At 66.3% G+C, this 57671-nt stretch carries 47 protein-coding genes (2 of these 47 cut by a window edge); 26 read left to right on the top strand and 21 right to left on the bottom strand.

From position 1 onward, the window contains the following. Together EO174_RS12720 and xopZ are read left to right on the top strand one after the other, a co-directional pair. A protein-coding gene (locus EO174_RS12720; protein ID WP_164740189.1) for a pectate lyase crosses the window boundary here: on the top strand, positions 1-396 show its 3' portion. 717 nt of this gene lie to the left of the window's left edge; 396 of the gene's 1113 nt are visible here — the last part of the coding sequence; the start codon falls outside the window, past its left edge; it ends in the stop codon at positions 394-396. A 114-nt stretch (positions 397-510) separates the two neighbouring features. Then, positions 511-4473 carry a XopZ family type III secretion system effector gene (gene xopZ, locus EO174_RS12715; protein WP_126944751.1) on the top strand — a complete coding sequence of 1321 codons (3963 nt, stop codon included), beginning with the start codon at positions 511-513 and terminating at the stop codon, positions 4471-4473. A 110-nt stretch (positions 4474-4583) separates the two neighbouring features. Here xopZ and xopF1 read toward each other — a convergent pair whose 3' ends face one another. After that, positions 4584-6605, bottom strand: coding sequence for a type III secretion system effector XopF1 (xopF1, locus tag EO174_RS22950; RefSeq protein ID WP_164740188.1), 2022 nt, complete (start codon positions 6603-6605; stop codon positions 4584-4586). After that, positions 6602-7045, bottom strand: coding sequence for an Hpa3 family type III secretion system protein (gene hap3 / locus EO174_RS12705; RefSeq protein WP_126944748.1), 444 nt, complete (start codon positions 7043-7045; stop codon positions 6602-6604). Before hap3 ends, xopF1 begins: the two co-directional genes overlap by 4 nt. A 400-nt stretch (positions 7046-7445) precedes the next feature. Between hap3 and EO174_RS12700 the strand changes: the two genes are divergently transcribed. Next, positions 7446-8096, top strand: coding sequence for a hypothetical protein (locus tag EO174_RS12700; RefSeq protein WP_126944745.1), 651 nt, complete (start codon positions 7446-7448; stop codon positions 8094-8096). A gap of 651 nt (positions 8097-8747) precedes the next feature. Here EO174_RS12700 and EO174_RS12695 read toward each other — a convergent pair. From EO174_RS12695 to rpe, 8 genes are all read right to left on the bottom strand, one after another. Continuing rightward, a complete protein-coding gene (locus EO174_RS12695) occupies positions 8748-11615 on the bottom strand; it encodes an HrpF/NolX family T3SS translocon protein (RefSeq protein WP_126944742.1) in 2868 nt (955 codons plus the stop codon). 54 nt (positions 11616-11669) lie between these two features. Next, positions 11670-12014: a molybdopterin cofactor-binding domain-containing protein gene (locus EO174_RS23230; protein ID WP_343132545.1), complete on the bottom strand. Its 345-nt coding sequence runs from the start codon at positions 12012-12014 to the stop codon at positions 11670-11672. A gap of 105 nt (positions 12015-12119) precedes the next feature. Continuing rightward, positions 12120-12902, bottom strand: a complete 783-nt coding sequence (locus tag EO174_RS12685; RefSeq protein ID WP_126944739.1) for an SIMPL domain-containing protein — start codon at positions 12900-12902, stop codon at positions 12120-12122. A gap of 30 nt (positions 12903-12932) precedes the next feature. After that, positions 12933-13997 (bottom strand): aminotransferase class I/II-fold pyridoxal phosphate-dependent enzyme, encoded by a 1065-nt coding sequence (locus EO174_RS12680; RefSeq protein WP_126944736.1) that lies wholly within the window; start codon positions 13995-13997, stop codon positions 12933-12935. Next, positions 13997-15472 carry an anthranilate synthase component I gene (trpE, locus tag EO174_RS12675; RefSeq protein WP_104583485.1) on the bottom strand — a complete coding sequence of 492 codons (1476 nt, stop codon included), beginning with the start codon at positions 15470-15472 and terminating at the stop codon, positions 13997-13999. The genes EO174_RS12680 and trpE overlap by 1 nt, the downstream gene beginning before the upstream one ends. A gap of 284 nt (positions 15473-15756) precedes the next feature. Continuing rightward, on the bottom strand, positions 15757-16686 hold the full coding sequence (gene yegS / locus EO174_RS12670; protein ID WP_126944733.1) for a lipid kinase YegS: 930 nt from the start codon (positions 16684-16686) through the stop codon (positions 15757-15759). A gap of 232 nt (positions 16687-16918) precedes the next feature. Then, positions 16919-17410 (bottom strand): GNAT family N-acetyltransferase, encoded by a 492-nt coding sequence (locus EO174_RS12665; protein ID WP_119129425.1) that lies wholly within the window; start codon positions 17408-17410, stop codon positions 16919-16921. After that, positions 17407-18078: a ribulose-phosphate 3-epimerase gene (gene rpe / locus EO174_RS12660; protein WP_119129477.1), complete on the bottom strand. Its 672-nt coding sequence runs from the start codon at positions 18076-18078 to the stop codon at positions 17407-17409. The genes EO174_RS12665 and rpe overlap by 4 nt, the downstream gene beginning before the upstream one ends. Positions 18079-18200: 122 nt before the next feature. Between rpe and EO174_RS12655 the strand changes: the two genes are divergently transcribed. Continuing rightward, on the top strand, positions 18201-19040 hold the full coding sequence (locus EO174_RS12655) for an outer membrane beta-barrel protein (protein WP_119130377.1): 840 nt from the start codon (positions 18201-18203) through the stop codon (positions 19038-19040). A gap of 127 nt (positions 19041-19167) precedes the next feature. Here EO174_RS12655 and EO174_RS12650 read toward each other — a convergent pair whose 3' ends face one another. Further along, positions 19168-19497, bottom strand: a complete 330-nt coding sequence (locus EO174_RS12650; RefSeq protein WP_047126203.1) for a DnaJ domain-containing protein — start codon at positions 19495-19497, stop codon at positions 19168-19170. 209 nt (positions 19498-19706) lie between these two features. On the opposite strand from EO174_RS12650, the gene EO174_RS12645 reads away from it, so the two are divergent. The 7 genes from EO174_RS12645 to EO174_RS12615 all read left to right on the top strand — a co-directional run bounded on the left by EO174_RS12645 (position 19707) and on the right by EO174_RS12615 (position 27390). Beyond that, the gene (locus tag EO174_RS12645; protein WP_164740187.1) at positions 19707-20633 is read left to right on the top strand and encodes a phosphoribosylaminoimidazolesuccinocarboxamide synthase; all 927 of its coding nucleotides are present in this window, start codon (positions 19707-19709) and stop codon (positions 20631-20633) included. An 80-nt stretch (positions 20634-20713) separates the two neighbouring features. Further along, on the top strand, positions 20714-21412 hold the full coding sequence (locus tag EO174_RS12640) for a hypothetical protein (RefSeq protein WP_164740186.1): 699 nt from the start codon (positions 20714-20716) through the stop codon (positions 21410-21412). A gap of 275 nt (positions 21413-21687) precedes the next feature. Further along, entirely contained in the window at positions 21688-22194 is a 507-nt protein-coding gene (locus EO174_RS12635; protein ID WP_115675778.1) for a hypothetical protein, read from the top strand. A 234-nt stretch (positions 22195-22428) separates the two neighbouring features. Beyond that, positions 22429-22965 carry a hypothetical protein gene (locus EO174_RS12630; RefSeq protein WP_104583479.1) on the top strand — a complete coding sequence of 179 codons (537 nt, stop codon included), beginning with the start codon at positions 22429-22431 and terminating at the stop codon, positions 22963-22965. Between the two features lie 74 nt (positions 22966-23039). Beyond that, complete coding sequence (locus tag EO174_RS12625) at positions 23040-24791, top strand: peptidoglycan-binding protein (RefSeq protein WP_126944727.1); 1752 nt, start codon at positions 23040-23042, stop codon at positions 24789-24791. 420 nt (positions 24792-25211) lie between these two features. Then, positions 25212-26807 (top strand): M4 family metallopeptidase, encoded by a 1596-nt coding sequence (locus EO174_RS12620; RefSeq protein ID WP_126944724.1) that lies wholly within the window; start codon positions 25212-25214, stop codon positions 26805-26807. 97 nt (positions 26808-26904) lie between these two features. Continuing rightward, a complete protein-coding gene (locus tag EO174_RS12615; protein WP_104583477.1) occupies positions 26905-27390 on the top strand; it encodes an Mpo1-like protein in 486 nt (161 codons plus the stop codon). 116 nt (positions 27391-27506) lie between these two features. On the opposite strand, the gene EO174_RS12610 is transcribed toward EO174_RS12615, so the two are convergent. Continuing rightward, positions 27507-28409: an NAD-dependent epimerase/dehydratase family protein gene (locus EO174_RS12610; protein WP_164740185.1), complete on the bottom strand. Its 903-nt coding sequence runs from the start codon at positions 28407-28409 to the stop codon at positions 27507-27509. 166 nt (positions 28410-28575) lie between these two features. Here EO174_RS12610 and EO174_RS12605 point away from each other — a divergent pair, with 166 nt between their 5' ends. The 7 genes from EO174_RS12605 to EO174_RS12575 all read left to right on the top strand — a co-directional run bounded on the left by EO174_RS12605 (position 28576) and on the right by EO174_RS12575 (position 35325). Beyond that, positions 28576-31404 carry a monovalent cation/H+ antiporter subunit A gene (locus EO174_RS12605; RefSeq protein ID WP_126944721.1) on the top strand — a complete coding sequence of 943 codons (2829 nt, stop codon included), beginning with the start codon at positions 28576-28578 and terminating at the stop codon, positions 31402-31404. Then, positions 31404-31778, top strand: a complete 375-nt coding sequence (locus tag EO174_RS12600; RefSeq protein ID WP_126944718.1) for a Na+/H+ antiporter subunit C — start codon at positions 31404-31406, stop codon at positions 31776-31778. The genes EO174_RS12605 and EO174_RS12600 overlap by 1 nt, the downstream gene beginning before the upstream one ends. Next, a complete protein-coding gene (locus tag EO174_RS12595) occupies positions 31775-33319 on the top strand; it encodes a monovalent cation/H+ antiporter subunit D (protein WP_126944715.1) in 1545 nt (514 codons plus the stop codon). Before EO174_RS12600 ends, EO174_RS12595 begins: the two co-directional genes overlap by 4 nt. Then, positions 33316-33822 (top strand): Na+/H+ antiporter subunit E, encoded by a 507-nt coding sequence (locus tag EO174_RS12590; protein WP_104649139.1) that lies wholly within the window; start codon positions 33316-33318, stop codon positions 33820-33822. The genes EO174_RS12595 and EO174_RS12590 overlap by 4 nt, the downstream gene beginning before the upstream one ends. Further along, entirely contained in the window at positions 33819-34103 is a 285-nt protein-coding gene (locus EO174_RS12585; protein WP_016901330.1) for a K+/H+ antiporter subunit F, read from the top strand. Before EO174_RS12590 ends, EO174_RS12585 begins: the two co-directional genes overlap by 4 nt. Then, positions 34100-34525, top strand: coding sequence for a Na+/H+ antiporter subunit G (locus EO174_RS12580; RefSeq protein ID WP_115675773.1), 426 nt, complete (start codon positions 34100-34102; stop codon positions 34523-34525). The genes EO174_RS12585 and EO174_RS12580 overlap by 4 nt, the downstream gene beginning before the upstream one ends. A 248-nt stretch (positions 34526-34773) precedes the next feature. After that, on the top strand, positions 34774-35325 hold the full coding sequence (locus EO174_RS12575) for a hypothetical protein (protein WP_126944712.1): 552 nt from the start codon (positions 34774-34776) through the stop codon (positions 35323-35325). A gap of 211 nt (positions 35326-35536) precedes the next feature. Here the strand turns inward: EO174_RS12575 and hmgA are convergent, their stop codons facing one another. Both hmgA and hppD read right to left on the bottom strand, forming a co-directional pair. Continuing rightward, positions 35537-36850 (bottom strand): homogentisate 1,2-dioxygenase, encoded by a 1314-nt coding sequence (hmgA, locus tag EO174_RS12570; RefSeq protein ID WP_126944709.1) that lies wholly within the window; start codon positions 36848-36850, stop codon positions 35537-35539. Between the two features lie 208 nt (positions 36851-37058). Further along, positions 37059-38174 (bottom strand): 4-hydroxyphenylpyruvate dioxygenase, encoded by a 1116-nt coding sequence (hppD, locus tag EO174_RS12565; RefSeq protein WP_164740184.1) that lies wholly within the window; start codon positions 38172-38174, stop codon positions 37059-37061. A 122-nt stretch (positions 38175-38296) separates the two neighbouring features. On the opposite strand from hppD, the gene EO174_RS12560 reads away from it, so the two are divergent. Continuing rightward, positions 38297-38785 carry a MarR family transcriptional regulator gene (locus tag EO174_RS12560; RefSeq protein ID WP_104583473.1) on the top strand — a complete coding sequence of 163 codons (489 nt, stop codon included), beginning with the start codon at positions 38297-38299 and terminating at the stop codon, positions 38783-38785. 52 nt (positions 38786-38837) lie between these two features. Here EO174_RS12560 and EO174_RS12555 read toward each other — a convergent pair whose 3' ends face one another. The 3 genes from EO174_RS12555 to EO174_RS12545 all read right to left on the bottom strand — a co-directional run bounded on the left by EO174_RS12555 (position 38838) and on the right by EO174_RS12545 (position 42045). Next, the gene (locus tag EO174_RS12555; RefSeq protein WP_104583472.1) at positions 38838-39428 is read right to left on the bottom strand and encodes a thioredoxin family protein; all 591 of its coding nucleotides are present in this window, start codon (positions 39426-39428) and stop codon (positions 38838-38840) included. An 11-nt stretch (positions 39429-39439) separates the two neighbouring features. Further along, positions 39440-40954, bottom strand: coding sequence for an oligopeptide:H+ symporter (locus EO174_RS12550; RefSeq protein ID WP_104583471.1), 1515 nt, complete (start codon positions 40952-40954; stop codon positions 39440-39442). 188 nt (positions 40955-41142) lie between these two features. Then, positions 41143-42045 (bottom strand): tryptophan 2,3-dioxygenase family protein, encoded by a 903-nt coding sequence (locus EO174_RS12545; protein ID WP_119130359.1) that lies wholly within the window; start codon positions 42043-42045, stop codon positions 41143-41145. A gap of 560 nt (positions 42046-42605) precedes the next feature. Between EO174_RS12545 and EO174_RS12535 the strand changes: the two genes are divergently transcribed. The 6 genes from EO174_RS12535 (at position 42606) to EO174_RS12505 (ending at position 53057) form a co-directional block, all read left to right on the top strand. Beyond that, on the top strand, positions 42606-46187 hold the full coding sequence (locus EO174_RS12535) for a lamin tail domain-containing protein (protein ID WP_126944706.1): 3582 nt from the start codon (positions 42606-42608) through the stop codon (positions 46185-46187). A gap of 177 nt (positions 46188-46364) precedes the next feature. Beyond that, positions 46365-47453, top strand: a complete 1089-nt coding sequence (pdhA, locus tag EO174_RS12530; RefSeq protein WP_126944703.1) for a pyruvate dehydrogenase (acetyl-transferring) E1 component subunit alpha — start codon at positions 46365-46367, stop codon at positions 47451-47453. Further along, complete coding sequence (locus EO174_RS12525; RefSeq protein ID WP_164740183.1) at positions 47446-48519, top strand: alpha-ketoacid dehydrogenase subunit beta; 1074 nt, start codon at positions 47446-47448, stop codon at positions 48517-48519. The genes pdhA and EO174_RS12525 overlap by 8 nt, the downstream gene beginning before the upstream one ends. A 1-nt stretch (position 48520) precedes the next feature. Further along, positions 48521-48904, top strand: a complete 384-nt coding sequence (locus tag EO174_RS12520; protein ID WP_104649133.1) for an SH3 domain-containing protein — start codon at positions 48521-48523, stop codon at positions 48902-48904. Then, entirely contained in the window at positions 48901-50439 is a 1539-nt protein-coding gene (locus EO174_RS12515; RefSeq protein WP_126944700.1) for a dihydrolipoamide acetyltransferase family protein, read from the top strand. The genes EO174_RS12520 and EO174_RS12515 overlap by 4 nt, the downstream gene beginning before the upstream one ends. A 1325-nt stretch (positions 50440-51764) precedes the next feature. Next, positions 51765-53057: a DEAD/DEAH box helicase gene (locus EO174_RS12505; protein ID WP_126944697.1), complete on the top strand. Its 1293-nt coding sequence runs from the start codon at positions 51765-51767 to the stop codon at positions 53055-53057. Positions 53058-53117: 60 nt separating this feature from the next. Here the strand turns inward: EO174_RS12505 and EO174_RS12500 are convergent, their stop codons facing one another. Further along, on the bottom strand, positions 53118-53450 hold the full coding sequence (locus EO174_RS12500; protein ID WP_104649192.1) for a DUF6172 family protein: 333 nt from the start codon (positions 53448-53450) through the stop codon (positions 53118-53120). Positions 53451-53670: 220 nt separating this feature from the next. Next, a complete protein-coding gene (locus EO174_RS12495; protein ID WP_104649130.1) occupies positions 53671-54075 on the bottom strand; it encodes a helix-turn-helix domain-containing protein in 405 nt (134 codons plus the stop codon). A 129-nt stretch (positions 54076-54204) separates the two neighbouring features. Between EO174_RS12495 and EO174_RS12490 the strand changes: the two genes are divergently transcribed. Next, positions 54205-54960 (top strand): SDR family oxidoreductase, encoded by a 756-nt coding sequence (locus EO174_RS12490; protein WP_164740182.1) that lies wholly within the window; start codon positions 54205-54207, stop codon positions 54958-54960. Positions 54961-55292: 332 nt separating this feature from the next. Here the strand turns inward: EO174_RS12490 and EO174_RS12485 are convergent, their stop codons facing one another. Both EO174_RS12485 and EO174_RS12480 read right to left on the bottom strand, forming a co-directional pair. Beyond that, positions 55293-56099 carry an oxidoreductase gene (locus EO174_RS12485; protein WP_119130347.1) on the bottom strand — a complete coding sequence of 269 codons (807 nt, stop codon included), beginning with the start codon at positions 56097-56099 and terminating at the stop codon, positions 55293-55295. A 135-nt stretch (positions 56100-56234) separates the two neighbouring features. After that, positions 56235-57671, bottom strand: partial view of an efflux RND transporter permease subunit gene (locus EO174_RS12480; RefSeq protein ID WP_126944694.1) — the final stretch only. The gene runs 1662 nt beyond the window's last position; only the last 1437 of its 3099 coding nucleotides appear in the window; its start codon lies off the right edge, out of view; the stop codon is at positions 56235-56237.

Genomic DNA, 57671 nt, shown 5'->3' with positions numbered 1-57671 from the left:
CAGGGCAACCGCGAGCATGATGCGGGAATTGCAGGTTGTAGCGCTCAGGTCAGCGGCCGGCCGAAGGTCGAGATCATCAATTGCACGTTCAAGAATGCCACAGACAAGGTCGTGCAGGACAACGGTGCTGCCGACGTGGTGATGTCGGGTGACACCGTCGAGGGTGCCAGCAAGGTCTTCCGCACCAATGGTGGGCATGCCGATATCAATACGAGCCTTCAGGTGGAAAACTGCGAGTTCAATCAGGTCAAGGAAGCAGTGTTCCGCACCGACGCGCCAGGCGCGACGGTGGCGTTGGCAAACCTGAAGACCGATGCGCCCGACGAGGTGATTGCTCCCAACGCGTCCCAGGCCATCGGCGCGACACGCATCGGCCATAAGGCCTACAGCGGCTGATCACACCCTGCACCGTTGCTGTGCGTCGAGCGCGCCCGGCAGATGCACTGCGTTGACGCATCTGCCGGGTATCGGCGCCCGGTGGTGTCGAGGTCCACATGCGAGGTGTCGAGCGTGACCCGTATCCGCCCTTCCACCCTGACATTCGGGCTGCCTGGCAACAGCCATGGCGCGGCGCATGCGGGTACGCCGTCGCCGCACAAGCAGGCCCATCAACGACTGCATCAACTGGATGGGCCAGCGGCCGAGTCCGAAGCACGCGCTGCAGAACTGGATGTGGCCGCACGGGTGTATCGCTACAGCGCAGCTGCTGCCGACACCGGACGGGGCACGCCTGCGCCACGCGAGACAGGCAGGCTGCGGGGCGTGCGGAAGTCGTTGCAGAAGCTCGCCCGGCTCGCCGGCACGGCGGTGGGCATCGCCCGGCAGGCCACTCCCGACCATACGCGCCTGCTGCGCTACCAGGGCACATCTGCGCAGCCTGCACCGCCCGCTCGGGCAGAGCCGGGCCACTGGCACACACTCGCTCCTTTGCAGACAGCGACATTCGCCGCCTCGCAACGGCTAAGCGACGCCCGGATCGCCGTGCGCAAGGCCGCCGCGCTGGAACGCCTGGTGGTGCTGCATATCGATCGCCTGGAGCGGGACACAAGCCTGCAGGCCAGACGCGCGCCGCGCCTGGCCGACCGTGCCAACGCCACCCGCAAACGCCAACAGGTGCTGGCCACCTGGAATACGCTGCTCCGCAAGCACATCGCTAGCTGCAGCGAGCGCCTGGCGCGCACCGAGCAACAGCTGCAGCAGCAACTGGACCAGCTCACGGCCGTGCCCGCGCCCGCTGCAAACGAGCGTCGACCGCGCTTGCGGGACCTGCTCAAGCACGAAGCCGCGCTGGAGCGCATCCGCCAGCAGCACCAGCACGCGCAGCATCTGTCCGCCCTGCGCGAGAAACAACAGGCCTTGCTGCAGCGCCTGGAAGCGCGCGCCGCCAACCTCGACACCACACTGGCACAGGCGCTGCAGTCTGCACTCATCGTGGCCGGCGACCTGTTCGAGACCGCTGCGCGCGCCAACGCGTTGCGTGCACTGCTGCCGGCGCTGGCGGATCTCACGCAATCGATCGAGGAGGAGGTTGACCGCGCAGCGGCAGACGATCTGCGCGCCAGCCAGGCGCTGCGGGCTGCGTCAGACGCACTGATTGCCGCGCAGATCGCGCAGACCGCATCCAGCACAACCGATGCCGCTGCGGCCACCGCATTGCGCAACCGCTTGTCGTCCTGGGCGAGCGGGCTGTCCACCACGCGTTTTGCAGACCAGGCCGTGCCTGCAGCGGGGATCGTGGCCATCGCGCTCGGCGCGCTGCGCGCGGCAGTGGCCGTTGTGCTCGGCGACAACCGCGCTGACGCCGCGGCGCTGCTGTTGGCCACCTTCGACCGTGTCCACGACAGCACCTGGAGCGCGCTGATCCCCGCCGATCCGGAACGGCCCGGAGACCCGCCGGGCATGACGATGGGCGAGCACTCCGCCATTACCCGCGCAGCGATCGAAGCGGCGACAACGCATTGGCTGGAGACCCTGGGACGTGTGCCACGCGGCCGTCAGGTACTGGGCCAGTTGATCCAGGCACGCCACGAGCGTGCCGCCGACCCCGGCCGCCAGGACATCGCGCGCATTGCGTTGCGGGCCGATGCGCTGCTGCGCGCCGCACCTGTGGACGATACCGCCACGCGGTGCTGGCTGAGCGGTGCGCGGCGCGCCGCCGGTGTCGCCCTGCACGCGGCCGACCCGGCAGATGCGTTGCGCACCTGCAGCAGCGACGAACGCGCGGCCTACCATGCGCTGCGCAACGGCTACGAGTCGCGTGCTCCCGATTCGGCGTATGCGCGCGCAAACGCCCACCTGCAGGCGTTCGGCGAGGCGGTGCGTACTGCCACCTCGCCGCACCCTGCCGGCGCACACGCGAGCGCTCCCAATCCACTGCATGCCTTGTCGGAGGGGCTTGAGGTCGCATCGGCCACCGCACTGCCGACACCGCGTCGACGCGCAAACCTGGCCCTGGAGCACGCCGCGGCTGCCTTGGCCGGCTACCTGGGCGCATTGCATGCGGCCCGATCGCAGGGCAGTGTTCCATCGCAGGCCGAGCTGCACTGGCAGGCGGCGGCCGAGCTGCTGCAATGGGTCGATGAGGACGTGGACCGCAGTTGCGTCGTCTTCGATGCCGCCACCCTTGCACGCATCGCCGAACGTGCCGCAGCGCTGCATAACCACCATCAGGCGCAGGCATCCCGAACCCCGGGCGGTGCAGCGGTGCAGGCAGCGCCACCGGAAGGATTGCGGCGTGCCTGGGAGCAGGTGCGGAGCGGTCGCTGCACCGCGCCAGCCGCGTTCGATCTGCTGCGCACCTGCCTGTCTACGGTGCGGGCGGAGCACGCAGAGCAAGCGGCGGAGCCGCAAGCAGGCGATCCCTCGCCACAGGCCACGTTGTGGCTCGCACATGCGCAGGACTGCCTGGCGCATTTCGACGCCGCCGTCGACAAGACCTTGCAGTTGATGAAGCAGACCGGTGCCGGCGCCCTGGCTCACCCCGAGGCATTGCTGGACCTGCTGCGCGACATGCTCTCGCACCTGGAATGGCGCGACCGCTGGCGGATGACCTGCCAACAGACCTGGGGCGCCAATCTCGCACCGCTTTCGGCGGCAGCTGCGATTGCAGGGTCTGCGTTCGGCCTGGGTACACGACTGATCGCCAGCATGCAGTGCAATCGCGATGCCTCGCTGGAGTTCTACATGGGACGTACCGGCCTGTACCTGCAGATCAGCCGCCAATCCGCGACGCAGCGCCAGCTCGGTGCGGGTCTGACTGTCGGCTATGGCATCGATGTGGAAAGCGACTACGCGGCAGCCGGGGTGTCGGCCGCCGTGGACTGGCGCTATCGGCGCGAGGCCGGCGTGGAAGACGGCCTGCAGCTCCGTATCCCCCGGCTGGGCAAGGGACGCGAGCCGGAGCTGCTGCAGGCATTCTTGCGCATGCTGGAGCATCTGGTACGCCGCGCAACGCCCGATCCTACCGCACAGCCCCCCGACGCGGACTGGATGCAGGCATTGCTGGCCGAGCATCCGGACGCCAGCGTCGGGCTGATCGACCAGGCCGCACGCGTCAGCCAGGGCACCGAATGCAGCGCCAGCGTCAGCGCCGGCCTGCGTGCAGGCGATGCGCACGGCCGCCGCGCGGGCGGTGCGCTGGGGCTCGGCGTCAAGTCGCGCCAGGACCTCGGCTGGACATCGACGACCGTGGCCGGCTACATGACCACGCACTACTGCGACGCCACCGCCGCACGCCGGGTGGAAGCGGCCGCACGCCTGACGGCCGGCGTGCAACTGGCGCTTGCCCAGCATCGACACGGAGGCGCATCGGCAACGCCTGCGGCCAGCACCACGCTCTCGGCACTCGATGCCGGCTATGTCGCCGAAGTGAACGCGGACGTGGCCACCGCGTTCTGCACGCTGTTCCAGTTCGGTGGTGAAATCGATGCGGTCCGCAGCGACCGCGCAACCGACTTCGCGCAATTCGCCGCGTTCGAGCGCCTGGTCCGCACCCAGTGGGAGCGCTGGGCCGACTACGGCCTGGTCAAGCTGGGCACCGATGTCGACCAGACCCTGCAGCCGGTGCTGGCAGAGCTGCAACTGGAGCATTTCATGCAGCAGGCCAGGCGCTTTGCCGATGGCAACGCGCTGGCTGCGCTGTTCGCCGACGAGGCGTTACGCAGCGAAGCTGCACCGCTGCTGGACGTGCACCGCGCACTTGCACTGGTGGCGCAGGATGCAGGTGACGACACGGCTGCACTCGCCGAGCGCACCGCCTTCGACGCGTTGCTGCAGCAGCCCGCCGTGTGGGAGCCGACGTTGCTGCTGGTCCGCGAGAAGACAAAACTGACCGAAGAACGTGGCGTGGACTTCATCGTCAAGCGCCAGCGCAACCGCATCGCCGAGGCCATGCGCACGGTCGGTCAATGGCCAGCGTACGAAGCGGTGCCGCGCGCCGTATCGCCCCGCTCCACCACCACTACTCGCACGTAAGCCGCGCACCGGGCTGGCCCCGGGACCGCCAACAAACGACAGACGCAACGGCGGTTGCGTCTGTCGTGGCGGCGTGCGCGACGCAGTGGATCAGCTGCAGGATCGACCGCTCACGGCCTGCCGTTTTCCCACTGGCGAAGTTCCTCGCTTTCGTGCAGTGCCTGCCTGAGCTTCTGTAGCTCGGTCTTGAGTGTCTTGGTCAGGTCGTTGCGTGGCACGCCGCTGAACATCGCCGCCTGCCCGGCGTGCAGGCGGTCGAGCACAGTGTCGATGGTCGCCATCGAGACCGATTGCGTGCCGACCTCCGTGCGCAATTCCTCCAGGGCTTCACGCAATCTCCCCGCCAGCGGCCCAGTTGCAGGCGCAAGCGGCTGCCCCTCCTCCAGGGCGCGCGCAATCTCTGCCGATGTCGGCGCCGACAACAGCGCGATCGCCGCCTCGACGGGTTCGGCCAGCGCCTGAAGCGTGCCTGCGATGGTGCGTTGATGATCGGTGGCGCTGGCGGCGCGTTCCTGGTCCAGGCGCGTGGCCTGGGTGGTGTTGGCGCCGTTCTTGGCCTTGAGCGCATTCCAGATCGTATCGTTGAACAGGGTCTGCGCTGCCTGTTGCACGACCGTGGCGGTGGAATTGGCGGCTTCGCCCGCAACGCTGCCGTTTGCGTTACCGCCACGCAAGGGCGCAGCGATCAGGCGGCCGGCCCCGAGCGAGGCGAAATTGGCCAGCACGTTGCTGAGCATGTGACGGCCCAGCACATCGCGTACCGCAGTGGTGATCGCGTTGGTGGTGCTCAAGGCCTGCCTGGCCAACGCCAGGCCTTCCATCCCGGTTTCCAGCAGGTAGTTGGGGAAACGCACGGCGTCGGACCATTGCGCGGGCCGACGGGTCTTGTCCGGCAATGCCAACGCAAACAGATTCAGCCGCTGCTGTCCGCCAAGCAGGTCGGGCACGCGCGTCTGGCCGGTACGCGCAACCGCCTTGCCGGTTTCGAGCATCGCCTTCTGCACCACCCCTGCCCCGCCAATGGCGAGCGCGCTCAAGCCCAGTTGGCCGGCCGGCGTGCGCGTGCCCGGGTCGGCGGAGGTCCGCCGCGCCGCGTTGAATCCCGCGTTGATCGTCGGCTTGAGCAGCAACGTGTCCAGGGACTTGTCGTCCAGGGTCGATTGCCACTGGGTGATTCCCTGGCGGAGGTCGTAGGTCTGCGCCTTGAGCTCGGGAAGCGTTGCGGTGTTGCCTTCGCCGGGACGCGTGAAGCGTTTGCCCTCGGCAGTGATTTCCAGCAGGGCCGGCGGCGGATCGGGCACCAGGATCTTGGGGTCGATGGCCTGGAACCGCGGCAGGTTGGCAACACGCGCGCGCCGGTCCATCGCCGGGATCAGCAACGTATCGCTGGTATAGGACATCAGGCCCGCCACCGTGCCGGACAGCGTCGTCGTACTCAGCGTCTCCGATCCGGGCGCACGCGCGCCATCGTAGGCTGCACCCGCGGCGAGACCGAACGGGGTCCGCATCGAGCCGATGACGAAGGCCCTGAGGCACTCGTAAGCGATCGGCCACGCTGCTTTTGCGCCTGCCGTCTTCATATCGCCGACGATCTGGTATCCGGCATCCGGCCCGAACGCGGCGATGCGTTCGTCCACGCGCGCGTCCGCCCATTCCAGATACGCGGCCTGCAGTGCCTCCTGCTCCTCCGAGGGCGCTGCAAAGCGCAGATTGCCCAGGCGAGTCCGTAGCTGCGCCTTCAACTCAGCGGCCGCCGCCGCGCTGCGCTGCGCATAGCTCGCTGCAACGGCAGGCGCATGCGGCTCATCGACGACCGAGGACGCGGGGCTTACATACGGAGTGTAAAACGCTGCGTCCGTCGACTCGGAAGAATGCGATGACTGCGAGGACTCCGAGCGATGTGATGCACCATGCGAGGACTCGGCATGACTTGCGTCGGTGGTCACGCGACGTGCAACCGGTGCGCGGCGACCGCGCAATACCGGGCCCGAAGAGGGCAGGCCGGCGAGCGGCCCGGTTGGCACTCGCGTCTGTGGCAGGGCGACGGCCTCCTCGGCATGCGTCGGGCGTGTGGGTGCAGGAGACGTTGCGCGGCCGCTGGGAGAGGTCCCGATGTTGCTGGAGAGCTTCATGAGGCCACCTCGGCCGTGCTGCCGGCCTGCGTCACCAGCGCGTCCAGCACCACACGTGCGGCCACCTGCCCGCGCTCCAGCGCAGTGGCCACGGCATCGGGCGTGCGTTCGACCAACAGCGGGCAGACACAGAGCAGGCCAAGGTCCGAGAGCGTGAGCCGCCAGCCGTAGTGGGTCAGCAATTGTTCCTGCAGCGCCAGCAGCGTCACCACCTCCTCGCCGCCGAGCTCGCGTGCGGCCAATGGCAGGATCACTTCCGGAAACGCCGTCATCCCGCCCTGCTGCACCTGCGCGTGGACACGGCACAGCATGCCCGCAGGACCAAGGATGGTTTCGCCTTGGCCAAGTCGCTGCGCAAGCTCCTCAGGCAACCCAAGACGGACTCCCAGGCTGGTGAAGAATGTGTCGTTCGCTGTGTGGAGATTTCCCAATTCCGACATTGTCCGAAATCCTCGAGAAAGTATGCGATAGGTACCGATACACCATTCCGGTAGGAGAAAGTCTCCATTACCGGATGCATAGCCGGGTAACCCCCTGCGAAAGACTCTTGCCGCGCGCGAAGATGTCCTGCTGAAAAATGTGCAACCGAGACCTGGATCATGTGCCTTGCACTCCGGAGCACGACAGGATCATGTTGCACAACCCGGATGCGGGATTAACGCGATTGCACCCCGGACATTCGATTCGCATCGCTATGCCCGACTTCGCGATGCAGGTCGCAAAAAATGGTCAGCGTGCTGCATTGTTGCCGCCCATAGCGGCCACCCCAAACATCAGACGTGGATTCGCTATCGCGCGTTGCGTTTCACCCTATTTCATCAATACAAGCGAGTGGTATTCATGAAGGTTTCTTCCGCACCCCAGACAGCACATTCCTACACTAACCCCGTAGTGAATTCACCCAGCGCCGAAAGGCAAAGCAGGCCGACCACAAAAAGCGATGGGCCGCTTGCACAGCTCCAGGGACGTTCCGCTCCGAAAAGATATCGCACCGCCCCCAAGCCTGCTCAGTCGAACGCACAGGCTCAGCAGATGCGGCCACTTGGCATGCCGCCATTCCATGCAGGCACCAGTAACGACTGCGGTCTTCATACGATTGCGGCACTGACCGGGCTCGCCGAGGCGGATGTTGTCAACGGGCTTGGCCTGACACCGGACAACATTCAATACATCAGCCAGCATGGCATGACGCCAGACCAGTTTACCTGGGCGATTAGTAAATTCGAAAATGGCAGTGTCAAACACCAGCGCGGATCGCCGCAAGACCTTGCAAGTGCGCTTCATCAGCTTCCAAACTACGAAAAGATTGCGATCGGCATGGAGCGTCATTCAGGCATCGGACACCTCGTTGCTGCGATGCGCCAAGGTGAAAAACTGGTCATCTGGGATCGCCAGGTCAGCCATGTAACAGAAGTGCGAACGAGAGAGGAGTTATTGCATTATTTCAATAGCAATAATGTGTCAAGTGTTCAAACGTGGTCCCGTCAGTGATTCCCGGTAGCCCGCAGCTATCCGCAGGCAACTGAAAAAAAACTCTGCAACATCCTTCTGCAATTGCTGCAGGGCTGCAGCCCAAGCGCTCAGCCCTGCAGTGGTCCGGCCGTTCACCTTTCCCGGGCAGGCCAGGATAATGCGCTTCGGGCAGGCGATAGCAGAGAGAGTCGCCCAGTGCGCTGACCTCTCACGTTTCGATGCAGCGTCATTGCTACGCTCGCCACTTCCACAGCTCTCGCGAACACCCCCGGTCCGGGGGCCGGTGCAGGAATGCTTGCCGGTCGCAGATAGCAGCCGGCAATGGACATTCGCGCTCAAAGTAGCAAGATGGTGGCCGCCAACCTTTGTCAGGCGGCTGTGGGTAACCCTTGCGCTGCGCGCTGCCGGTCGATAAGGCTGCGTTCGTTCGGCACTCGGGAGGTGCAAGACGACCCAATGCAGCGTCCAGCTGGGCTGGCAATCTCGCTTATACGGATACGCTCACTCGCAGTGGTGAACAGCTATGTGCGGCAAAATTTATTGCAGCCACCGTCTATCGAACCGCGAGAGTGCGCGCCTGAAATCAGTTAATCGGCACGCCAATGCATCAGGCGATCGTGGTGATCGCCCTGCACTGCTCTCACAGCAAACGCCTAACGAAGGCGAGCATTACCTGCGCCGCCCACCCCTCAAACTCCTGAGATTCTCCTTCGTATCCGCCTCGAAGTTGTCTGCAATGGGCTTGGGAATACTCTGTTTACCCAGTGGCACCCCGCCCGCGTCTTCCAGATTCTGGCGGATCTCGCCTTTCTGCTTCTCCTTGTCCAATCGCATCTCTTCGTAATGCAAACCTGCCAACACAGGCACTTTGAGCATCTCAGTCGATTTGCTGATGCTGCTACCTACTAAATAACCTTTAACCGCATCAGTTGGCTGTTGCCGCTCGGCTGCCCCCTTGCCTGTTCCCTCGGCTGTCCCCTTGGCTGTCCCCTTGGCCGCGCCTTCGCCTGCGCCCTTGGTTGCACCCTCAGTCGCCCCCTTGCTCACTCCCTTGGCTGCACCCTCGCCTGCCCCCTTGCTCGCCCCCTTGGCTGCGCCCTCACTTGCCGCCTTGGCGGCGCCCTCGGCGACCCCTTTGGCGGCCCCCTTGGCTGCGAGCCTGGCCGTGGGTCCGCCGACAGCGCCAACCACCGCCCCAGCCATGTTGATGCCGGCGAGTTTCCACGCGAGCGACATGTCGCCGCCTTGCAGTGCGGTGTCGAGGACCTGTGCCGCCTGCGCTTCGCTCTCCAGTGCCAGCGCTGCTGCATCGGCAAACTCGCCGATGACGGGGATGCCGTTCAGTGCACTCAGTCCGACCGAGGCCCAGTCCAGGATCTTGCTGTCCCACTTCAGGAACTCATGCAGTCCCTTGCCGACGGTACCGATGTCCTTTTTCTTCTTCTTGATCTCGGGTTGATCGGCCTTGCCCATCAACATGTCCGCGACGGCCTTCTGCTGGTCGGGTGATGTGGCTGTGTGCGTGGGCGATTTCTCCACGATCTTGTTGGCCGCCGTCATATGTTCGTAGAACTGCTGAAAGTCCTTCTTGCTGATCTTGCCCGAGTCGACGACATGGCCGCCGCCGAAGAAGCTGTGGGGCTTCTTGTAGCCGGTGATCGAGTTGTTCAACACGCCGAACAGCAGCGGGTCGCCCAACAGCTGTTTGGCGGCGTCGCGCACTGCGGGGTCGGCCTTGTCGTCTTTGGCGATCGTGTCGAGCTTGTCGCGCGTCACCTCCTTGCCGTCGCCGAAGAACGCGTCCTGGTGGCTGTTGATGGTGTCCAGCGTTTTCAGTTCGGGCGCGGTCAGGTGCATCTGCGATGCGGATTTCTGCAGGAAATCCGGGGTACTCATCGAACCCGAGTCTCCCGCCAGCGCCTTCCACTGATCGGGGTGCTCACGAAAATACTGCGCGGCAGCGATGACCTGCGGTGGGCGCTTCTGGGTCTTGTCGTCGCCTTCGACCAGGTGCTTGAACGCGTCCTGGTTCAGATCCTTCGGCAGATAGTCCGAATAACGATAGAACTCGCGCATCGCGTCGCTCTCGGTCATGACCGTGGGCTCGGTCTTGTCCGGGCTGTCCGACGCCACATAGTTTTGCGTGTAGCCCTTGGCTTGCTTGGTGGCGTGCTCCGCTACCTGCGCGTGGCCGGCCGAGAACTTGCCGAGATCGCCGGCCTTGATCTTGCCGCCGCATTTGCCATCGCCCTGCGAGCCGATGGCGAAGAACAGCCGCGGGTCCTTTTGCAGTTCCGTCAATGCCTTCTTCAGATCCGGCGGTGTCGCCGGGTCGTTGATCTTCGCATCGAGATCGGCCCACGCGAGCGGCAGCTTGTCCTTGTGGCGATCGAGCGTGGTGACGATCTCCAACTCGTTCTGGGTGAGCGTCCCGCCATCCCACGTGACCGAAGAGCCGTCCACCGCCGGCGGCAGGTCGCGCCCTTTCATTTTTTCGGGATTGTAGGTCGCGTTCTTCCCACCCATGGCAGTGACTTGCGGATGGCGATCGGCAAAGTCGTAGAGGTTGGCCGCAATCAGCTTGCCATTGCACTTGCCCTGGTCGTCGTGGTGGTGCTTGCCGTGTCCCTGGGATGCCATTGCGAAGAACAGGCCGGGATCCTGCTGCAGACCTTGCAGCGCCTTCTTCAGGTCGGGTGGCGTGGCCGGATCGTTGATCTTTTCATCGAGCTTGTCGAACTCGATCGGCGTCATGTCGCGATGCTGATTGAGCGTTGAAACGATCTCCAGCTGGGATTGCGTGAGCGTGCCGCCGTCCCAGGTGACCGTGGAGCCCTCTGCTGCCGGCGGCGGCGTGTCTCCCTTGATATTTTTGGGATTGAACTCGGCGTTCTTCCCGCCCAGATCGGTCACCTGCTGATGATGGTCTGCAAAATCCCACAGATCGGCGGCCTTGATCTTGCCACCGCATTTGCCATCGCCCTGCGAGCCGATGGCAAAGAACAGACGCGGGTCTTTCTGCAGGCCTTGCAGCGCGCTCTTCAGATCGGGGGGTGTGGATGGGTCGTTGATCCTGTCGTCGAGTTTTGCGAACTCAAGCGGCATCTTGTCCTTGTGCTGATTGAGTGTCGAAACAATCTGGAGCTCCGATGCGGTGAGCGTGCCGCCGTCCCAAGTCACCGACGATCCATCCACCGCAGGCGGCAGCTTGGATCCCTTGATGTCCTTGGCATCGAAGGGGGTCGCCAGCGTCGGCCAGGAGGTGCGTTTGTCGATCGGCTGGCTGGCCTGCATGTCGTCAGCCGAAGACGTGGACAACCCAGCAATGCCGCTGCCTGATCCCTCGTTTGGCGTGTTGCCGTAGATGGCGGCAAGCAGCTGGTAGATCTGCTGCAGGAACAGGTTATCCATCGCCAGCAACAGATCGGAGTCGTTCATGGCCGAATCGGATCCGGGCGCCTCCGGAGACGAGGCGTCATCCGTGAGAGGGAGAAACAGACCGGCGGCACTCCCGGTCGATAGCGTGTTGAGCGACATGTGCGGCCTCGCAGTGACAGAGCAGTGACAGAGCAGCTGCATATGAGTACATGCTCATACGGTCACACGGGCATGTCTCATGCGGCGAGCACAAATGTTGCCACCGCCGGTACGGGGCGCATGCACCAATGAACTATTTTGGCGAAAAAAGCGCAAGAAACCGCCCGCAGACGACGAGCCTGCAAACCGGCGTAGAGGTAAGACACCCCGCGCCACGATGGTGTCGCTGCCTGCGCCGATATCGGTCATGTCGGTCTCGATGGTCACCGTGCCGGTGCGATCCGGCCGCGCACGCGCACCTGCCTTGGACATCGGCGCGCCGCGCACGGCAGCGGCCATGCCCATCCCGATCAGCCATTGCCCGTCGCGCACGCTTGCGTGCGCCGCCTGTTTTAACAGCGCGCGCGCCTCGTCATGCTCGGCGCGTGCAGTGGCCGGTGCTATCTCCGGATACTTGCCCGTGGCATGGACGTTTTCCTTGCAGACGATCCGGATGGCAGCGGCTCACTGCGCGATCAGGAACACCGCATAGATGTTTTCGGTGTAGGTGATGGTGCCGGTCAGCAGGCTTTCGCCGATGCGCTGGGCTCCGGCGCTTGGCGCAGGCGGCGGCGGTGGGGCCGGTGGCGAAGGCGGCGACACCACCGAGCCTGGCTTTGGCGCTGCGGAGGCCGACCAGGTGCCTGCCTCGACACCATAGGCAAAATTGGGGGCGACATCGGAGATGCTGTAGATCCCGCCGAGCCGCACGCCGTAAGCAGCGGCCAGTCCTTGGGCCGATTCGCGCGACTGCGTGGCGGCTTCGCGCTTGAGGTCTGCACGCAAGGCAGCGGCATCGGCGTAGGCGGTCTGCATCGACAGCACCTGGACATGCTCATTGGCCTCCAAGCCGCCGAGAAAGGCACGCACATCCTTCAAGGACGTAAAGGTGCCGCGGATCTTGCGCTCCACGCGGGTGCCTTCGAAGACCGATTTACCCGCCTCGTAACGCGATTGCGGCGCAATCGACAACGCAGAGGCATACAGCGAGTCCTTGAGCACGCGGTTGCGCTGCAACCCATCCAGGACCACACGGGCGCGCTCTTCGACGAACGTGCGTGCCAGGTCGGGCTGCAGATTGGTGTTGCTGACCTTCAGATCGACGATGAACCGGTCCGGGTCCACGGTCCGATAGGCCTGCCCCTTCACCAGCAAGTGCGGCTGCGAGGGCAGCGTATTGATCTGCGCTGTGCCCACGGCAGGTAGCATGAGGGCGGTGGCAAGCATCCAGCCGGCGAATCTGTTCATTGTCGTCTTCCTTGATGGCGAGTGATGCCCCTACAGCGTGGGGTCCTGCACAAGCGTCGCCACGTCCGCACACAGCCGATCGACCGCCGCCGGCGTGGTGGCCCATGACGTCACGAAGCGAATGACCAGGCGGCCATCGCTGCGGGTTTCCCAGCGTTCGAAATCGTAGCGCCGGGCGAGCTGTTCGGCCTGCGCTGTGCTGACGACGATGAACTGCTGGTTGGTCGGCGAGTCGCTGGTGAACTGCACGCCAGCGGCCAGCAAGCCGGCGCGCAAGCGCTGCGCCATGGCATTGGCATGCGCGGCCAGCTCGAGGAACAGGCCGTCTTCGAACAAGGTGGCGAACTGCGACCCCAGCAGCATGCCCTTGGCCAGCAGCGCGCCACGTTGCTTGATCAGATAGCGGAAGTCCGCCTGCAATGCCGGAGTGACGATGACCAGCGCTTCGCCGAGCAAGGCGCCGTTCTTGGTGCCGCCGATGTAGAACGCATCGGTCAGCGTGGCGATCGTCGGTAGATCCAGATCGTTGCCATCCGCTGTCAGCGCGGCGCCCAGGCGTGCGCCATCCAGGTACAGCAGCAGGTCGTGTGCGCGGCAGAAACGCGACAGCGCCTGAAGTTCGGCACGCGTGTAGATGGTGCCGCTCTCGGTGCTGTTGGAAATGTAGACCAGGCGTGGTTGCACCATGTGCTCGTTGCCGTGCACGTCCAGCAACGGCTGGATCAGCGCCGGCGTCAGCTTGTCGTGCAACGCGGGCACGGCCAGCACCTTGTGGCCGGTGGCTTCGATGGCGCCGGTTTCGTGCGTGGCGATGTGCCCGGCCTCCACCGCGATCACCGCCTGGTGCGGGCGCAGGAACGCCGCGATCGCGGTCAGGTTGGTCTGGGTGCCGCCGACCAGCAGATGCACGTCGGCCTGTGCCTGCGCGACTGCATTGCGAATCAATGCAGCCGCACGCGCAGTATGGCGATCGGTACCATAGCCGGCGTTCTGTTCGGCGCTGGCCTGTGCCAGGGCCTGCAGCAGGCGCGGATGCGCGCCTTCGCTGTAGTCGTTGCGGAAGCTGATGCGCATCGCGTTGCCCTGCCCGTCCATCACAACCCCTTGGCCGCCTGCGCGACCGCACGGAACAGCGCACGCCCCTTGTTCATGGTCTCCTGCCATTCCAGGTCCGGGTCGGAATCGTAGACCACGCCGCCGCCGGCCTGCACGTACAGATACCCGTCCTGGATCACGGCGGTGCGGATCGCAATGGCGGTGTCGGCATCGCCATGCCAGCCGATATAGCCGACTGCACCGGAATAGACGTTGCGCTTGACCGGCTCCAGCTCGCGGATGATCTCCAGCGCGCGAATCTTCGGCGCGCCGCTGACGGTGCCGGCCGGGAAGGTGGCGCGCAGCACGTCGCTGTAATTCAGGCCGGCCTTGAGCGTGCCGGTGACCTCGCTGACGATATGCATCACGTGGCTATAGCGTTCGATCACGAACTGCTCGCCCACCTTGACCGTGCCCGGTTCGGCCACGCGGCCGACATCGTTACGACCCAGGTCGATCAGCATCACGTGCTCGGCGCGCTCTTTCGGGTCGGCCAGCAATTCTTCTTCCAGCGCCTTGTCCAGCTCCGGTGTTGCGCCGCGTGGGCGGGTACCGGCGATCGGACGCACGGTGACCACGCCATCGCGCAGGCGCGCCAGGATTTCCGGCGAGGAGCCGACCACCTGGGTACCGCCGACATCGAGAAAATACATGTACGGCGATGGATTGAGCGCACGCAGCGCGCGATACACATCCACCGGGCGCGCGCGGAACGGCACGCGCAAGCGTTGTGACGGCACCACCTGGAAGATGTCGCCGGCGCGCACGTATTCCTGCGCCTTGCGCACCACCGCGTGGTATTCCTCGCGGGTAAACGAGGAGCGGAAATCCGACTCGTCGATCGCATCGGAAATCTGCGCCTGCGGATACCCCGCGCCGCCCTGACGCAGGCGGTGCGCCAGTTCGTCCAGGCGCCGGTTGGCGCGCACGTAGGCCTGCGGCTGGCGCGGGTCGGCATGCACGATCAGGTACAGCCGGCCTTTGAGGTTGTCGAACACCGCCAGCTCTTCGGACAGCATCAGCAGGATGTCCGGCGTGCCCAGCTCATCGGGTTTGTCGCCGGTGCCCAGGCGCGGCTCGATGTACTGGATGCACTCGAAACCGAACCAGCCGACCAGGCCACCGGTGAAACCGGGCAGGCCGTCGAGCTGCGGCACCGAGTGCTCGGCGCGCAAGGCGTCGACTTCGGCCAGCGGGTCGGCGACCTCGCGGGTTTCCAGCACTTCGCCGTGCTCGCTGATTTCCAGCGTGTGCCCGCGGAAGCTGTACACGCGCCGCGCCGGCAGGCCGATGATGGAATAGCGCCCGAAGCGTTCGCCACCTTCGACCGATTCGAACAGGTAGGTGTAGGCGCCGTCGGCGAGCTTCAGATAGACCGACAGCGGCGTGTCCAGGTCGGACAGCACTTGCCGGACAACGGGGATACGGGTGTGACCTTCAGCGGCCTGGCGCTGGAACTGCTCTGCAGTGATCAAGACGACTTTCCTTCCGGGACTCTGTGGCGGGGCGGACGACGGCAACGGGCCACCATCGCCACCAGCGGCGAGCGGAAGAGAAGGAGCGTGGAGTCGTCAGGCGGGACACGCCGCTACTGTAGCGCAACTGCCGCGCAAGGGCAGCAGGCGCGAGACCAAGGCCGCGCAAATCGCGAAGCTGCGTCAGTCCGGCCTGGGTGTCTTACAGCCCGTGACACCAACACCCCGCTCTATCGCTCCATCGCTCTTCCGATTCCCCAATCCCGATTCCCGATTCCCAGCGCTCAAACGCTCCGCAACGGGCACTCCACCGGCAAATGCATCCGCAACCGCGCCGGCACGCATTCGATGCGGAAATGCAGCGAGGTCTCCGGCTCGCCATCCAGGTTCAAGGTCAGCGGCTGGTGCGAGACGATCTCCAGCCACGGCAGCCGCGCGCGCACGGCCACACGTTCCAGCGCGGCCTGTTTGCCGCCGGTGACCAGGGTGCCGAGGGTGGCGGCCACTTCGCCGTTGAGCGCGGGCACGATGGTGACGTCGAGCAGGCCGTCGTCGATCAGGGCCTCCGGGCACAGCGCCTGGCCGCCGCCGGCCTGGCGGCCGTTGCCCAGGCCAAGTGCAATGAACTCGCCTTCCCAACGGAAGTCCGGGCCGCTGAAGCGGGCGCTGATCGGGTCGATCCGGCCCAGCCGCGACATGCCGGTGATCAGATACGCCAGGCCGCCCAGCATCTTCTTCAGGCCTTCGTCGGTTTCGACGGTGACCTGGGTGCCGAACCCGCCGCTGGCGACGTTGGCGCACCAGTGCGGGCCGTGCTCGGCGTCGATGCGCAGCAGGTCGATCGGCTCGGCCGCACGCTCGGCGATCAGCGTCAACGCGGCGAGCGGCTCGATCGGCAGATTGGCGGCAGTGGCGAAGTCGTTGGCGGTCCCCAGCGGCACCAGGCCCAGCGACGGCAGCGTGGCGGCGCCGGCCGTGTGATGCGCCAGCGCGGCGGCCACTTCGCTCAAGGTACCGTCGCCGCCGGCCGCGATCACGGTGTGGGCACCGTCGGCAACCGCTTCGCCGACATAGCGCTCGGCATCGCCGTCTTCCCAGGTGACCCGCACCTCGAGCTGGATGCCGCGCTTGCGCAGCGTTCCCACCGCCTCACGCAGGTCCAGGTTGTCGGTGGACTTGCCATTGAGGATCAGACGCCAGTGGGACGCGGCCATGCACGCTGCCAATGCTGTGAGGGTGGTGGCCGCAGGCTAGCAGCGGCCCGCTGCGTGCCTCGTGAATACGCAGCCTCGCCCGGCTGTCATCGGCATGTCACCAACGACCCGGAGAGTGGAAGGCCATAGCAGGGACGACGGGCGGAGGCAGGATCAGCCTCCAATTTTTCTGAAGGCCGCTCCGGTGGGGCGGCCTTCTTCTTGCGTGCCACGGCGGCGCGGCAGGCCGCGCTCAGGTACCGGCGGCGAAGGCGGCCAGGCGCTCGCCGTCGAGCCGGTAGACCGTCCAGCCGTCCATCGGGCGCGCACCGGCCGCCTGGTAAAAGTCGATGGCCGGCTGGTTCCAGTCCAGCACCGACCATTCGAAACGCCCGCAGCCACGCTGCACGGCCAACCGGGCCAGATGCCGCAACAAGGCCAGGCCGGCGCCCTGCCCGCGCGCCTGCGGACGCACGAACAGGTCTTCCAGATACAGACCGTTGCGGCCGAGCCAGGTCGAGTAGTTGAAGAAATACACCGCAAATCCCAGCGCCTGGCCATCCTGCTCGCAGATCAGTGCATGCGCGGTGGCCCCGTCGCCGAACAGGCTGGCGCGCAGGTCCTCCGGGCTGGCCTTGACCGCATCGGGCTCGCGCTCGTACACCGCCAATGCGGTGATCAATTCGTGCAGCAGCTGCGCATCGTTCGGCGTGGCAGCGCGGATCTGCAGCGTGGGCGCGCTCATCGCACCGCGTCCACCGCTGCGCGCATCTGCGCGATCACCTGCGCATAGTCGGGCGCGTTGAAGATGGCCGAGCCGGCGACGAAGGTGTCGGCACCGGCCGCAGCGATCGCGCCGATGTTGTCGGCCTTGACCCCGCCGTCGATCTCCAGCCGGATCGGCTTGCCCAGCGCGTCGATCCTCTTGCGGATGGCGCGCAATTTATCCAGCGCCGAGGGAATGAAGGCCTGCCCGCCGAAGCCGGGGTTGACCGACATCACCAGCACCAGATCCAGCTCGGGCAGCACCCAGTCCAGGATGTCCACCGGGGTGGCCGGGTTGAGCACCAGGCCGGCCTGGCAGCCGTGCGACTTGATCAGCTGGATCGTGCGGTGCACATGGCGGCTGGCTTCGGGATGGAAGCTGATGGTGGTGGCGCCGGCCTCGGCGAAGTCCGGCACGATGCGATCCACCGGCTCGACCATCAGGTGCACGTCGATCGGCGCGACGATGCCGTGCTTGCGCAGCGCCTGGCACACCATCGGGCCGATGGTGAGGTTGGGCACGTAGTGGTTGTCCATCACGTCGAAGTGCACCCAATCGGCGCCGGCCTTCAGGACGTTGTTCACTTCCTCGCCCAGGCGGGCGAAATCGGCGGACAGGATGGACGGGGCAATCGCCGTCGGTTGCATGGGCAGCTCGTCAAGGAACGGGACACGCATTGTCGCAGGCAAGCAACGCCGGTGCATCCGCGCCGGTCCCGCCTGCGTATGCACCTGACCGGCGCATCGCGCCCTTTCGCCAAGGACACCGCATGAAGACCACCCCGCTCGCCTCCGCCGCGCTTGTTTTGATGGCCCTGGCCCCATCCGCCTGGGCACAGACGGGCCCGGCCGACTGGTCAGGTTTCTCGATCGGCGCCAATGTCGGCGGTGCCGACGTCAGTGGCGTTTCCGGCGGCCGCTTCGGCTTTGACACCAACCTGGACGGCCGCGATGGCGACCAGGTCAGCACCCCGACCGGCGCCGATGCCTTCTCGCCCGGATTCTGCGGCGGCGCGGCGGCCGGGCGCACCCCGGCCAGCGGCTGCAGCAAGGACAAGGGCGGCGCCGAATACGGTGCGCGGCTGGGCTACGACTGGCAGGCCGGCAACTGGGTCTACGGCGTGGTCGCCGAATACACCCGCAACGACCTGCGCGACAGCGTCAGCGCCTTCAGCACCACCCCGGCGTTCTACACCTTCACCCGCCAGCTCAACCGCACCGCCGCCCTGCGCGGCCGTATCGGCTATGCCTTCGGCGCACAGGGTGACTATCTGGCCTATGTCACCGCCGGCGTGGCACGCGGCGAGTTCGACCACAGCTTCTCCAGCAGCAACACCGCCAACAGCTTCACCAGCAGCGGCGGCGACAGCGCCGACGGCTACCAGGCCGGCCTGGGCCTGCAGCGCCGCTTGAGCGACAACGTCTCGGTCGGCGTGGAGTACCTGTTCACCCGCCTGCAGGACGAAGACACCCGCGTGCGTGTCGGCCCGGGCACCGCGCCGGCCACCAACCCGTTCCTGCGCGTCAATCCGGCCGGTACCGATCTGCGCCGCAGCGATACGGACTTCTCGTCGAATGCGGTGCGCCTGACGGCGACCTACCGCTTCTGAGTGCGGTGCGCCTGACGGCGACCTACCGCTTCTGAGTTCTGCAGCTTGCGTGACCACGCCCGACCTGCAAGAGGCCGGGCGTGCTTGATGGTGGCGCCAATGCCGATGCCGGAACGCGGCGGCTGGATCAGCGTTTGCGCAGGCGCTGGATCCGGTCGTAGGCCGCATTGATCTGGCTGGCTTTCCGCTCGGCCTGGCGGCGTGCTTCCGGCTCGGCGTTGGCCACCTTGTCCGGGTGGTAGCGCGACATCAGCCGGCGATAGGCCAGGTCGATCTCGGCAGTGGTGGCGTCCGGCTCCAGCCCCAGCGCCTCGTACGGGTTTTCGGCGCGGCGCTTGAACCAGCCGGCGTCCACCGCATGCCCGATGGCCAGGCCGATCATCAGCCCGACCACCGGCGCGCCACGGAACAGCAGGGCGCCGGCCAGTGCGCCGAGCAGTTTTCCATACCAGGACATGGGCGATCGGGGGGGCGGGAAGGCGGGCTGGCGATCTTACCCGAACGCCCGCCCGGCCTGGCTGACGCGGCCTGCACGCCGGCCCGCAGGCGGGCTCCAATAAATACAGCGGCGCGCACCGAAGCGCCGTACACTACGCGGCCCGCTGCCCACCCGCGGGCCCGCCGGGTCCCGGGGACAGCGTCATTGCGACGTCCTTAGGAGTGCCTGTGTCGACCACGCTGTTGCAATCCGATCTGCCCGGCCTGCCGTTGCGTCACCGTGGCAAGGTCCGCGATGTCTTCGACATTCCCCGCGAGCGCCTGCCCGCCGATGCGCCCCCGGGCGATTATCTGTTGATGGTGGCGACCGACCGCCTGTCCGCGTTCGACGTGGTGCTGCCCGACCCGATCCCTGGCAAGGGCGAGATGCTGTGCCAGGTGTCCAACTTCTGGTTCCACAAGACCGAGCACCTGATGCCCAACCACCTGGTCGACATCACCGTGGAGCAGGTGCTGCCCGAAGGTGTGGACCCGGCGCTGTATGCCAGGCGCGCGGTCGTCACGCGCAGGCTCAAGCCGGTGCCGGTGGAAGCGATCGCACGCGGCTATCTGATCGGCAGCGGCTGGAAGGATTACCAGCGCACCGGCAAGATCAGCGGCATCGAACTGCCCGACGGCCTGCGCCAGGCCGAGAAACTGCCCGAGCCGATCTTTACCCCGTCGACCAAGGCCGCGGTCGGCGACCATGACGAAAACATCGACTTCGACGCGATGGTCATGACCGTCGGCGCCGAGCTTGCCGAACGCGTCCGCGATGCCACCTTGCGCATCTACCGTTTCGCCGCCGATTTCGCCGCCGAACGCGGCATCCTGCTGGCCGATACCAAGTTCGAATTCGGCACCGATGCCGATGGCCGCCTGTACATCATGGACGAGATGCTGACCCCGGACTCGTCGCGTTACTGGCCCGCCGACCAGTACGAACTCGGCACCAGCCCGCCCAGCTACGACAAGCAGTTCGTGCGCGATTACCTGGAAACCCTGGACTGGGGCAAGACCGCCCCCGGCCCCAGCCTGCCGGCAGACGTGATCGAACGCACGCGCGCAAAATATGCCGAGGCATTGCAGCGGTTGGCGGGTATTTCGGTTGATTGATCTTCAAGGCCCCGCACTCGGGGCTTTGACGCTGCGCCGAAGCACGCACCTGACGCCATCCATTGTCCAAGGAAGTCGCAATGGCTCTCTCCTGTTTTTCCTTGCGCAGATTGCCGGCGTTACGCAACGCCCTCCTGCCGGCGCTGCTTGCAGTGAGCGCGTGCAGCGCCGGCGAATCGGCAGCGCCTGCCGCGCCGCCAGTCACATCCACGGCGTCGGCGTCTGCAGCAGCACATGCCACCTCTCCTGGTGGCGCTTCCGGCAATGACCGGCTCGCTGCCTTACTGCAGGCAGCCGGCGTGCAGTGCGCCGATGCGAACATGGCAAAAGGCTGTACGGCCGGAAATGTCGATGCCGGCGATTTCTATGACGTAGAGCTCTCACCTGCATGTGGCAATACGGGCTTCTTTGCCGGCGTGGCGCAAGCAAACGGGGTGGATGTACTCGACGCGGTGCCAACCACTGGAAGTAATGCGATCGCAAGAGCCAGGCTGGCGCAGGGCCAGCGCGTCTGCATCCAAGCGATCGGCCGCGCTGGACAGACCCCTCTGTATTACTACGTCATCGCGATCCCTGCAGACACTGTCGCCCAATGCAAGAACAACCCGGCATGCGGAACATACGGCGACAGGCCGATCCAACGCTCGAGCACCGCCACTGGTGACAGCTGCCATGCCGCCGCACCGGGCCAGTACGTCGGCGAGTGCGCGCAGGGATGGGTGGGTGCGGATGCACTCGATGTGTTTTCAAACGGGATAAAGTCACCCGCGCCGGCCTGATGAATCTGCAGGTAACCCCTAATCAAATCATCATGATTTTTGCGAAGGCGGGATTTGCGTTAGCCTGGCGCGTGTTGGCGGCACTCAACGGCAATGGAACGACCCGAGCGCCGGGGCACCGATCGTCGGGCGGGTGGCTCTCCTGGGGTGTTGGCCTGCCGCCTGCCGGCCGGTTTGGGTCACCCTCGGTACCGCAAGCCTTCACACATTTGCAGGTAGCGCGCGGATAGCATTCCGCCCGCGCACCCGTTGCCCACCATGATCAGGAGGATCCCTTGGCACTTTTCCGAACGTCCCTGCACGCGCTCGCACTGAGCCTGGCGCTGGTTGCCTGCAAACCGCAAGCAGAGCCAGCCGGCGCTGCGATGCCTGCTGCGGCTGCCGCACCTGCCGCCTCGCCACCTGCTGCCGCTGCAGCAACGCCTGCCCAGGCGGCAACCTGCCCCAGCACCGACTTCGCTACGTTTCTGAAAAGCTTCAGTGCGGACATCGCGGTACAGGAAAAGGCCACGGCCGATCCGCTGACGATGATTCAACTCGACCCGGATGCACAGCCCGAGCCGGCGCCGGTCACCCGCACGGTTGCGCTGGCCGACGTTGAATGGCCCGTCATCCCGAACCTGGAGGCGGCCCGCAACGGCGGCCGCGAAGTCACGATTTCCGAAGAAGCCGATGGCCGCCAGGTGCTGGTCCGCACACCGGACACCGGCGATCAGCAGGTCTACCACTTCGCCCAGCGCCCTTGCTGGATGCTGGTCAAGGTGGACGACCAATCCCTGTAATCTGCGCGCCAGCGGCCGCGCCGTTCATCGCATACCTGCCATCGTTCCCAGGAGATAACCTTGCGCCCTTTCCGATTGATCGGCCCTGCATTGGCAGTTGTCCTTGCGGCCTGTAACGGCCCCCAGGCTGGCGGTGCAACCGAGCAGCCGACGGCTGCTGCCGATACCGCGGCGACGCAGTCGTCCGCACCTGCCGCAACACCCCCCGCATCACCGACACAAGGGACTGTACCTATGGGCACGATAGACTCCTTCATTCCGGCGGGATCGAAGGCTCTGGAGACCATCCGCGGCGATCTGACTGGCGCGGGGCGCTCCGATGCGCTGGTGGTGATTTCCCCGCCAGCCACTGGTGCGGAAAAGCTTGGTGAGGGGCAGCCGCGTACGGTCCTGTTGCTGACACAGACTGCCGACGGCGCGCTGAAAAAGGCTGCCGAAAACAGCAAGATCGTCCCATGCGCCCGTTGTGGCGGCCTGGCAGGCGACCCCTATGCGTTTTCGCGCATCCAGCCAGGGCAATTCACCATTTCCATTTCCGGCGGATCGCGTGAGCGCTGGGCAGACGACTTTACATTCAAGTACTCGGCAGACAAGCAGAGCTGGTTGCTGGACAAGGTGGTGCGTGACCTGTCCGATACCGAGACCGAGCAGCACAACACCCTGGAATTGACCACCAAGGATTTCGGCACGGTGGCATTCGCGGAATTTGATCCCTCCACATTGAAGAAAGCTGCGGCATTGGACGACGCCGCAGCCGAGAAGGCGAATTAAACGGAAGTAATGGTTTGCACGGACAAGGAAGGAGTCCGTTATTTCATGTTGCTGAGAAATGAGGAGTTACACCCATGGCAACCGATCGCGAAACAGGGCTGCTCCAATCAGCCTATGCAGCAGGCATTACCCAGCCGAAGGAGCTGGCAAACTTCATGGCCCAGGTGGGTCATGAGTCGATGGGCCTCAACCGCCTGGAAGAAGGGTTCCGCTATACGCACGGATCCTCGCAGGTGAGTTCGAAGGTGCGATCCGCACTGCGTGAGGGGCCCGAGGCCCTGGAGCAGGCGCGTCTGGATGCCCTGCGCGGGCAACCGGAAAAACTGGCCGAATTGATGTATGGCGGGCGCATGGGCAATAACGAGCCCGGCGATGGCTACCTGTACCGTGGCCGCGGTTACATGCAGCTCACCGGCAAGGATCAATATCGTGCGGCCGGCGAAGCGCTGAACCTGGACCTGGTGGCGCACCCCGATCTGGCGGCACAACCTGAGAACGCATCCCGCATCGCGACCTGGTACTGGCAGAACAACGTGCCACAGGCCGCCAGGCAGGACGCGCATGCGGCAGGCGTTGCGATCAACGGCGGCGATCCGCCGAATGGATTGGCCGACCGCGAGAACCGGTTTGCCCGCTGGCAGCGCGATATCACTCCAGAGCTGATGAACAACCTGGCACATGGCCAGCTCGGACAGCCGGTGCAGCCCGCTGCGCCAGCACCTGCGCAGCCGCAGCATGGCGGATCCAGCGCGTTTCAGCACACGATGGAACGGATGCTCCCGCCGCAGAACGGGACGGCGCCGCACATCACCGGCCATTACGGCGAGCATCGCAGTGCCCGCGATCACGGCGGTACCGACTTCAACTACCAGGGTGGCCAGACAGGCCGCAACCTGCAGCACCCAACGGTGCATTCGCCGGTCTCCGGAACCGTGACGTTTGCGGGCGGCAACTACGGCACTGTCAAGATTCGCGATGCACAGGGTAACTCGCACGAGATCCTGCACCTGGACGCACTCAAGGTGAAAGAAGGTCAGGCGCTGTCCGCGGGCGATGCCATCGGCACGATGGGTGGACGCGGCCCGAACGGCAACAGCCAGTACGCACAGCATGTGCATTACCAACTGCGCGATGCCAGCGGCAAGTTGACCAGCCCGGAGACGTTCTGGAATCAGGGTCATCAGCAGGAGTCGGGCGCGCGCCACTCCCAGCCAGCGACACCGGCGGGCAATGGCACGCTGCGGCATGGCGAGCAGGGCGGCGATGTCGGCAAGCTGCAGCAGGACCTCAACCGGCTTGGCGTGCGCGATGCGCAGGGCAACCGGCTTGCCGAGGATGGTCGCTTTGGCGACAACACGCGGGAGGCGGTGATTGCGTTCCAGAAGCAGCACGGACTGCAGCCCGATGGCGTGGTGGGGCGCAACACGCAGGCCGCGTTGTCCGCACAACCGGCACAGGCACAGGCAGCACAGACGCCTGTCGCTGCGCCCAAGGGCCCGTCGCTCGACGATGCCTCGCACCCGGACCATGCCTTGCACACCGCGATCCGCAGCAAGCTGCCCAGCATGATCTCCAACGAGACGGCGGCCCACGTCACGCTGCAGGCCAAGCAGAACGGGATCGATTCGGCAGACAAGCTGCAGAACGTCACCGTGCAGGATGGCAAGGCGTTCGTCATGGGCACCACGCCGGGCTTCCGTGCGGCGGTGGATCTGAACCAGCCTGCCCCCACGCTCGAGCAGACCAGTGCGCAATTGCTGGCTGGCCAGGCTTCGCAGCAGCGCGCTCAGGACGAGCAGCAGAGGGTCGCGATCGGCGGCCGCTGAGGGCTCAACGGTGCAGCACAAGAAAACCGGCCAGGTCTCTGGCCGGTTTTCTTGTGCGTGTCCTTTCGGCATTGCCGCCGAGAGCGATGCGGCCCTACCTTGGCACACACGCATCAGCGCCTTGCCTTCGCCGTTGGCCGATTGCCTGCCACCGGAGATCGACACACCTTCCAGACGTCGGTTAGACACGGCCTGCAGCGCTGACGACGTCCCACACGCAGCGCCACGTCGGGCGCTCTGCGATGCCCTCCACATCGCAAAGTGGCGCGGCGCACAGAACGCAACACAGCTGTAACTTTTCCTACTGCGCTGTCATGGACTGTGCAAGTTTATCTGCAGGCACCTGTTGCCAGTCGCGATCGGCCGTGATGCGTGTCGCCGCCGATCTTTGCATTGCACGTTTTCGGGGAGAGAGTCGTCATGCAAGTTCATGTCCTGGGCGCGGCGATCTGCTGCGCGCTATCGTTGTCTGCTGTCGCCACTGCCGCGGATCTTTCCGCGGATGCCGCGGTGTCGCGCGCGCAATCCTTGTTGGGCAATCACGCTGCGGCGCTGGCCAACCGTGCAACGGCCGATGCGTTTGTCGCGCGCGACAGCATTGTCGATGCCGACGGCAGCGAGCATGTGCGCTTTGATCGCACCTATCGGGGCTTGCCGGTCATCGGCGGCGATGTGGTGGTGCATTCGCGACGCGGAGTGATGCGTCAGTTGAGCCAGAGCATGGACACCAGCGTGCGCCCGAGCATCGTGCCGGGCATCGATGCGGACACGGCTATGCGTGCGGCCGGTGCGCAGTTCGATCTGGCACCCGATGCGGCGCCGCGCGCAAGCCTGGCCTTGTATGCGCGTCAGGGGGCACCGCGTCTGGTTTATGAAGTGATCTACAGCGGCATCAAGCCCGACCAGACGCCGACCGAAATGCATTACATCGTCGATGCAGTCAGTCAACGCATCCTCGAGTCCTGGGACACGGTGCATACCGCGTGCGCGGGCGGCACCAGTGCGGCCGGCACCGGGCGTTCGCTGTATGCGGGCAACGTTGGATTATCGACAACGCGTTGCAGCAGCGGGTATGAGTTAACCGATCTGAGCCGCGGCAGCGGCGCCACCTACAACATGCGCAACAGCACCTCCGGCAACGGCACGCTGGTCACCGATGCCGACAACACCTGGGGCAGCGGCGCCAATAGCGATACGGTGACCGCGGCGGTGGATGCGCATTACGGCGTCGCATTGACCTGGGACTATTTCCGCACCGCCCATGCGCGCAGCGGCATCGCCAACGATGGAGCCGGTGCACGCAGCCGGGTGCATTACGGCAGCCGCTACAACAACGCGTTCTGGCAGGACAGCTGCTTCTGCATGACCTTCGGCGATGGCGACGGCAGCACGTTCACGCCGTTGGTGTCGGTGGATGTGGCCGGTCACGAGATGACCCACGGCGTGACCAGCCGCACCGCGCGCCTGGTGTATTCGGGCGAGTCGGGCGGCTTGAACGAAGCCACCTCAGACATCATGGGCGCGATGGTGGAGTATTCCGCCAACAACAGCGCGCAGCCGGGCAATTACCTGATCGGCGAGAAGATCATCCCCGGCAACAGCAGCGGGACGCTGGCGCTGCGCTACATGTTCAAGCCCAGCCTGGATGGCGACTCGCCCGATTGCTACAGCAGCAGCCTGGGCTCGCTCAACGTGCATTACAGCTCGGGCGTGGCCAACCATTTCTACTATCTGCTGGCCGAAGGCGCGGTGGTGCCGAGCGGCTTCGGGTCGGGCACCAGCTGGAACGTGACGCCGGCCGGGTTGGTCTGCAACGGCAACACGGCATTGACGGCGATCGGCCGGGCGGCAGCCAGCCGCATCTGGTACCGCGCGTTGACGGTGTACATGACCTCCTCGACCAACTATGCGGCCGCACGCCGGGCGACGTTGAGCGCGGCCACCGATCTGTACGGCAGCAGCTCCACGCAGTACCGCGCGGTTGCCGCAGCGTGGAGCGCCGTGTCGGTCAACTGATGGATGCCGCCCCTGCCACGCGCGCTACGCGTGGCAGGGGCGCGTCTGCCACTGTGCCATCCGCGCGCGTATGCTTGGGTCATTCCTGGGAGGGAACATGACCGAACGCACCAAGACCGCGCGACCGATCGACCGCTATTTCGCCAGTTATTCCGACGACCATCGCAACGCGACCAATCAGCAGATCCACGTGCTGGCGGTGCCGGCGATCCTGTGGTCGGTGGTGGGCCTGCTGTGGTGCATCCCGGTCGGCGGCACCTGGTTCAGCAGCGGCGTATGGGCGGCGTTGTCGATGTTCGCGGCCTGGTCGTACTACAACCGCTTATCGCGTCCGCTCGGGCTGGGCATGCTGGGGATCTTCTTTTTCTTCGGCTGCCTGTGCCGGTTGATCGAAGGCAGGCTCGGGCTCAGCGGCCTGTTCACCACGGCGCTGGCGGTGTTCGTGCTGGCCTGGATCGCGCAGTTCGTCGGCCACCGGATCGAAGGCCGCAAGCCGAGCTTTCTGACCGACCTGACCTATCTGCTGATCGGGCCGATCTGGGTGCTGGCCAAGTTATATCGTCAGTTGGGTTGGCGGTATTGAGCACGGCCGACACGCCCAGCGCACAGCCCGGTGCCGGCGTGGTCCTGCGTTGAAGCGGCGTATTACGACTGCGCGCCACGCAGCGCTGCATGGCACACAGGTGCACCTGCGGGGTATCACTCGCCGATGCCGAGCTCTTCGGGCAGCGGACGAAAGGCGCGTGGCGCGTAGCCGAAGTCGCGACGCGCCGGTTCCAGGTCGAACACCAGGTCATCGCGCATGCGCTGCAATGCGGCCGCATTGATGCCACGCAGGCGCCCCAGCCGCTGCGCGGCAGTGAGGGCAAGGCCGAACAGGCCGGGCGGCACCTGATACAGCCGCGCCGGTCGCGGCAGCGCCGCCAGCACGCGCTCCACCATCTGCGTATAGGCCAGCACCTCGCCGCCGCCGACGGCATAGCTGCGCTGCTGTGTCGCCGGCTGGGTGAGCACCGCCAGCGCCGCGCTGGCCAGATCGTCCACATGCACCGGCTGGCGCAGCCCGGTCGCGTTGGCCGGCAGCACGAAGGCGCCGGTGCGCTGCGCCAGCCCGGCGATCTGGGTGAGCGTGCGGTCGCGCCCGGCCCCATAGACCAGCGTCGGGCGCAGCACCGTCGCCGTGGCACCACGCGCCTGGGCTGCGGAGAACAGGGCCTGTTCGGCATGTGCCAGGCGCTGTGCGACATCGCGCTCGGCCGCGTCGATCGAATATTCCTTGACCTCCAGGCTGGTGGAACCGAACGCCACAATGCGCGGAGCGCGCACCGGATTTTCGGCATACCAGCGCGCGAAATGGTCCAGCGGGCCGCAGCTGAAGATCACCTCGAAGGCCTCGCCCGCGGCAGCCGGCGTGGCCAGGTCGCCCTGCCGCCAGATCAGCCCGGAGCGCGCCGCGCGCGGCTGGCGCGACCATGCCGTCACCTGCCAGCCGCGGCCGAGCAGCCGCGTCAGCAGGCGTTCGCCGATCTGACCGCTGCCGCCGAACACCAGGGCGCGCGGCGCAGAAACGGCAGGGGACGGAGCGGGATCGGCAGCGGTCACGGGGCTCGGATGCGGTCTGGGTGATCCCAGCATAACCAGTGACACGCAGCGGCGCGATGCTGCTGCGTTGGCGATTTGCGCATGCGCGCAGCCACGGCGTTGACGCGGGCGTCAGTCAACGGTTTGTTAAGCTCTCTGGCCTGCTCGCGAATCTTGTGTTCCCTGCATGCCTTTTCCGCTGGAAATCCTGCTCGCGCTGCCATTTGTGATGGCGGCCGCCACTGCGCTGCTCTGGCGCGTCTCCCGTTCGATCACTGCGTGGTTGGCTGCGGCCGCGCCGTTGGGCGGGCTGCTCATCCTGGCAACGCTCACACCGGCCGTGCTGCGCGGCGAGGTGGTCGGCAGCCAGCACGCGTGGTTGCCGCAGATCGGCCTGATGTTCTCGCTGCGGCTCGATGGCCTGGCGTGGATGTTCGCGTTGCTGGTGCTGGGCATCGGGGCGCTGGTGGTGCTGTATGCGCATTACTACCTGAGTGCACGCGACAGCGCCTCGCGCTTCTTTGCCTATCTGATGCTGTTCATGGGCGCGATGCTCGGCATGGTGTTGTCGGGCAACCTGCTGTTGCTGATGGTGTTCTGGGAGCTCACCAGCATCAGCTCGTTCCTGTTGATCGGCTTCTGGTCGCACCGCAAGGACGCGCGCGAAGGTGCGCGCATGGCCTTCGTGCTGACGGCCGGTGGCGGCCTGGCGCTGCTCGGCGGCATCCTGATGATCGGCGGCATCGTCGGCAGCTTTGAGCTGGATGCGGTACTGGCGGCCGGCGATCTCATTCGCGCCAGCCCGCTGTATCCGTATGCGTTGGGATTGGTGCTGCTGGGCATCTTCACCAAGAGCGCGCAGTTCCCGTTCCACTTCTGGCTGCCGCACGCGATGGCCGCGCCCACGCCGGTGTCGGCGTATCTGCATTCGGCCACGATGGTGAAGGCCGGCGTGTTCCTGCTGGCGCGCCTGCATCCTGCCCTGGCCGGCACCGATCTGTTCTTCTATACGGTCACCAGCATCGGTGCGATCACGCTGCTGCTTGGCGCCTGGCACGCGATCTTCCAGCACGACCTCAAGGGCGTGCTGGCGTACTCGACCATTTCGCATCTGGGCCTGATCACGATGCTGTTCGGCCTGTCCACGCCGATGGCGGTGGTGGCCGGCGTGTTCCACATCCTCAACCATGCGGTGTTCAAGGCCTCGCTGTTCATGGCCGCCGGCATCATCGACCACGAGACCGGCACGCGCGACATGCGCAAGCTGGGCAATCTGCGCCGCCTGATGCCGGTCACCAGCGCGCTGGCGATCACCGCCTCGCTGGCGATGGCCGGCGTTCCGCTGCTCAACGGCTTCCTGTCCAAGGAAATGTTCTTTGCCGTGGCGCTGGAAACCGAGGCGCCGCAGACGATGCGGGTATTGGCCAGCATCGCCGCCCTGCTGGCCGGCCTGCTCGGCGTGGCCTACAGCCTGCGCTTCGTGCACGACACCTTCTTCGGCCAGGGCCCGCGCGATCTGGACACCACCCCGCACGAGCCGCCGCGCTGGATGCGGATACCGGTGGACGTGCTGGTGCTGATCTGCGTGGCCGTGGGCATCGTGCCGGCCTGGACCATCGCGCCGGTGCTGCGCGCCGGTGCCAGCGCCATCCTCGGCGAGCGCCTGCCCGACTACAGCCTGGCGCTGTGGCACGGCTGGAACTGGCCGCTGGCGATGAGCATCGCCGGCATGGTGGGCGGCACCCTGTTGTACATGGCGCTGCGCCGCATGCTGGACATGTACGCGATCCAGAACCGCTCGCCGGGCAAGGCGCTGTTCAACTGGAACCTGCGCGCCCTGTTCGCCGGCACCGTGCGCATGACCGATGCGGTCACCAACGGCAACCTGCAGCGCATGCTGATGCTGCTGGTGCTGAGCGCGGTCGTGGTGGCGCTGGTGCCGTTCCTGCAGGGCGGCGCCTTGCCGGCCTGGCCGGCGCCCACCCCGCTGCCGCTGCTGGGCTGGACGATCTGGCTGCTGATGATCGCCTGCGCCCTGGGCAGCCTGTTCCTGTACAAGCAGCGCCTGCTCGCCGTGCTGGTGCTGGGTGGCACCGGCCTGGCCGTCAGCATGACCTTCGTGTTCCTGTCGGCGCCGGACCTTGCCTTGACCCAGCTGCTGGTGGAGATGGTGACGCTGGTGCTGATGCTGCTGGCGATGAATTACCTGCCCGAGCGCTCGGTGCCCGAGCCCGCGCGCCTGCGCAAACCCCGCGATGCGGCCATCGCCGTCGTCGGCGGCGCCGGGCTGGCCGCCCTGGCCTACACCCTGATGACCCAGCCCAGCCACACGGTCGCCGGCGAGCTGCTGCAGCGTGCGCTGCCGGAAGCCTACGGGCGCAACGTGGTCAACGTGATCCTGGTGGATTTCCGCGGCTTCGATACCTTCGGCGAGATCACCGTGTTCGCGATCGCCGGGCTGGTGGTGCATGCACTGCTGCGGCGCTCGCGCATGGCGCCGGAGCGCACCATGCCCGGCCCGCCGATCAAGTTGCCGGTGCCGGCCGACCTGGCGCAGATCATGTTCCCGCTGACGCTGACGGTGTCGTTGTTCCTGTTCCTGCGCGGGCATAACGCGCCCGGTGGCGGCTTTATCGCCGGGCTGGTGCTGGCGGTGCCGTTGCTGATGCAGTACGTGATCCAGGGCACCGCGTCGGTGGAATCGCGCTTCGGCTTCGACTACATCCGCCTGATCGGCATCGGCCTGCTGTGCGCGCTGGTCAGTGGCACCGGTGCGCTGGTCTTCGGCATGCCGTTCCTGAGCAGCGGGCATCTGGAGATTCCGTTGCCGCTGCTGGGCGATCTGGAACTGGCCAGCGCGCTGGGTTTCGATATTGGCGTGTATCTGGTGGTGTTCGGCGCGGCGATGTTGATGCTGTCGATGATGGGCACGATCAAACCTTCGCGTACGCGCAGCTCGCAGCGCGGCGAGATCGACCCCACCCAGCGTTCGACACGCACCGCGGAGCAGCATTGATGGAACTGGCAGTGGCAAGCGCGATCGGCGTCCTGACCGCATTGGCGATCTACCTGTTGCTGCGCGCGCGCAGCTTCGACGTGATCCTGGGCATGACCTTCCTGTCGTATGCGACCAACCTGCTGATCTTCGCCGGTGGGCGGCTGCGTAGCGGCCAGGCGCCGGTGCTGCGCGAGGGCGTGCCGGCCGACCTGATGCACTACACCGATCCGTTGCCGCAGGCGCTGGTGCTGACCGCGATCGTGATCGCCTTCGCGATGACTGCCGTGAGCCTGGTGCTGGCGATCCGCAGCCGCGCCGACAACGGCAGCGACCATGTGGATGCGCATGAAGACGCCACCACCGGCGTGGACACGCGCGAGGCACGGCGATGAATCATCTGCTGATCCTGCCGATCCTGATCCCGATGCTGGGCGCATCGGCGTCGCTGTTCGTCGAACATCGCCGCTATGGGCCGCGCGTGCAGCGCACGGTGGCGTGGACGAGCATGGTGTTGCTGGCCGTGTCGGTCATCGCCTTGTTCGCGCGCGCCGCCGACGGCCAGGTGCTGGTGTACCTACTGGGCGACTGGCCGGCGCGCATCGGCATCGTGCTGATGGGCGACCGCCTGTCGGCGTGGATGCTGTTAACCACCTTGATCCTGGGCGCGGCTTGCCTGCTGCATGCCTGCGCGGGCTGGGACCGGCGCGCGCCGCATTTCCATGCCTTGTTCCAGTTCCAGTTGATGGGCTTGAACGGTGCGTTCCTGACCGGCGACATCTTCAACCTGTTCGTGTTCTTCGAAGTGATGCTGATCGCCTCCTACGGCCTGTTGCTCAGCGGCGGGCGCGGGCTGCAGATGCGTGTGGGCCTGCATTACGTGGTGTTCAACGTGTGTGCGTCGACCCTGTTCCTGATCGCGCTGGGCCTGCTGTTCGGCGTGTTCGGCACCTTGAACATGGCCGAGCTGTCGCAGCGCATCGCCACGTTGCCGGCGCAGGACCTGCCGCTGGCCAAGGCCAGCCTGGGCCTGTTGCTGCTGGTGTTCTGCAGCAAGGCCGCGTTGCTGCCGCTGTACCTGTGGTTGCCGGAGACCTATTCGCGTGCGCCGGCGGCGGTGGCGGCGTTGTTTGCGATCATGACCAAGGTCGGGCTGTACGCGACGCTGCGCGTGTCGGCGCTGTGGTTCGGCGCCGGTGCCGGCGCGCTGCAGGGCTTCGGTCGCCACGCATTGCTGTGGCTGGGCATCGCCACGCTGTTGATGGCCGCCTTCGGGGTGATGGCCGCATCGCGGCTGCGGGTGATGGTGTCGTATCTGGTGGTGTTCTCGGCGGCGACGTTGTTCATCGCCTTCTCGCTGGACGATGCCGGCGCATTGGGTGCGGGGCTGTACTACCTGCCGCACAGCAGCTTCGTGGCCGCGGCCTTGTTCATGGTGTCGGACCTGATCCGGCGTCGCCGCGGCAGCGCCAGCGACCGCAAGGAAGTGGTCGCGCCGCTGCCGCGGCGCGGGATGCCCGGTGCGATGTTCATGGTCGCGGCGGTGGCGGTTGCCGGGCTGCCGCCGTTGTCCGGCTTCCTGGCCAAGGCCGCGTTGCTGCAGCACGTGCCCGCCGGCCTGGTCGGGCCGGTGTGGGTCGCCATCCTCGGCAGCAGCCTGCTGGTGGTGATCGGCCTGACGCGTGCCGGCGTGCGCCTGTTCTGGCGCGTGCCCGAAGCGGTGCAGGATGTCCCCGCGCTGCAGCCGCAACGCCGTGCGCGCATGCGCCCGGTGGAGACCGCCGCCACGCTGCTGTTGCTGGGGGGGCTGGTGGCGATGACGGCCGGTGCCGGCCCGTTGATGCGTTACACCGACGCGGCCGGCGTGCAGCTGCGCGATCCCGGCGCCTACGTGGAACAGGTGCGCGCCACCACGCCGCAACGGAGGCAGCCATGAGCACGCGCATGCCGCTGCGCAGCCGGCTGCTGCCCTCGCCCTCGCTGAGCGTGACGGTGTTCATTTTCTGGCTGTTGCTCAGCGACAGCTTCGGGCCGCAGCAATGGGTGCTGGGCCTGCTGCTGGGCTGGGTGGTGCCGATCTTTGCGGCGCGCCTGGACCGCGAGTTCGCCCGCATCGGGTCGCTGCGCTCGGTACCGCGCATGTTGCTGGTGGCCGCCGGCGACATCGTGCGCTCCAACCTCAAGGTGGCCGGCCAGGTGCTCGGCCCGGAGTCGCGCATCCACCCCGGTTTCATCTGGGTGCCGCTGGACATCGCCAACATCCACGGCATCGCCGCGCTGACCAGCATGATCACCCTCACTCCCGGCACGGTGTCGGCGGCGCTCTCGGATGACCGCAAGTATCTGCTGGTGCACGTGCTGCACCTGGACGACCCGGACGCCCTGATCGCCGAGATCAAGAGCCGCTACGAGAAGCCCCTGATGGAGATCTTTCCATGACCGGCCACATGTTCATCGAATCGACCATCGTCATCTGCATGCATGCGGTGGGCCTGGCCATGCTGATGGCGCTGTGGCGCCTGCTGCGCGGGCCGAGCGTGCCCGATCGCATCCTGGCACTGGACACCCTGTCCATCACCGCCATCGCCGAGCTGATGCTGCTGGGCATGTACCTGGATTCGCCGATCTACTTCGAGGCCGCGCTGGTGATCGCGATGCTGGGCTTCGGCAGCACCGTGGTGCTGAGCAAGTTCGTGCTGCGTCGGGACATCGTCGAATGATCGCGCTGACCGAATATCTGCTCAGCGCGCTGTTGCTGGTCGGCACCTTCTTCATCCTGATCGGCGCGTTCGGCCTGGTGAAGCTGTCGGACTTCTTCAAGCGCCTGCATGCGCCGACCAAGGCCAGCACGCTGGGGGTGGGCTGCGTGCTGCTGGCATCGGTGGGCTATCACCTGTTCCTCGGCGTGGACCCGCAACCGCGCGAACTGCTGATCACCGTGTTCCTGTTCATCACCGCACCGATCAGTGCCCATCTGATGGCCAAGGCCGCGTTGTCGCTGATGATGGAAGACCGCCCGGAAGTGCCCAACCACGGCGACATGAAAAAGGAAGGCCTGCCCACGCCGCAGACCCAAGGCGATGTCGGCGAGAACGCCGACACCGCCAGCCAGCACGCCGGGCCGGACAAGCATCCGCACTGAGGCTTCCTGCTGCCGCGTCGGCCGCCACCGCCGTGCTGGCCCCGGCGCGGTTGCAGCCGGTCAGCGACAGCAGTGCGCGCATCAAACCGGGCAATCCGGTGGTCATGCATGGCGTCCCTACGGGTCCGCCACAGCCCAACGGCGCACATCGCGGCGGCGTGCAGAACGCCAGCGCGCCTTGCAGCGTGCCGATGTCATCGGCGCTTCATTGGCTGCGGGCAAGCTGGGCGCCTCGCAGGACCGCCGCCATGACCCCACGCAAGACCGAGCTCGCCCTCACCGCGCTGCAATCGCACCGCAGCCCACTCACCTTGCTGCAGCGACGCGCGCTGATCCTGGCAGACGGGCAGCGCGATCTGGCAACCCTGGCAGCACTGCTGGGCGGCGACGGCGCCGCCTTGGTGCAAGGGCTCTGCGCGATGGGCTATCTGGCCTTTGGCACGCCTGCAGGCGACGCGACAACGCCACTCGCGCCCCCGGCCGCTGCGCTCGCTCCCGTCGTCACGGGCGATTGCGTGCCGCCGCCAGCTGCACCACCGAGCGAGGAGGACCTGCAACGCCAGCGTCGCCGCGCGGCCACCAACGCGCGGCTGTACCTGCTCGACATCCTGCAGCTGCAACGCAACCCGGTGGCCGTGGTGCTGCACCGGCAGCTGCACGCCGCACGCACCGAAGACACCATCGCCGCCGCCATCGCCGAGGCGCTGCGCGCGTTGCCGCAGATCACCTCGGCAAGCTATGCCGAGCGCGTACGTGCACGGATCGGCGAACTGCTGCCGGATGCGTTGCAGGCTGCCTGACCGGGCAACTGACACCGACATGGCGTGGATGGCGTGATCGGCCAGCGGCAACGGATGCCTTGCAGTTGGCGTGATCCGACAATCGCAGCCGGTACCGTGCAGGCTGCTCGAGCGCACGCCTGCGACTGCTGCGTTGCAGACGGCACGGTTCCGACAACCACACCTCTGCCGTGCCGTACTGCCTGCTCAGCCCCCCGACTAGTGGCCTGAGCTACGGTGCCTCACCTGACCTGGGCGCCTGGAACGCTGCGCGCAAGCCGGACCAGCACTGCTGGTAGTCGCCCTGCCGATGCGCAGCCTGCAAGGCCTGCTGCGTGGGGCGCAGCACCGCGCGCGTTTCGAACATGAAGGCCATGGTGTCGGCGATTACGTCCGGGCGCGTCAGGTCGGCATGCGAGGCCTTGTCGAAGGTCGCCGCATCCGGGCCATGCCCGCTCATGCAGTTGTGCAGCGAGGCACCACCGGGCGCGAAGCCGTCGGCCTTGGCGTCGTAGACGCCGTGCACCAGCCCCATGAACTCGCTGGCCACATTGCGATGGAACCACGGCGGGCGGAAGGTGTGCTGCGCCACCAGCCAGCGCGGCGGGAAGATCGCGAAATCCATGTTCGCCGTGCCATGCGTGTCGCTGGGCGAGGTCAGCACGGTGAAGATGCTCGGGTCCGGATGGTCGAAGCTGATCGAACCGATGGTGTTGAAGCGGCGCAGATCGTAGCGATACGGCGCGTAGTTGCCATGCCAGGCCACCACGTCCAGCGGCGAGTGGCCGATGTCCGCGCGCCACAGATGGCCCTGGAATTTGGCCACCAGTTCGAACGCGCCTTCGCGCTGCTCGAAGGCCGCATGCGGCGTTTCGACATCGCGCGCATTGGCCAGCCCGTTGGAGCCGATCGGCCCCAGGTCGGGCAGCCGCAGCAATGCGCCGAAGTTTTCGCAGACATAGCCACGCGCCTCGCCATCGGGCAGCTCGACACGGAAGCGCACGCCGCGTGGTATCACGCCAATCTGCTGCGGCTCGAGTTCCAGCACCCCGAGCTCGCTGTGGATGCGCAGGCGCCCCAGCTGCGGCACCAGCAACAGCTCGCCATCGGCATCGTAGAAGAAGCGATCGTGCATGGAGGCATTGGCCGCATACAGATGCACGGCAACGCCGGACATCGCCTCCGGCCCGCCGTTGCCGGCCATGGTGTAGAGGCCATCGACGAAGTCGGTTGGTGCCGACGGCAGCGGCAACGGGCTCCAGCGCAGTTGATCCGGCGGCACCGGGCCGCGCCCGAAGTCATTGTGGAAGTGCGTCTGCGCAATCAGCGAGAACGCGCCATGCACCGCCGCCGGGCGGATGCGATACAGCCAGCTGCGCCGGTTCTCGCTGCGTGGCGCGGTGAACGCGGTGCCGGACAACTGCTCGGCATACAACCCGTGCGCCACGCGCTGCGGCGAGTTCTGCCCCACCGGCAAGGTGCCGGCCACCGCCTCGGTGGCGAACGTGTTGCCGAAACCGGTCATGTACTGCGGGGTGTTATGCATGGCATGCGTCCGGATCTTGGCCCTCCCTCCCCGGATGCAGAAGGTTGGGATTGAGTTGAATCAGGCCTTTCCTACCGAAGAAAAGCTGAGGCCTGGCGGATTACGCCCCTCTCCCGGCGGGAGAGGGGTTGGGGTGAGGGTACGGCGTAGCGACTGCCTTGAAGATCATCTCGACCATTCCCGAACAGCAAATCCCCAATCCCCGCCCTCAAAGCACCCCACGCTTCATCTGATCGCGCTCGATGCTCTCGAACAGCGCCTGGAAGTTGCCTTCGCCAAAGCCCTCGTTGCCCTTGCGCTGGATGATCTCGAAGAAGATCGGGCCGATGCAGTTGGTGGTGAAGATCTGCAGCAGCTTGCGCTGCTTGGTGTCCACATCCGCATCGATCAGGATCTTGTTGCGGCGCAGGCGTTCGACATCCTCGCCGTGGTCGGGGATGCGCAGGTCCACCACGTCGAAATAGGTGTCGGGCGTGTCCAGGAATGTCACGCCGGCCTCGCGCATCTTTTCCACCGAGCTATAGATATCGTCGGTGAAGCAGGCGATGTGCTGGATGCCTTCGCCGTGGTAGGCGTCCAGATATTCGTTGATCTGGCTCTTGGGGTCGGAGGATTCGTTGAGCGGGATGCGCACGATGCCGTCCGGGGCAGTCATCGCCTTGGACACCAGGCCGGTCTTGGCGCCCTTGATGTCGAAGTAGCGGATCTCGCGGAAGTTGAACAGGCGCTCGTAATAGTCCGACCAGCGCTGCATGTTGCCGAAGTACAGGTTATGGGTCAGGTGGTCGATGAAGGTCAGCCCGAAGCCGGCCGGCTGCGGGTCGGCGCCTTCGATCGGCTCGTAGTCGGCGTCGTAGATGCTGCCTGCATCGCCATAACGGTCCACCAGATACAGCATGCAGTCGCCGATTCCCTTGACCACCGGGGCCGGGACAGCGCGCGTGTCGGGCTTGTCCTGCACCGCTTCGCCGCCGTTGCCCAACACGGTCTGCAGCACCGTCTCGGCCGGGGTGCGGAAGCGGATCGCAAAGCCGCAGGCGCTCGGGCCGTGCGCGGCGGCGAAATCGGCGGCAAACGAATCGGGGTCTTCGTTGAGCAGGAAGTTGACCCCGCCCTGGCGATAGACGGTAATGGCGCGGCTGCGGTGACGCAGCACCGCGCTGAAGCCCATCTTGCGAAAGTAGTCGTGCAGCTGCGCGGCCTGGCCGGCGGGCGCGGCGAATTCGACGAACTCGAACCCGTCGATCCCCATCGGGTTGTCGAAGGTGGTGACCTGCATGCCCAGGTTCGGGCGGGTTGCGGTACTGCTCGGTTGTGCGCTCATCGTCGTTTCTCCACGCTAGGCCGTCCGCAGGGCTATGCGGGGTGGCAGAAGACCCGCGAGAATGCGCAGGCCACCCAAGGTTTGTAGTTGCAAATGAAACCAAAATCAAGACACAGTGCAACATGAGCGATCTCGACGCCCCTACCCCGCCGCCACATCCTGTGCTGCTCAACCTCGAGCAGTTCCTGCCGTATCGCCTGAGCGTGCTGTCCAACCGCATCAGCAGCAATATCGCCAAGGTCTACGGTGATCGTTACGGCATGGCCATTCCCGAGTGGCGGGTGATCACCATCCTGGCGCTGTATCCGGGTTCCTCGGCCAGCGAGGTCTCCGACCGCACCGCGATGGATAAAGTTGCAGTCAGCCGCGCCGTGGCGCGCCTGCTGGAGCGCGGCTTCATCCGCCGAGAAACCCATGGCGACGACCGCCGCCGCTCGATGCTGGCGCTGTCGCCGGCCGGGCGCCAGGTCTACGAGACCGTCGCCCCGCTGGTCAACGAGATGGAACAGCGGCTGATGTCGGTGTTCAGCGCCGAGGAACAGCAGATCCTGGAGACGCTGATCGACCGGCTGGCCAAGGACGGGCTGCCGCGCATGGCCGGCAAGGACTGATAAAAAAACCCCCGCAGTTGCGGGGGTTCTTGCATGCCACGGCAACGACGGGTCAGGCCTGCGGCGGCGCCCACTGCTTGAGGAAATCGAACAGTTTCCTGCGGTCGAAGCCCTCGCCCTTGCGCAGTTCCGGGCCGGACTGGGTGGTCAGCAGCTTGCCGTCGTTGTCCAGCACCAGCAGCGACGGGTAGTCGTTGAGCTGGGCGAACTGCGACAGGAACGCGGCGTTCTCGTTGGTCGCATCGCGATTGACCTTGACCACAACGAAGTGCGCATCGCGGAAGCTGCGCAGCTCCGCATCGCCGCCCATCAGCTCGTCCAGCGCCTTGCACGGCTCGCAGGCCGCATTGCCGACGTTGAGCACGATGCGCTTGCCGCCGCGCTTGGCCTCGACCTTGGCGGTCTCCAGATCCGCGGCCGGATCGCGCGAGGGGTCGTATTGCGCATTGAGCGCCGCCGCCGCAGCGATGTCCGCCGCGGTGGGCGTATTGCCCGAGGACACCGGCTGGCTGGGGTCGGCGCTGGGCGGCTTCTGCATCGAGGTGTCCAGCGGCCGTGGCGCCTCCTGTTGCTCGGTGGGCTGCCCGCAGGCGCTCAACAGACCTGCCAGCAGCAGGCCACAGACAGTGGGTTTGATCGGCATTGCAGTTCTCCTCACTTCACACCATGCATCAGTTTGTTGATCAACGGCGCGATCAGGAACAGCACCGCGCCAGCGCCCAATAGCGCCCAAAACCCGAAGGTATACCCGCTCAGGGCCGAGGACACGCTCATCCCTTCGCTTCCACTGACATGCCCGGCAAAAATGCCCGACAGGTTGTTGCCGATGCCGGTAGACAGAAACCAGCCGCCCATTCCGAAACCGACCAGACGCACCGGTGCCAGCTTGGTCACCATCGACAGGCCGATCGGCGACAGGCACAGCTCGCCTACCGACTGGATCACGTACACCATGAACAAGGTCCAGAACGGCACCTTGCCAGCATCGTTGACCAGGCTCGACAGTGCAAACATCAGCAGCAGGAACGCCAGGCCGTTGAACAGCAGGCCCAGGCCGAACTTGCGCGGAATCGACGGATTGAAGCGGCCGGCCTTGACCCAGATCCAGGCGATGATCGGCGCCAGGGTGATGATGGCAATCGAGTTCACCGACTGGAACCAGGCGGTCGGGAAGGTCCAGTCGCCGAAACCGCGGTCGACGATATTGTCGGCCAGGAAGGTGAACGAGCTGCCGGCCTGTTCGAAGAACATCCAGAACAGCACGTTGAAGGCGAAGATGATCAGCATCGCGATCACCTTGTCGCGCTGCACCTTGCCTTCGCGGATGCCTTCGACCAGCAGCATCACCGACAGGCCAACGAACAACACGGTCAGCACGATCTGCAACACGTCTGCACCGACGGCGAGCAGGAGGTACACCACCGGGATCGCCAGCACGCAGCCGACCAGCACCATCAGCACCCGGCCGATGCCCTGCGCGTTCGGCGCCGGTGCGCCGATGCCCTTGAGCTGCGCGCGGCCGATCCAGAACCACACCAGGCTGATCAGCATGCCCGCGCCGGAGGCCATGAACACCATCTTGTAGGACGGCATGGCCTGGGTGCCGAACACCTTTTCGGCCAGCAACTGGGTCAGCACCGGCGAGATCATCGCGCCGAGGTTGATGCCCATGTAGAAAATGGTGAAGCCGCTGTCGCGGCGCGGATCGGCCACCGAGTACAGCTTGCCGACCATGGTGGAGATGTTCGGCTTGAACAGCCCGTTGCCCACCACCACGGTGGCCAGGCCGATCTCGAACATGGTGTGGTCGGGAATGGCGATCAGGAACAGGCCGGTGGCCATGACGGCCGCACCGACCAGGATCGAGCGTTGGTAGCCGAGCACGCGGTCGGCCACGTAGCCGCCGAAGATCGCCGCCGCATACACCAGCGCCAGATAGGCGCCATAGGTGCGTCCGGCCGGCGCCTGGCCGGTGGCATCGCCGCTGAAGAACTGCGCCACGATGTACAGCACCAGCGCCCAGCGGATCCCGTAGAACGCGAAGCGTTCCCAGAATTCGGTCATGAACAGCATCCACAGCGGCCGGGGATGACCGAGCAGCGTGGGGAACTCGGGCGGTGCAGGCGGCGGCGGGGTGGCGGAAGTCGGCGCGGTAGCGTCAACGCTCATGGAATGTCCCTTGCGTATTCAGGAATGGCTGGGTGCCCAGGGCGTACCCCGGGAGACGCGCGAGGATCACTTAGACGTCATGTACGCGTCAAATTCGCAGCACTCCTCGACCTGATGGCGGCCGCTGGAGCGCCACCGGCCTCAACTCCAGCGAGCCACTACCGCCCCGCCCGCTTCCGCTGGCCCGCTCAGCCGTTCTCCGGCTCATCGCGGCCACCCTTCATCGGCGCACGGCTTTCCACGCCCACCGACGTGCGCACGTCGAACAGCTCCGGGAAGAAGGTCAGCGCCAGCGCCTGCTGCAGGAATCCCACGCCGCTGGACCCACCGGTGCCGCGCTTGAAGCCGATCACCCGCATCACCGTGCGCATGTGGCGGAAACGCCATAGCTGGAACTGGGTTTCCACATCGACCAGGTCCTCGCACAGCGAATACTCGCGCCAGTAGCGGTCGGTGTTTTCGTAGATGCGCTCGAACACCGGGCGCAGGCTGTCGTCGGCCACATGTGCGCAGGTCCAGTCGCGCCCCTGGTATTGCGGCGGGATGGCATGCCCGAAGCGCGCCAGGTAGCGCAGGAATTCCTCGTACAGGCTGGGCGCTTCCAGCACCTGGCGCAGGCGCGCCTGCCCCTGCGGGTCGTACGCGAACACCTGCAGCATCTGCGGGTTCTTGTTGCCCAGCAGGAACTCGATATAGCGGTACTGCAGCGACTGGAAGCCGGACGAGGGCCCCAGCACGTCGCGAAACCCCATGTACTCGCTCGGGGTGAGCGTCTCCAGTACCGACCACTGTTCGGTGAGCTGGCGCAGCACCTGCTTGCTGCGCGCCAGCACTTTGCGGCACTGCCAGACCTGGTCGTTCTGCAGGTGCACCATCGCCGCGCGCAGCTCGTGCGCCAGCAGCTTCAGCCACAGCTCGGAGGTCTGGTGCTGGATGATGAACAGCATCTCGTCGTGGTGCGCCGGCTCGGACAGGGGCTGCTGCGCCGACAGCAACTGGTCCAGCCGCAGGTAGCCGCCGTAGGTCAGCCGCCCCTCCAGATCGGTATGGATGCCGGGTTCCAGGTCACGCAGGTTCTTGTCGACGGGCATGGCAGTGCAGATGGATCGGGCCGGTCAGGGTAGCTCAGTGGCGGGGATTGGGGATTGGGGATTGGGGATTGGGGGAATCGGAAATCGGGAATCGGGAATCGGGAGCGGAGATTGGATATCGACGGCCCGGCGGCTGAGGGCGGCGCTGGAGGCTGGGTCTTCGACACGTGATCTCCGGTGTGTGTCGCATCGTTCTACCGTGCAGACCTTCTGGCTGGACCGACGCCCTTCCGGATTACTCCTTGTGCAGCGCGCGGCCTCCCTGCATGTCGTTGCAGCGCGCCTGCATGGCGCTGTAGCGAGCCTTTGCCGCAGCGCCCGATCTGACTGGGTGACCGGCTCACGCGGGCAGCCTGACAACGCGGTGGCGTACCCGACCAGTACTTCACACCTGAAAAAGCGACCGCTTTCGACTGCGCAGTCGCAGCAACTGCGCCGGTGTCACCGTATCGTCAACCTAGGTCTGCAAATTCATGCAGAATCGAACGGCGCTGCCGGCCAGGGACGTGGCCGGACCAGGGGAGCGTTTCACGTCTCACGGATCAGGGGACTCTCATCTCATGCATGTGTTGCAGCGTCGTGCAGCCTTACTTGTCTGTGCGCTGGCGGTTGCCGGCCACGCCAACGCCCAGGTCGTCATCAGCCAGGTCTACGGCGGTGGCGGCAACAGCGGTGCCACCTTCCGCAGCGATTTCATCGAGCTGCACAACATCGGCAGCACCACGGTCAGCCTGGATGGCTGGTCGGTGCAGTACGCCTCTGCCGCCGGCAGCAGCTGGCAGGTCACCCCGTTGGCGGGCAGCGTTCCGGCCGGCGGCTACTACTTGGTCAAGCAGGCCGACGGCAGCGGCGGCAGCGTTGCGCTACCCACGCCCGATGCCACCGGCACCATCGCCATGGGCGGCGGCGCCGGCAAGGTGGCGCTGAGCAACAGCGCCTCGGCGTTGAGCGGCGCCTGCCCCACCGGCAATGCCGATCTGGTCGGCTATGGCAGCACCGCCAGCTGCGCCGAAGGCAATGCCCCCACCCCGGCGCCCAGCAATACGCTGGCGGTGCTGCGCGGCGGCGATGGCTGCACCGACACCGACAACAACGCGGCCGATTTCGCCACCGGCGCGCCGGCTCCGCGCAACGCCGCCAGCCCCGCACGCCTGTGCAGTGGCGGCGGCCAGCCGATCGCCACGCTGGCCGATGTCAGCCAGGCCGAGGGCAATAGCGGCAGCCGCAGCCTTGTGTTCACGCTGAGCCTGAGCCAGCCGGCCGGTGCGGGCGGGGTGAGCTTCACCGCGGCCACCGCCGATGGCACCGCCGTCGCTGGCAGCGACTATGTCGCCCTGCCCGCGTCCAGCGTCCGGATCGCCGCCGGCGAGCGCAGCGCCAGCATCACCGTGGAGGTGCTGGGCGACACCACACCCGAGCCCGACGAGACCTTCGCGCTGCAGATCAGCGGCCTCACCGGCGCGTTGCCGGCCACGCTGAGCGCCACCGGCACCGTCCTCAACGACGACTTCAGCCTGCTGCCGATCCACGCCATCCAGGGCAAGGGCGCACGCTCGCCGCTGGAAGGCCAGGTGGTCGCCACCTCGGGCATCGTCACCGCCCGCCGCAGCGCCGGCTTCTTCCTGCAGGCAGCGGATGCGGAAACCGATGGCGATGCGGCCACCTCCGAAGGCGTCTACGTCTACACCGGCAGCGCACCGCCGGACGCCGCTGCCATCGGCAACCGGGTACGCGTGCAAGGCACGGTGCTTGAGTACGTGCCCACCGCCGACCCGACCCAGCCGCCACTGACCGAGATCGGCGGCAGCCTGACCGTGCTGCTGGATTCCACCGGCAGTCCGTTGCCGATGCCGGTGGCGTTGAGCGCGAACTTCCCCAACCCGGACGGTGCCTTTGATCAGCTCGAAGCGCTGGAAGGCATGCGCGTTACCGCCGCCAGCCTCACCGTCAATGCGCCCACCGGCGGCAACGTCAACGAGACCAACGCCACCGCCACCAGCAATGGCGTCTTCCATGCGGTGGTCACCGGCGTGCCGCGTGCCTTTCGCGAGCCCGGCGTGCAGTTGCCCGATCCATTGCCGGCCGGCTCGCCTGCCGGGGTGCCGCGCTGGAACACCAACCCGGAAGTGATCGCGGTCGGCAGTGCCGGCGTCGGCGCCGAGCGTCTGGACCTGGCATCGGGCTGCGTCGTGCTGGATGTCACCGGCCCGCTGGACTACAGCTTCCGCCGCTACACGCTGTATCCGGAACGCACCCCGCAGGTGAACTGCAACGGTGCCGACCAACCGCGCCCGGCACCGCGGCCGCAGGCCGACGACGTGGCCGTGGCCACCTACAACATGGAGCGCTTCTTCGACGACCAGAACGACCCGGCGACCGGCGAGCCGGTGCTCACCCCGGCCGCATTCCAGGCCCGCCTCAACAAGGCCTCGCTGGCGATCCGCAACTACCTGCACACGCCCGACATCCTGGGCACGGTGGAAGTGGAAAGCTTCGGTGTGCTGCAGACGTTGGCTGCGCGCATCAACGCCGATGCCATCGCTTCCGGCCAGCCCGATCCGCAGTACGTGGCCTACCTGCAGGAAGGCAACGACGTCGGCGGTATCGACGTGGGCTTCCTGGTCAAGACCGCTGCGGTGTCGGCCGGCGTGCCGCGCGTGGAAGTGGTGTCCGTCGCCCAGGAAGGCAAGACCACCACCTGGACCGAACCGGGCGGCGCGGTGAGCCTGCTCAACGATCGCCCGCCACTGGTGCTCAGTGCCAAGGTGCACCAGGCCGATGGCCGCGTGCTGCCGCTGACCGCCATCGTGGTGCATCAGCGCTCGCTCAACGGCGCCGAGACCGACGATGCGGCCGGCACCCGCATCCGCGCCAAGCGCCAGGCCCAGGCCGAGTACCTGGCGCGCCTGCTGCAGACGCGCCAGCAGCTCGACCCGGCCGAGCAGGTGCTGGTGATGGGCGACTTCAACGCCTTCGAGTTCAACGACGGCTACGTGGATGCGATGGGTACCGTCACCGGCAGGCCGGCGCCGGATGCGCAGACCGCGGTGGGCGGCGATGGCGTGGACCTGGTCAACCCGGACTACACCGACCTGACCTGGTTCAACACGCCCGACCAGAGCTACTCGTACGCCTTCGACGGCAACGTGCAGTCGCTGGACCACATCCTGGCCAACGAGGCGCTGATGCGCGCACCCAACATCGCCTCGCTGTCGGTGGGCCATGCGCGCATCAATGCCGACTTCCCCGGCACCGCGCGCAACGATGCCAATACGCCCACGCGCTTGTCCGACCACGACCCCACCGTGGTGCTGTTGCGCATGGCGCCAGCGCGACGTGCCGACCTGGGCGTGATGGTCAGCACGGCACGCGCACAGGTCACCGAAGGCGAGCGCATCGACTTCAGTGTGGATGTGGAAAACCGTGGGCCCGACAGCGCAGCGTTCGCAGCGGTGGCACTGGCCTTCGATGCCGCGGTGCGCCCACGGGTCACCGCGGCACCGGGCTGGAACTGCCAGCCGCCGGAAACCGGCGCCCAGACGGTGGTCACCTGCACCATCGCTGCGCTGGCATCCGGCAATGCACAGCGCTTTGCGGTGCAGGTCGACGCTGGCGCGGAACTGGCAGGACGCAGCCTGACCCTGGCCGCCTCGGTTGCCTCGCAAACGCCCGACCCGCAGCCGGACAACAACACCGACGCCGCCGCAGTGACCGTGCAGCCGCAGTTGCGCAGCGATCTGGCGGTGCGCCTGGAAGGCCCCGCCACGCTGCCAACCACTGCCTTCAATGCCACCTACCGGGTATTGCTGGACAACCGCGGCAACGCAGCGGCCACCGGTGCCAGCGTGCGGATCGAAGGCAACACGGTGTCGGCGCTGTCGCTGCTGGTGCCGCCCAGCGGCTGGCGCTGCGCCAGACAGCTGCAGTCGCTGCGCAGCGCGATCTTCGTGTGCAGCACCGCCGCAGCATTGCAGCCGGGCGCGCAGGCCGCGTTCCAGCTGACCGTCGCGGCAAAGCCGATCCCGGCCGAGCGCGCAGTGTGGGTGCAGGCCAGGGCCAGTTCGACCTCGCCCGATGCCAACCCGGCCAACGATTCGGCGCTGATCGTCACCCCGATCGGTGGAGGCGCCGACCGCCGCTGATCGCAGTGCACCACGTCGCAATTCTGTACTGCGACAAAGGGCGCGGCCTGGTCCGCGCCCTTTTTTTTGTGCAAGCCAGCATCATTGTGTGCTGCGGTGCAGGACAGCTTTTTGCTGTGTGGTCCTTAACATCGCAACTCATATCATTTGAAACTTCTTGGTGAAGGTGTCGCCGCAATGAGCGTAGCCGCGCAGTTCGAGATCGAATATCTGCAATACATGGACGCGGACGGCCAGATCGTCCGCGACGACCTGCCGGCCGACGCCGCCAACCCGCAACAGCTGCTCGCCCTGTTCAAGCGCATGCTGTTCGTGCGCACCTTCGACAGCAAGTCGGTCGCGCTGCAGCGCACCGGCAAGTTGGGCACCTATGCGGCCTGCCTCGGTCACGAAGCCACCCACGTGGGCATCGGCGCGGCGATGCGCAGTGGCGATGTGTTCGCGCCCAGCTATCGCGAGTACGGCACCATGTTCGAACGCGGCGTGCGACCGCGCGATGTGCTGCTGTACTGGGGCGGCGACGAACGCGGCAGCGACTATCCGCGCGATGCCGATGCGGCGATCGACTTCCCGATCTGCGTACCAATCTCCACCCAGTGCCTGCATGCGGCCGGTTCGGCGCTGTCGTTCAAGCTGCGGGGCAAGCCGCAGGTCGCGGTGGCCTGCTGTGGCGATGGCGGCAGCTCCAAGACCGACTTCTATGCCGCGCTCAATTCGGCCGGTGCCTACAAACTGCCGCTGATCCTGTGCGTGATCAACAACGGCTGGGCGATCTCGGTGCCGCGCTCGGCGCAGACCGGTGCGCAGACGCTGGCGCAGAAGGGCCTGGCCGGCGGCCTGCATTGCCTGCAGGTGGATGGCAACGACCTGATCGCGGTGCTCGAGGCGATGCGCCAGGCGCGCGCGCGCGCATTGGCCGGCGACGGCGGCACGGTGATCGAGTTCCTGACCTATCGCCTGTCCGATCACACCACCGCCGACGACGCGCGGCGCTACCGCGGCGAAGAAGAGGTCAAGCAAGGCTGGGCGCGCGAGCCGCTGCTGCGCCTGCGCCGCTATCTCACCGCGCAAGGCCTGTGGGACGAGGCGCAGGAAACCGCATGGAAGGCCGACTGCGGTGCGCGCGTGGACGCAGAGGTCAATGCCTATCTCAACACCCCGGTGCAGCCGGTCGAAGCGATGTTCGATTACCTCTACGGCGACCCGCCGGCCGAGTTGCTGGCCCAGCGCGCCGAGGTGATGGCGCAGGAGGTCCGTCATGGATGAGCTCAACCAGTCACACCTGGCTGCGACACAGCAGCAGGCCAGTGCCCCTTACAACGCCGCAGCCACGCGCGGAGAGATCGCCATGAGTTCGCCCATCACCCTGATCGAAGCCATCACCCAGGCGCTGGCCTGGGAGCTGGAACACGACCCTGCGGTGCTGGTGCTGGGCGAGGATGTCGGCGTCAACGGCGGCGTGTTCCGCGCCACTGCCGGCCTGCAGCAACGCTTCGGCAGCGAGCGGGTGCTGGACACGCCGCTGGACGAAACCACCATCGCCGGCCTGAGCGTCGGCCTGGCCGCGCAGGGCATGAAGCCGGTGGCCGAAGCGCAGTTCGACGGCTTCGTGTATCCCATGGTCGATCACCTGATCTGCCATGCCGCACGCCTGCGCAACCGCACCCGCGGCCGCCTGCATTGCCCGATGGTGCTGCGGGTGCCGTGGGGCGGCGGCATCCGCGCGCCGGAACATCACAGCGAAGCCAACGAGGCCATCTTCACCAACGTGCCCGGCCTGCGCGTGGTGTTGCCGTCCTCGCCGCAGCGCGCCTATGGGCTGTTGCTGGCCGCGATCCGCGACCCGGATCCGGTGATCTACATGGAGCCCAAGCGCATCTACCGCCAGTACAAGGAAGTGGTCGCCAACGATGGCGAAGCGCTGCCGCTGGATGTGTGCTTCGTGCTGCGCGACGGTACCGACGTCACCCTGGTCACCTGGGGCGCGCAGGTCAAGGAAGCGCTGGAAGCGGCCGACAAACTCGCTGGCGAAGGCATCAGCGCCGAAGTCATCGATGTGGCCACGCTGCGCCCGCTGGACTTCGACACCATCGCCGAATCGGTGACCAAGACCGGCCGCTGCGTGATCGTGCAGGAAGCCCCGCGCACCGCCGGCTTCGGTGCGGAGATCGCCGCGCAGCTGGCGGAAAAATCGATGTACGACCTGCTCGCACCGGTCGAACGCGTCACCGGCTACGACACGCATATCCCGCTGTTCCGGCTGGAAATGAAGTACCTGCCGAGCGTGGAGCGCATCGTCACCGCCGCCCGTCGCGCGGTGGCTGCCGGCTGACATGCGCGCCCGTCTGCTCTGCGATTACCGCGCCGCGTACGCCAACCCGATCCGCTTCCACGCCGGCCAGCACGTGACCATCGGCGTGCGCGACGAGGAATGGCCGGCCTTCGCCTGGGTCAACACCGGCGACGGTCATGCCGGCTGGGCCCCGGTGGCCTGGCTGCGCCCTCTGGGCGACGGCCAGGCCGAAGCCCTGCGCGACTACGATGCACGCGAACTCGACGCCCAACAGGGCGAGGACGTGTTGCTGCATTACGAACATGGCGGTTGGTGGTGGTCCGAGCGTGCCGATGGCATGCAGGGCTGGCTGCCGGCTGCCGACCTCGAACTCCTCGACGACACCACGCCGCCACTGCCTGCGGCGCAAGAGAACCTGCCATGAGCGAAGCCAAGAATTTTCACCTGCCCGACCTGGGCGAAGGCCTGCCCGATGCCACCATCGTCGAATGGTTCGTCAAGGAAGGCGACAACGTGCGCCTGGACGATCCGCTGGTCTCGATGGAGACCGCCAAGGCGGTGGTCGAGGTGCCCTCGCCGTTCTCCGGCACCGTGACCAAGCTCGCCGGTGCCGCTGGCGATGTGATCGTGACCGGCGCGATGCTGGCGCAGTTCGCGCTGGACGCCTCGCAGCCGCAGCGCGCCGACGGCCAGGACACCGGCCACTCGCATGGCCCTGCACCCACGCATACGCCCAGCACCGGCGACAGCGCGGCCGGCCCGACCGCGCGCGTGGTCGCCTCCGACAACGGCGGCGAGATCGCCGACGCCGACGCCAGTGGCCAGAACGAGCGCGACGACGCCGGCACGGTGGTCGGTGCGATGCAGAGCTCCAATGCGGTGCAGAGCGAACAGGCGATTGCCGTCGGTGGCGTGCGCGCGATGCCGGCGGTGCGTGCGCTGGCGCGCAAGCTGCGGGTGGACCTGGCACAGGTGCGCGCCACCGGCCCGGACGGCACGGTGACGATGGCGGATGTGAAGCAGGCCGCAGCCGCGGGCACCGCGCGGCTTTCAGCCGGCGCGCAGGGCGTGTCGACCTCTTCGGCCAGTGGCCGAGGGACCGCCGCTGGCGGCGGAGCGACCGCAGGCAACAACGCGCACCAGTCAGACGGTAGCGTGCATCCTTCGGACAACAGCGCGAACCATTCGGACGGCGGCGCGCGTTCCCTTCTCCCGCCTGCGGGAGAAGGTGCCCGCAGGGCGGATGAGGGCACCACCGCCCGCTCGTCGCTGTCGGCCAGCGGCAAGCCGATGCGTACCCAATCGCCCGGCACCAGCGTCAAGGGGCAACCCGAACAGCTCAAGGGCGTGCGTCGCAACATGGCGCGGGTCATGGCCGATGCGCACAGCAAGGTGGTACCGACCACGCTCAACGACGATGCCGACATCCACGCCTGGCAGCCCGGCAACGACGTCACCGTGCGCTTGGTGCGCGGCATCGTGCGTGCCTGCCAGGCGGTGCCGGCCCTCAACGCCTGGTTCGACGGCGAGGCACTCAGCCGCACCCTGCACCCCCAGGTCGATATCGGCATTGCGGTGGATACCGAAGAAGGCCTGTTCGTGCCCGCGCTGCGCAATGCCGACATGCTGGACGCGCACGGCATCCGCGAGAGCGTCAACCGGCTGCGCCAGCAGGTGGAAACCCGCAGCATCGCCGCATCGGAACTCAGCGGCTACACCATTTCGCTGTCCAACTTCGGCATGTTCGCCGGCCGCTACGCCACTCCGGTGGTGGTGCCGCCATGCGTGGCCATCGTCGCCGCCGGGCGCGCGCGCTACCAGCTCACCCCGGTGATGGGCGGGGTGGAAACCCACAAGGTGATGCCGCTGTCGCTGACCTTCGACCACCGCGCCGCCACCGGCGGCGAAGCTGCGCGTTTCCTGCGTGCGCTGCTGGACGATCTGGCGCTGGCCAACTAACCCGCGGACAGCAGGACGACCGGCGCCCACCGCCAGGTGGGCCCGGCAAGTCTTGCGGATCTCATTCGCACGCGACCGGGTCGGCGCTTGCAGTGCACGCGCTGCTTGGGGACCGTTGGCGGCAGGCCACCATGTCGCCATCCATGGATGAAGTCGCGACGTGTCACACGGTCGGTTGAGGGCGCCGCTCGGTAAGGGCGCCGCGCAGGCGACCCACCGTTTTTTTTCAAGCATCTGACCGCGGCGGAATGACGCCTTTGTCGAAGTATTGGTCGCTTTGCGTCGTGCCCCGATAAGGCTTGAGCACTGCGAATGGATCAGTTGCAGAGCAGCCGATCTGCGGGATTTCTGCAGGGCCCTCGCCTGCCCGCCATCGCGGGACACGCCGTGAATCCATCCATGGAGGCTCTTACGCGGCATCCATGCCGCGTAAGGTCCCGCGACGGTGAGCAGGCAAGGACCTGTCGAGAGGGTCGGTGTGCGGGTGCAAGCAATGCATGACGTGCACTGTTTGGATAACGGGGCGTTCGCTCGGCCTTCCACCATCTTCCATTGCAGGCCAGGCGACAGACCGGCCTCCAAGACGCAACCTGCAAACGTCTCGTCTGCCACGCAAGCCGAGCACGCTTTCAGGAAAGCAGCCTACCAACTGTCTGGTGCGGTGCCCTCGCCGATTGCGGGACCGTGTGGCGGCATGGCTGCCGCCACCGAGCCTCCAAGGATGGATTCATGGCGTGTCCCGCAAGCGGTGAGGACACCGCGCCCTCGACGCTGGGGCTTGGCTGCAGGGCCCTTGCCCGCCCACCATCGCAGGACACGCCGCAAGTACGTCCATGTAGGCTCTTACGCGGCATCCATGCCGCGTAAGGTCCCGCGACGGTGAGCGGGCAAGGACCTCTGTCGAGAGGGTCGGTGTGTCTAGTTGCAAGCAGTACATGATGCGCACGACGTGCGCTGGTCGGATCACCAGGCGTTCGCTCAAATCCCATCATTGCTCCGTCGCAAGCCGAGCGGCAGACAAGCCTCCTACACGCAATCTGCAAACGTCTCGTCTGCCACGCAAGCCGAGCACGCTTTCAGGAAAGCAGCCGACCAACTGTCTGGTGCGGTGCCCTCGCCGATTGCGGGACCGTGTGGCGGCATGGATGCCGCCACCGAGCCCCCAGGGACGGGTTCACGGCGTGTCCCGCAAGCGGTGAGGGCACCGCGCTCTCGACGCTGCGGGTTTGCTGCAGGGCCCTTGCCCGCCCACCGACGCAGTGCCCGCGGCGGCCCCGCATGGGTCTCACCGACCATTGCAGTGCAAATGCCTGGATAATCGGTCCATGTCATTTGCCCATCTTTCGCTGTCGCCGCAGCTGCAGCCATTCTTCGACACCGCGCTGGCACGCGCCGGCCACCACACGCCCACGCCGATCCAGCAGCAGGCGATTGCGCCGATGCTGCAGGGCCGGGATCTGATTGCGATGGCGCAGACCGGTTCGGGCAAGACATTGGCCTATGCGCTGCCGCTGCTGCAGCAACGCTGCCTGGCGCCGGATGTTGCCCCGCGCGTGCTCGGCGCGCTGGTGCTGGTGCCCACGCGCGAACTCGCCGCGCAGGTCGAAGACACCTTGCGCCAACTGGCCGCGCATCTGCCGCGGCGGCTCAAGATCGTTGCGGCCACCGGCGGCAGTTCGATCAATCCGCAGTTGCTTGCCCTGCGCGGTGGTGCCGATATCGTGGTCGCCACGCCCGGTCGGTTGCTGGACCTGGTGGATCACAATGCGCTGCGCCTGGGCGAGGTTGCCACGCTCGTGCTGGACGAAGCCGACCGCCTGCTCGAACTGGGCTTCGGCGCCGAGCTCGATCGCATCCTGGCCCTGCTGCCGGCGCAACGGCAGAGCGTGCTGTTCTCGGCCACGTTTCCGCCCGGCATCGCCTCGCTGGCCAAGCGTCGCCTGCGCGACCCGCTACGCATCACCGTTGATGCCACCCCGGAAGCTGCGCCTGCGATCGAACAACGCGCGATCGCCGTCGACGCCGGCCAGCGCACGCAGCTGTTGCGCCACCTGCTGCAGGAGCATGGCTGGTCGCATGTGCTGGTGTTCGTCGCCAGCCGGCACACCGCCGAGAAAGTCGCCGAAAAACTCACCAAGACCGGCATCACCGCGCAACCGCTGCATGGCGAACTGAGCCAGGGCCGCCGCGAGCGTACGTTGCATGCCTTCAAACAGCGCGAGGTGCAGGTGCTGGTGGCCACCGATCTGGCCGGGCGCGGCATCGATATCGATGCGCTGCCGGCAGTGCTCAATTACGACCTGCCGCGTTCGACGGTGGACTACACCCACCGCATCGGCCGCACCGCGCGCGCAGGCGCCAGCGGCCTTGCGATCAGCTTCATCACCGCAGAGAGCCAGCCGCAATGGCGCCTGATCGAAAAACGCCAGGGCCTGCGCATGCCCACCAGCGTGGTTGCCGGTTTCGAGCCGACCCTGGCGGCAACTGCGCCTGCGACGCAGACGCCAAATGACGGCGCGCGCGCTCCGGACGACAACGGCGGCATCAAGGGCAGGCGGCCGAGCAAGAAGGACAAGCAACGCGCAGCGGCCGCGAAGCAGGCTGGCAAGCCCGACTAACAGCAGGGCGTGCCACCTGACGCGCCGTCGTCACGCGAAGGTGGACGGTGCGACGATGCCTCAGTCCTGCTCGAAATCCAGCTCGCCGCCCGGCGCGTTGTCGCCATCCGCACGCGGGGTACGCTTGCCGGGCTTGCGCAGGATTTCCACGAAGAACTGTTCGCCACCTTCGCTGGTGAGCGCATTGATCGAGCGGATCAGCTCGGCCGGCGGCAGCGGCGCGGCACTGGCCTCGTCCGCCCCAAAGCGCATGTCGAAGTCCCAGTAATCCGCGCCTTCGGGCAAATCCTTGCGGCGCTCGCGGCGGATGTACTTGCGGATATCGTGCTTGCTGGACTCCAGCAGACGATCGCGGTTCTTGCCTTCGAGGTTGAGCTGATAGGTCTTGCGCATGGCGACATCGGTTGGGAACTGGCCGCCTATTGTGAGGCCATGCGGCCAGTCTGGGTGAATCGCCGGCCATTGGCGTGGACCGAGCATGCACCTGCGTGTGCATGCGCTCGATTGCGTGGTCGCGTTCGTGCCGGGATGCACGCCGATGCCAGGCAGCACCATGTGCAAGCCTCCGTCACCTCAACTCGTCATCACGCACACGTGCATCAGCCGCAGTCCCTCACCCCACCGTTGCCGTTGCCGGCGCCAGCGCTTGCGTGCCCGCGACGAACGCCTGCTCGGCCGCAATCACCTCATCGGCGTGGTCCTGGCACCAGTGCAGCAGCGCCATCATCGGCGCTTCCAGGGTGTCGCCCAAGGGCGTGCGCCGGTATTGCACGGCCACCGGAGACGAGGAAATCACTTCCCTGCTGATCAAGCCGATCCGCTCCAGCCGCCGCAGCGCTTCGGTCAGCGACTTGTGCGTCACCCCGTCCAGTTGCCGCTTGATCTGATTGAAGCGCGTCGGCCCGTTGCACAGCACCGTCATGATCATGATCGACCACTTGTTGGCGATCGGCTCCAGCACGGTGCGGATATCCGAGATGCGATAGAGGTCGCAGGGCGCAGCGGTTTCCTCGGCCATATCTAGTTACCTCAAAGTGCGTAATTGAAACTAAGTATAGGATGGATATCATCTCGCCGGTACTGAAAACCGACTGGACGCGGTATCGCCGCGTCCAATCCCGTATCGACAACCAGCGAGAAACTGTCCATGTCAACGAATGAGCTCCACGGCAAAGTGGCCCTGATTACCGGCGCCTCCAGCGGCATCGGTAGCGCAACGGCCAAGAAACTCGCAGCGGCAGGAATGAAGGTGGGCCTTGCGGCGCGTCGCATCGACCGGCTGCAGGCATTGAAGGCAGACATCGAGCAGGCGGGCGGCCAGGCCGTCGTGTTGGAAATGGATGTCGCCAGCAAGGACTCGGTCACAGCCGGCGTCGCAGCACTGATCGCCGCTTACGGCGCTATCGATGTGCTGGTCAACAACGCCGGCATCATGCCGCTGTCCAGCATCGATGATTTCCACACCGACGAATGGGAACAGATGATCGATGTCAACGTGAAAGGCGTGCTCAACGTGGCCGCCGCGGTGCTGCCGCAGATGATCAAGCAGCATTCCGGCCATGTCTTCAATACTTCCTCGATCGCCGGGCGCAAGGTCTTTGGCCAGGGATTTGCGGTGTACTCGGCAAGCAAGTTTGCGGTGACCGCGTTCACCGAAGGCCTGCGCATGGAAGTCGGCAAGAAGCACAACATCCGCGTCACCAGCATTCAGCCGGGCATCGTTGCAACCGAGCTTCCGGCACAGACCACCAGCGCGGAATATCAGGCAATGATGGCCGGTTATGCCGGCACGGTTCGGATGCTGGATCCGATGGATATTGCCGACACCATCCTGTTCGCAGCGCAGGCACCGGCGAACGTCAATATTGCCGAAGTGTATGTGTTACCCACCGACCAGGTGTAACCGATGCTCGACCACTCCATGCAGCCGGCTCCCCGGCGGCATGGGGCACGCGACGCTTTGGAGCAGCTAGCAAAGCCCCTGTGCGCACCGCCCCCCCGGGCGTGGGCGGTGCTCGAAATCGGTGCGTTGGTCATCGCTCGGCACGCGGTTGACCTAGCCGCCGCTGCCAAGCGGTGAGGGGTCGCCTCACATGGGTGGGGCGACACACGCAAGGCCGGCGATGGACAGGCAGTGCGTGGCGATTGCAGGCACCACCCGCATCTGCCCGGCGACGCGCAGTGCTTGTCGATGCGCAAGGTGTCACGCATCCACCCGCAGGCGCGCTACGTGCGTCAGCTCAGCCCAAGCTGCTTGCGCAAACTGCCATCCACCGCACTGGCGGGCATGAACCGGCGCAATTTGCTCAGCAGCGATGCCTGGCCGGGCGGGGTGCGACGCATGCGCCACTTACCCAGTGCGGCCTCCACCACGGTGGTGGCCACGTCCTGCGGTCCCGGCGCATTGTCGATGTAGCCGGTGACCGCACGGCCAACCATGTCACGTTCGCGGTCGTACTCGGCGATGGTGCTCTGCACCACCGGCGAGTTGCTGCCCAGGCTGGTCTTGGTGTACGCCGGCTCCACCAGCGTCACCCGGATGCCGAACTGGCGCAGCTCGTGGTCCAGCGTTTCCGACAAGCCTTCCACCGCGTGCTTGGAAGCGGCATACACCCCCATGTACGGTGCCGGCAGGAAACCCAGCACCGAGCTGACATTGACGATGCGCCCCCGGCGCTTGTCACGCATGTGCGGTGCCACCGCCTGGACCGTGCGCAAAATGCCCAGCACGTTGGTATCGAACAGCACGGCAGCTTCTTCGGGGCTGGTTTCCTCCACTGCGCCGATAAGGCTGCTGCCTGCGTTGTTGACCAGCACATCGATGCGGCCGCTGCGGCCGACGATACCGTCGACGGCGCGCCGCACCGAGGCAGCGTCGCGGATATCCATCTCGACCAATTCCACATTGGCCAGCGGCGCGGCGCCGGAAAGCGCGCGCACGCTGCCGTAGACGGTGCAGCCGCGCTGGGCGAAGCGCTCTGCGGCAACGCGGCCGATGCCGGAGGACACACCGGTGATCAGCACAACGGACTGCTGTTGCATGGTAATTCCTTTATCTATGAGGGAAGAGCGGCCGGCCAGGTGCGCAGCCGTTGGCGGCGCGCGGATCGAACGCGAGGATGACAAGCGCCCTGTAGCGAAAGGCGACGGCAGCATGGCCGCCGTCGCCCATGGCACTCAGGCGTGCTGCGCAACCGCCGCGGTGCTGCTGCCGTTGCCGGTATCCGGGCGGATCTTGAACCAGATCGAATACATCGCCGGCAGGAACACCAGCGTCAGGATCGTGCCGGCCAGGGTGCCGCCGATCAGCGTGTAGGCCAGCGTGCCCCAGAACACCGAGTGCGTGAGCGGGATGAACGCCAGGATCGCCGCCAGCGCGGTCAGGATCACCGGCCGGGCGCGCTGCACGGTGGCTTCCACCAGGGCATGGAACGGGTCCAGACCCTCGGCCTCGTTGTGGTGGATCTGCCCGATCAGGATCAGCGTGTTGCGCATCAGGATGCCCGACAACGCGATCAGGCCCACTAGCGCATTGATGCCGAAGGGTTGCTGGAACAGGATCAAGGTCGGCACCACACCGATCAGGCCCAGCGGGCTGGTCAGGAACACCATCACCATCGCCGAGATCGAGCGTACCTGCAGGATGATGATCAGCAAGGTGGCCGCCAGCATGATCGGGAACAGCGGCAGCATCGCGGTGGTCGCCTTGCCGGATTCCTCGATGGAACCCGCCTCCTTGATCTGATACCCGCTGGGCAGCTTTTCGATGATCGGCTGCAATTGCTTGGTGATCACGGCCGAGACATCCGGCGGCTGCAGCTGGTCGTCGACATCGCCACCCACGGTGATCGTCGGCACCCGATCGCGGCGCCGCATGATCGGCTCTTCCATCCGTACATCCACCTTGCCCACCTGCGCCAACGGCACGCGCTGGCCATTGGCGCCGGCCAGGGTGAAGTCGGCGATGCGCGCCGGATCGAAGCGCGTGTCGCCGGCCGAACGCGCCATTACCTGCACGCTGCGGATATCTTCGCGCACCAGCGTGACCGGCACGCCACTGAGCAGGAACTGCAGTTGCTGGGCCACGGCGGTCGAGGTCAGCCCCACTGCCTGCAGGCGGTCCTGGTCCAGGGTGAAATGCAGCGTGGGGGTGCGCGTGCCCGAGTCGGTGTTGACGGTACGCAGCATCGGGCTGTCCTGCATCACCTGCCTGACCTGCGCGGCGATGCCACGCAACACCTGCGGGTCCGGCCCGCTGACCCGGTACGCCACCGGGAACTGCGAGTACGGGCCGAAGGTGAGCTGGGTGACACGCACGCGTGCTTCGGATGCGAGGCCTTCGGAAATGGCCTTGCGCAAACGCAGCTTCAATGCATCGCGCTGGTGCTGGTCATCGGTACGGATCACGATCTTGGCAAACGAGGGGTCCGGCAACTCCGGGCCCATGGCCAGGAAGAAGCGCGGCGCGCCCTGCCCGATGTAGGCGGTGACGATCTTGGCTTCGTCCTGCCTGGCGAGCCAGGCTTCGACCTTGGCAGTGGCCGCGCTGGTCTGGTTGATCGAGGTTCCGTACGGCATCTGCACTTCGACCAGGACTTCGGGGCGATCGGAGAT

Origin of the sequence: Xanthomonas sp. BRIP62418, assembly GCF_003993495.1 — a bacterium.
GTDB lineage: Bacteria > Pseudomonadota > Gammaproteobacteria > Xanthomonadales > Xanthomonadaceae > Xanthomonas > Xanthomonas euroxanthea.
The sequence above is the reverse complement of the archived record's forward strand: the minus strand, read 5'-3'. Positions and strand labels throughout refer to the sequence as shown.

Coding starts and splice junctions, on each gene's coding strand:
- xopF1 (WP_164740188.1), bottom strand. CDS start 6,605: ATGAAGCTCTCCAGCAACATCGGGACCTCTCCCAGCGGCCGCGCAACG.
- hap3 (WP_126944748.1), bottom strand. CDS start 7,045: ATGTCGGAATTGGGAAATCTCCACACAGCGAACGACACATTCTTCACC.
- EO174_RS12700 (WP_126944745.1), top strand. CDS start 7,446: ATGAAGGTTTCTTCCGCACCCCAGACAGCACATTCCTACACTAACCCC.
- EO174_RS12695 (WP_126944742.1), bottom strand. CDS start 11,615: ATGTCGCTCAACACGCTATCGACCGGGAGTGCCGCCGGTCTGTTTCTC.
- EO174_RS12685 (WP_126944739.1), bottom strand. CDS start 12,902: ATGAACAGATTCGCCGGCTGGATGCTTGCCACCGCCCTCATGCTACCT.
- EO174_RS12680 (WP_126944736.1), bottom strand. CDS start 13,997: ATGGACGGGCAGGGCAACGCGATGCGCATCAGCTTCCGCAACGACTAC.
- yegS (WP_126944733.1), bottom strand. CDS start 16,686: ATGGCCGCGTCCCACTGGCGTCTGATCCTCAATGGCAAGTCCACCGAC.
- EO174_RS12665 (WP_119129425.1), bottom strand. CDS start 17,410: ATGAGCGCGCCCACGCTGCAGATCCGCGCTGCCACGCCGAACGATGCG.
- rpe (WP_119129477.1), bottom strand. CDS start 18,078: ATGCAACCGACGGCGATTGCCCCGTCCATCCTGTCCGCCGATTTCGCC.
- EO174_RS12655 (WP_119130377.1), top strand. CDS start 18,201: ATGAAGACCACCCCGCTCGCCTCCGCCGCGCTTGTTTTGATGGCCCTG.
- EO174_RS12650 (WP_047126203.1), bottom strand. CDS start 19,497: ATGTCCTGGTATGGAAAACTGCTCGGCGCACTGGCCGGCGCCCTGCTG.
- EO174_RS12640 (WP_164740186.1), top strand. CDS start 20,714: ATGGCTCTCTCCTGTTTTTCCTTGCGCAGATTGCCGGCGTTACGCAAC.
- EO174_RS12630 (WP_104583479.1), top strand. CDS start 22,429: ATGGGCACGATAGACTCCTTCATTCCGGCGGGATCGAAGGCTCTGGAG.
- EO174_RS12625 (WP_126944727.1), top strand. CDS start 23,040: ATGGCAACCGATCGCGAAACAGGGCTGCTCCAATCAGCCTATGCAGCA.
- EO174_RS12620 (WP_126944724.1), top strand. CDS start 25,212: ATGCAAGTTCATGTCCTGGGCGCGGCGATCTGCTGCGCGCTATCGTTG.
- EO174_RS12615 (WP_104583477.1), top strand. CDS start 26,905: ATGACCGAACGCACCAAGACCGCGCGACCGATCGACCGCTATTTCGCC.
- EO174_RS12605 (WP_126944721.1), top strand. CDS start 28,576: ATGCCTTTTCCGCTGGAAATCCTGCTCGCGCTGCCATTTGTGATGGCG.
- EO174_RS12600 (WP_126944718.1), top strand. CDS start 31,404: ATGGAACTGGCAGTGGCAAGCGCGATCGGCGTCCTGACCGCATTGGCG.
- EO174_RS12595 (WP_126944715.1), top strand. CDS start 31,775: ATGAATCATCTGCTGATCCTGCCGATCCTGATCCCGATGCTGGGCGCA.
- EO174_RS12590 (WP_104649139.1), top strand. CDS start 33,316: ATGAGCACGCGCATGCCGCTGCGCAGCCGGCTGCTGCCCTCGCCCTCG.
- EO174_RS12585 (WP_016901330.1), top strand. CDS start 33,819: ATGACCGGCCACATGTTCATCGAATCGACCATCGTCATCTGCATGCAT.
- EO174_RS12580 (WP_115675773.1), top strand. CDS start 34,100: ATGATCGCGCTGACCGAATATCTGCTCAGCGCGCTGTTGCTGGTCGGC.
- EO174_RS12575 (WP_126944712.1), top strand. CDS start 34,774: ATGACCCCACGCAAGACCGAGCTCGCCCTCACCGCGCTGCAATCGCAC.
- hmgA (WP_126944709.1), bottom strand. CDS start 36,850: ATGCATAACACCCCGCAGTACATGACCGGTTTCGGCAACACGTTCGCC.
- hppD (WP_164740184.1), bottom strand. CDS start 38,174: ATGAGCGCACAACCGAGCAGTACCGCAACCCGCCCGAACCTGGGCATG.
- EO174_RS12560 (WP_104583473.1), top strand. CDS start 38,297: ATGAGCGATCTCGACGCCCCTACCCCGCCGCCACATCCTGTGCTGCTC.
- EO174_RS12555 (WP_104583472.1), bottom strand. CDS start 39,428: ATGCCGATCAAACCCACTGTCTGTGGCCTGCTGCTGGCAGGTCTGTTG.
- EO174_RS12550 (WP_104583471.1), bottom strand. CDS start 40,954: ATGAGCGTTGACGCTACCGCGCCGACTTCCGCCACCCCGCCGCCGCCT.
- EO174_RS12545 (WP_119130359.1), bottom strand. CDS start 42,045: ATGCCCGTCGACAAGAACCTGCGTGACCTGGAACCCGGCATCCATACC.
- EO174_RS12535 (WP_126944706.1), top strand. CDS start 42,606: ATGCATGTGTTGCAGCGTCGTGCAGCCTTACTTGTCTGTGCGCTGGCG.
- pdhA (WP_126944703.1), top strand. CDS start 46,365: ATGAGCGTAGCCGCGCAGTTCGAGATCGAATATCTGCAATACATGGAC.
- EO174_RS12525 (WP_164740183.1), top strand. CDS start 47,446: ATGGATGAGCTCAACCAGTCACACCTGGCTGCGACACAGCAGCAGGCC.
- EO174_RS12520 (WP_104649133.1), top strand. CDS start 48,521: ATGCGCGCCCGTCTGCTCTGCGATTACCGCGCCGCGTACGCCAACCCG.
- EO174_RS12515 (WP_126944700.1), top strand. CDS start 48,901: ATGAGCGAAGCCAAGAATTTTCACCTGCCCGACCTGGGCGAAGGCCTG.
- EO174_RS12505 (WP_126944697.1), top strand. CDS start 51,765: ATGTCATTTGCCCATCTTTCGCTGTCGCCGCAGCTGCAGCCATTCTTC.
- EO174_RS12500 (WP_104649192.1), bottom strand. CDS start 53,450: ATGCGCAAGACCTATCAGCTCAACCTCGAAGGCAAGAACCGCGATCGT.
- EO174_RS12495 (WP_104649130.1), bottom strand. CDS start 54,075: ATGGCCGAGGAAACCGCTGCGCCCTGCGACCTCTATCGCATCTCGGAT.
- EO174_RS12490 (WP_164740182.1), top strand. CDS start 54,205: ATGTCAACGAATGAGCTCCACGGCAAAGTGGCCCTGATTACCGGCGCC.
- EO174_RS12485 (WP_119130347.1), bottom strand. CDS start 56,099: ATGCAACAGCAGTCCGTTGTGCTGATCACCGGTGTGTCCTCCGGCATC.